Source organism: Holophagaceae bacterium (assembly GCA_016720465.1).
Lineage (GTDB): Bacteria > Acidobacteriota > Holophagae > Holophagales > Holophagaceae > JANXPB01.
Map to the genome: position 1 here is coordinate 1,545,972 of JADKKO010000004.1, position 55,816 is coordinate 1,601,787.

53 protein-coding genes and 2 tRNA genes (2 of these 55 only partly in view) are annotated in these 55,816 nt (G+C 63.9%); 31 read left to right on the plus strand and 24 right to left on the minus strand.

All coding sequences use genetic code 11. The annotated features are described in order from the left end of the window. Together IPQ13_14110 and IPQ13_14115 are read left to right on the plus strand one after the other, a co-directional pair. Positions 1-352, plus strand: the 3' portion of a protein-coding gene (locus IPQ13_14110) for an amidophosphoribosyltransferase (GenBank protein ID MBL0212025.1). 1,025 nt of this gene lie to the left of the window's left edge; only the last 352 of its 1,377 coding nucleotides appear in the window; its start codon lies off the left edge, out of view; its stop codon occupies positions 350-352. Next, the gene (locus IPQ13_14115; GenBank protein ID MBL0212026.1) at positions 339-692 is read left to right on the plus strand and encodes a hypothetical protein; all 354 of its coding nucleotides are present in this window, start codon (positions 339-341) and stop codon (positions 690-692) included. The genes IPQ13_14110 and IPQ13_14115 overlap by 14 nt, the downstream gene beginning before the upstream one ends. Positions 693-725: 33 nt before the next feature. Here the strand turns inward: IPQ13_14115 and IPQ13_14120 are convergent, their stop codons facing one another. Further along, positions 726-1,082, minus strand: coding sequence for a hypothetical protein (locus tag IPQ13_14120; protein ID MBL0212027.1), 357 nt, complete (start codon positions 1,080-1,082; stop codon positions 726-728). Positions 1,083-1,138: 56 nt separating this feature from the next. Here IPQ13_14120 and miaA point away from each other — a divergent pair, with 56 nt between their 5' ends. From miaA to IPQ13_14135, 3 genes are all read left to right on the plus strand, one after another. After that, positions 1,139-2,026, plus strand: coding sequence for a tRNA (adenosine(37)-N6)-dimethylallyltransferase MiaA (gene miaA, locus IPQ13_14125; protein ID MBL0212028.1), 888 nt, complete (start codon positions 1,139-1,141; stop codon positions 2,024-2,026). Next, positions 2,023-2,715 carry an enoyl-CoA hydratase/isomerase family protein gene (locus IPQ13_14130; protein ID MBL0212029.1) on the plus strand — a complete coding sequence of 231 codons (693 nt, stop codon included), beginning with the start codon at positions 2,023-2,025 and terminating at the stop codon, positions 2,713-2,715. Before miaA ends, IPQ13_14130 begins: the two co-directional genes overlap by 4 nt. Before the next feature lie 79 nt (positions 2,716-2,794). Then, positions 2,795-3,391, plus strand: a complete 597-nt coding sequence (locus IPQ13_14135) for a hypothetical protein (protein MBL0212030.1) — start codon at positions 2,795-2,797, stop codon at positions 3,389-3,391. Positions 3,392-3,400: 9 nt separating this feature from the next. On the opposite strand, the gene IPQ13_14140 is transcribed toward IPQ13_14135, so the two are convergent. Further along, a complete protein-coding gene (locus IPQ13_14140) occupies positions 3,401-4,126 on the minus strand; it encodes a YIP1 family protein (GenBank protein MBL0212031.1) in 726 nt (241 codons plus the stop codon). 145 nt (positions 4,127-4,271) lie between these two features. On the opposite strand from IPQ13_14140, the gene IPQ13_14145 reads away from it, so the two are divergent. Then, the gene (locus IPQ13_14145) at positions 4,272-6,830 is read left to right on the plus strand and encodes a protein kinase (GenBank protein ID MBL0212032.1); all 2,559 of its coding nucleotides are present in this window, start codon (positions 4,272-4,274) and stop codon (positions 6,828-6,830) included. On the opposite strand, the gene IPQ13_14150 is transcribed toward IPQ13_14145, so the two are convergent. Both IPQ13_14150 and IPQ13_14155 read right to left on the minus strand, forming a co-directional pair. Continuing rightward, positions 6,823-7,602, minus strand: a complete 780-nt coding sequence (locus tag IPQ13_14150) for a 1-acyl-sn-glycerol-3-phosphate acyltransferase (protein MBL0212033.1) — start codon at positions 7,600-7,602, stop codon at positions 6,823-6,825. The genes IPQ13_14145 and IPQ13_14150 overlap by 8 nt on opposite strands. After that, the gene (locus IPQ13_14155) at positions 7,566-7,784 is read right to left on the minus strand and encodes a hypothetical protein (protein MBL0212034.1); all 219 of its coding nucleotides are present in this window, start codon (positions 7,782-7,784) and stop codon (positions 7,566-7,568) included. The genes IPQ13_14150 and IPQ13_14155 overlap by 37 nt, the downstream gene beginning before the upstream one ends. 199 nt (positions 7,785-7,983) lie before the next feature. Here IPQ13_14155 and rpiB point away from each other — a divergent pair, with 199 nt between their 5' ends. The 9 genes from rpiB (at position 7,984) to IPQ13_14200 (ending at position 13,329) form a co-directional block, all read left to right on the plus strand. Continuing rightward, entirely contained in the window at positions 7,984-8,532 is a 549-nt protein-coding gene (gene rpiB, locus IPQ13_14160) for a ribose 5-phosphate isomerase B (GenBank protein ID MBL0212035.1), read from the plus strand. 135 nt (positions 8,533-8,667) lie between these two features. Then, the gene (gene deoC / locus IPQ13_14165; GenBank protein MBL0212036.1) at positions 8,668-9,336 is read left to right on the plus strand and encodes a deoxyribose-phosphate aldolase; all 669 of its coding nucleotides are present in this window, start codon (positions 8,668-8,670) and stop codon (positions 9,334-9,336) included. Between the two features lies 1 nt (position 9,337). Continuing rightward, positions 9,338-9,979 carry a BMC domain-containing protein gene (locus IPQ13_14170; protein ID MBL0212037.1) on the plus strand — a complete coding sequence of 214 codons (642 nt, stop codon included), beginning with the start codon at positions 9,338-9,340 and terminating at the stop codon, positions 9,977-9,979. Between the two features lie 54 nt (positions 9,980-10,033). After that, positions 10,034-10,324 (plus strand): BMC domain-containing protein, encoded by a 291-nt coding sequence (locus IPQ13_14175; protein MBL0212038.1) that lies wholly within the window; start codon positions 10,034-10,036, stop codon positions 10,322-10,324. Positions 10,325-10,342: 18 nt separating this feature from the next. Next, complete coding sequence (locus IPQ13_14180) at positions 10,343-10,633, plus strand: EutN/CcmL family microcompartment protein (GenBank protein MBL0212039.1); 291 nt, start codon at positions 10,343-10,345, stop codon at positions 10,631-10,633. A gap of 26 nt (positions 10,634-10,659) precedes the next feature. Further along, entirely contained in the window at positions 10,660-12,051 is a 1,392-nt protein-coding gene (locus tag IPQ13_14185) for an aldehyde dehydrogenase EutE (GenBank protein ID MBL0212040.1), read from the plus strand. 22 nt (positions 12,052-12,073) lie between these two features. Then, a complete protein-coding gene (locus tag IPQ13_14190) occupies positions 12,074-12,679 on the plus strand; it encodes a BMC domain-containing protein (protein MBL0212041.1) in 606 nt (201 codons plus the stop codon). Further along, positions 12,661-12,921, plus strand: coding sequence for an ethanolamine utilization protein EutN (locus IPQ13_14195; protein ID MBL0212042.1), 261 nt, complete (start codon positions 12,661-12,663; stop codon positions 12,919-12,921). Before IPQ13_14190 ends, IPQ13_14195 begins: the two co-directional genes overlap by 19 nt. 135 nt (positions 12,922-13,056) lie before the next feature. Continuing rightward, the gene (locus IPQ13_14200) at positions 13,057-13,329 is read left to right on the plus strand and encodes a EutN/CcmL family microcompartment protein (protein ID MBL0212043.1); all 273 of its coding nucleotides are present in this window, start codon (positions 13,057-13,059) and stop codon (positions 13,327-13,329) included. Positions 13,330-13,460: 131 nt separating this feature from the next. Here the strand turns inward: IPQ13_14200 and IPQ13_14205 are convergent, their stop codons facing one another. The 3 genes from IPQ13_14205 to ispG all read right to left on the minus strand — a co-directional run bounded on the left by IPQ13_14205 (position 13,461) and on the right by ispG (position 16,612). Further along, positions 13,461-14,645: a hypothetical protein gene (locus tag IPQ13_14205; protein ID MBL0212044.1), complete on the minus strand. Its 1,185-nt coding sequence runs from the start codon at positions 14,643-14,645 to the stop codon at positions 13,461-13,463. Between the two features lie 523 nt (positions 14,646-15,168). Beyond that, a complete protein-coding gene (gene yidD, locus IPQ13_14210) occupies positions 15,169-15,489 on the minus strand; it encodes a membrane protein insertion efficiency factor YidD (GenBank protein MBL0212045.1) in 321 nt (106 codons plus the stop codon). Positions 15,490-15,508: 19 nt separating this feature from the next. Then, positions 15,509-16,612, minus strand: coding sequence for a flavodoxin-dependent (E)-4-hydroxy-3-methylbut-2-enyl-diphosphate synthase (gene ispG / locus IPQ13_14215; protein ID MBL0212046.1), 1,104 nt, complete (start codon positions 16,610-16,612; stop codon positions 15,509-15,511). A 210-nt stretch (positions 16,613-16,822) separates the two neighbouring features. Here ispG and IPQ13_14220 point away from each other — a divergent pair, with 210 nt between their 5' ends. From IPQ13_14220 to IPQ13_14230, 3 genes are all read left to right on the plus strand, one after another. Further along, complete coding sequence (locus IPQ13_14220; protein ID MBL0212047.1) at positions 16,823-17,158, plus strand: STAS domain-containing protein; 336 nt, start codon at positions 16,823-16,825, stop codon at positions 17,156-17,158. A gap of 13 nt (positions 17,159-17,171) precedes the next feature. Then, entirely contained in the window at positions 17,172-20,348 is a 3,177-nt protein-coding gene (locus IPQ13_14225; GenBank protein ID MBL0212048.1) for a BamA/TamA family outer membrane protein, read from the plus strand. Between the two features lie 575 nt (positions 20,349-20,923). After that, positions 20,924-20,998, plus strand: a tRNA-Val gene (locus tag IPQ13_14230). Positions 20,999-21,128: 130 nt separating this feature from the next. Here IPQ13_14230 and glmS read toward each other — a convergent pair. After that, positions 21,129-22,964 (minus strand): glutamine--fructose-6-phosphate transaminase (isomerizing), encoded by a 1,836-nt coding sequence (glmS, locus tag IPQ13_14235; protein ID MBL0212049.1) that lies wholly within the window; start codon positions 22,962-22,964, stop codon positions 21,129-21,131. A 222-nt stretch (positions 22,965-23,186) separates the two neighbouring features. Here glmS and IPQ13_14240 point away from each other — a divergent pair, with 222 nt between their 5' ends. Next, positions 23,187-23,906 (plus strand): hypothetical protein, encoded by a 720-nt coding sequence (locus IPQ13_14240; protein MBL0212050.1) that lies wholly within the window; start codon positions 23,187-23,189, stop codon positions 23,904-23,906. Between the two features lie 9 nt (positions 23,907-23,915). On the opposite strand, the gene IPQ13_14245 is transcribed toward IPQ13_14240, so the two are convergent. The 3 genes from IPQ13_14245 to IPQ13_14255 form a co-directional block, all read right to left on the minus strand. Further along, on the minus strand, positions 23,916-24,344 hold the full coding sequence (locus IPQ13_14245) for a hypothetical protein (GenBank protein MBL0212051.1): 429 nt from the start codon (positions 24,342-24,344) through the stop codon (positions 23,916-23,918). Between the two features lie 46 nt (positions 24,345-24,390). Then, positions 24,391-25,167: a MinD/ParA family protein gene (locus IPQ13_14250; protein MBL0212052.1), complete on the minus strand. Its 777-nt coding sequence runs from the start codon at positions 25,165-25,167 to the stop codon at positions 24,391-24,393. Between the two features lie 294 nt (positions 25,168-25,461). Further along, positions 25,462-25,842, minus strand: a complete 381-nt coding sequence (locus tag IPQ13_14255; protein ID MBL0212053.1) for a YraN family protein — start codon at positions 25,840-25,842, stop codon at positions 25,462-25,464. Positions 25,843-26,092: 250 nt separating this feature from the next. Here IPQ13_14255 and IPQ13_14260 point away from each other — a divergent pair, with 250 nt between their 5' ends. Genes IPQ13_14260 through IPQ13_14275 form a run of 4 tightly spaced genes read left to right on the plus strand, consistent with a single transcriptional unit; the run spans position 26,093 to position 30,353 of the window. Further along, the gene (locus IPQ13_14260) at positions 26,093-27,337 is read left to right on the plus strand and encodes a pyridoxal phosphate-dependent aminotransferase family protein (GenBank protein MBL0212054.1); all 1,245 of its coding nucleotides are present in this window, start codon (positions 26,093-26,095) and stop codon (positions 27,335-27,337) included. Between the two features lie 6 nt (positions 27,338-27,343). After that, on the plus strand, positions 27,344-28,474 hold the full coding sequence (locus tag IPQ13_14265; GenBank protein MBL0212055.1) for a GNAT family N-acetyltransferase: 1,131 nt from the start codon (positions 27,344-27,346) through the stop codon (positions 28,472-28,474). A gap of 3 nt (positions 28,475-28,477) precedes the next feature. Next, complete coding sequence (locus tag IPQ13_14270) at positions 28,478-29,455, plus strand: NAD-dependent epimerase/dehydratase family protein (GenBank protein MBL0212056.1); 978 nt, start codon at positions 28,478-28,480, stop codon at positions 29,453-29,455. A 1-nt stretch (position 29,456) separates the two neighbouring features. Next, positions 29,457-30,353, plus strand: coding sequence for a phosphatase PAP2 family protein (locus IPQ13_14275; protein MBL0212057.1), 897 nt, complete (start codon positions 29,457-29,459; stop codon positions 30,351-30,353). Here the strand turns inward: IPQ13_14275 and IPQ13_14280 are convergent. Next, positions 30,328-30,897, minus strand: coding sequence for a hypothetical protein (locus tag IPQ13_14280; GenBank protein ID MBL0212058.1), 570 nt, complete (start codon positions 30,895-30,897; stop codon positions 30,328-30,330). The two genes, IPQ13_14275 and IPQ13_14280, sit on opposite strands and share 26 nt — an antisense overlap. A gap of 104 nt (positions 30,898-31,001) precedes the next feature. Here IPQ13_14280 and IPQ13_14285 point away from each other — a divergent pair, with 104 nt between their 5' ends. Then, the gene (locus IPQ13_14285) at positions 31,002-33,260 is read left to right on the plus strand and encodes a hypothetical protein (GenBank protein ID MBL0212059.1); all 2,259 of its coding nucleotides are present in this window, start codon (positions 31,002-31,004) and stop codon (positions 33,258-33,260) included. Between the two features lie 572 nt (positions 33,261-33,832). On the opposite strand, the gene IPQ13_14290 is transcribed toward IPQ13_14285, so the two are convergent. The 5 genes from IPQ13_14290 to bioB form a co-directional block, all read right to left on the minus strand. Continuing rightward, positions 33,833-34,480, minus strand: coding sequence for a 3'-5' exonuclease (locus IPQ13_14290; GenBank protein ID MBL0212060.1), 648 nt, complete (start codon positions 34,478-34,480; stop codon positions 33,833-33,835). 8 nt (positions 34,481-34,488) lie between these two features. Next, the gene (locus IPQ13_14295; protein ID MBL0212061.1) at positions 34,489-34,908 is read right to left on the minus strand and encodes a hypothetical protein; all 420 of its coding nucleotides are present in this window, start codon (positions 34,906-34,908) and stop codon (positions 34,489-34,491) included. A 130-nt stretch (positions 34,909-35,038) separates the two neighbouring features. Then, positions 35,039-36,079 (minus strand): class I tRNA ligase family protein, encoded by a 1,041-nt coding sequence (locus IPQ13_14300; protein ID MBL0212062.1) that lies wholly within the window; start codon positions 36,077-36,079, stop codon positions 35,039-35,041. A 28-nt stretch (positions 36,080-36,107) separates the two neighbouring features. After that, positions 36,108-37,655, minus strand: coding sequence for a valine--tRNA ligase (locus IPQ13_14305; GenBank protein MBL0212063.1), 1,548 nt, complete (start codon positions 37,653-37,655; stop codon positions 36,108-36,110). A gap of 128 nt (positions 37,656-37,783) precedes the next feature. Then, on the minus strand, positions 37,784-38,725 hold the full coding sequence (gene bioB, locus IPQ13_14310) for a biotin synthase BioB (protein ID MBL0212064.1): 942 nt from the start codon (positions 38,723-38,725) through the stop codon (positions 37,784-37,786). 161 nt (positions 38,726-38,886) lie between these two features. Here bioB and IPQ13_14315 point away from each other — a divergent pair, with 161 nt between their 5' ends. Next, positions 38,887-41,007, plus strand: a complete 2,121-nt coding sequence (locus tag IPQ13_14315; protein ID MBL0212065.1) for a dehydrogenase E1 component subunit alpha/beta — start codon at positions 38,887-38,889, stop codon at positions 41,005-41,007. A 65-nt stretch (positions 41,008-41,072) separates the two neighbouring features. On the opposite strand, the gene IPQ13_14320 is transcribed toward IPQ13_14315, so the two are convergent. Beyond that, on the minus strand, positions 41,073-42,206 hold the full coding sequence (locus IPQ13_14320) for a hybrid sensor histidine kinase/response regulator (GenBank protein ID MBL0212066.1): 1,134 nt from the start codon (positions 42,204-42,206) through the stop codon (positions 41,073-41,075). After that, on the minus strand, positions 42,200-44,299 hold the full coding sequence (locus IPQ13_14325) for a response regulator (protein ID MBL0212067.1): 2,100 nt from the start codon (positions 44,297-44,299) through the stop codon (positions 42,200-42,202). Before IPQ13_14325 ends, IPQ13_14320 begins: the two co-directional genes overlap by 7 nt. Before the next feature lie 210 nt (positions 44,300-44,509). Between IPQ13_14325 and IPQ13_14330 the strand changes: the two genes are divergently transcribed. After that, positions 44,510-45,418: a hypothetical protein gene (locus IPQ13_14330; GenBank protein MBL0212068.1), complete on the plus strand. Its 909-nt coding sequence runs from the start codon at positions 44,510-44,512 to the stop codon at positions 45,416-45,418. Positions 45,419-45,736: 318 nt separating this feature from the next. Beyond that, on the plus strand, positions 45,737-47,008 hold the full coding sequence (locus tag IPQ13_14335) for a hypothetical protein (protein MBL0212069.1): 1,272 nt from the start codon (positions 45,737-45,739) through the stop codon (positions 47,006-47,008). Positions 47,009-47,075: 67 nt separating this feature from the next. On the opposite strand, the gene IPQ13_14340 is transcribed toward IPQ13_14335, so the two are convergent. Next, the gene (locus tag IPQ13_14340) at positions 47,076-47,870 is read right to left on the minus strand and encodes an acyltransferase (GenBank protein ID MBL0212070.1); all 795 of its coding nucleotides are present in this window, start codon (positions 47,868-47,870) and stop codon (positions 47,076-47,078) included. A gap of 163 nt (positions 47,871-48,033) precedes the next feature. On the opposite strand from IPQ13_14340, the gene IPQ13_14345 reads away from it, so the two are divergent. Beyond that, positions 48,034-48,981, plus strand: coding sequence for a GDP-L-fucose synthase (locus tag IPQ13_14345; protein MBL0212071.1), 948 nt, complete (start codon positions 48,034-48,036; stop codon positions 48,979-48,981). Here IPQ13_14345 and gmd read toward each other — a convergent pair whose 3' ends face one another. Both gmd and IPQ13_14355 read right to left on the minus strand, forming a co-directional pair. Beyond that, positions 48,982-50,022, minus strand: coding sequence for a GDP-mannose 4,6-dehydratase (gene gmd / locus IPQ13_14350; GenBank protein MBL0212072.1), 1,041 nt, complete (start codon positions 50,020-50,022; stop codon positions 48,982-48,984). A gap of 14 nt (positions 50,023-50,036) precedes the next feature. After that, positions 50,037-50,282, minus strand: coding sequence for a hypothetical protein (locus IPQ13_14355; protein ID MBL0212073.1), 246 nt, complete (start codon positions 50,280-50,282; stop codon positions 50,037-50,039). Here IPQ13_14355 and IPQ13_14360 point away from each other — a divergent pair. Then, positions 50,256-50,331 (plus strand) — tRNA-Arg (locus IPQ13_14360). The two genes, IPQ13_14355 and IPQ13_14360, sit on opposite strands and share 27 nt — an antisense overlap. 308 nt (positions 50,332-50,639) lie before the next feature. Then, the gene (locus tag IPQ13_14365; protein ID MBL0212074.1) at positions 50,640-52,013 is read left to right on the plus strand and encodes an OmpA family protein; all 1,374 of its coding nucleotides are present in this window, start codon (positions 50,640-50,642) and stop codon (positions 52,011-52,013) included. Between the two features lie 85 nt (positions 52,014-52,098). Here the strand turns inward: IPQ13_14365 and IPQ13_14370 are convergent, their stop codons facing one another. Beyond that, positions 52,099-53,694: an ATP-binding cassette domain-containing protein gene (locus IPQ13_14370; protein MBL0212075.1), complete on the minus strand. Its 1,596-nt coding sequence runs from the start codon at positions 53,692-53,694 to the stop codon at positions 52,099-52,101. 172 nt (positions 53,695-53,866) lie between these two features. Between IPQ13_14370 and IPQ13_14375 the strand changes: the two genes are divergently transcribed. After that, positions 53,867-55,624 (plus strand): serine/threonine protein kinase, encoded by a 1,758-nt coding sequence (locus IPQ13_14375; protein MBL0212076.1) that lies wholly within the window; start codon positions 53,867-53,869, stop codon positions 55,622-55,624. A 44-nt stretch (positions 55,625-55,668) separates the two neighbouring features. Here the strand turns inward: IPQ13_14375 and IPQ13_14380 are convergent, their stop codons facing one another. Next, a protein-coding gene (locus tag IPQ13_14380; GenBank protein MBL0212077.1) for a GTP-binding protein crosses the window boundary here: on the minus strand, positions 55,669-55,816 show its end. It continues 854 nt past the right edge of the window; only the last 148 of its 1,002 coding nucleotides appear in the window; its start codon lies beyond the right edge, outside the window; it ends in the stop codon at positions 55,669-55,671.

Below are 55,816 nucleotides of genomic sequence, written 5' to 3' on the forward strand. Positions count from 1 at the left end.
CGGCAAGCGGGTGGTGCTGGTGGACGATTCCATCGTGCGCGGCACCACCTCGAAGAAAATCGTGGAATTGGTGCGGGCCGCCGGCGCCAAGGAAGTCCACTTGCGCATCTCCAGCCCGCCCACGACGCATTCGTGCTTCTACGGCATTGATACGCCCAGCCGCGAACAGCTCATCGCCTTCAACCGCGACAACGAAGCCATCCGCGCCTTCGTGGACGCGGACACGCTGGGCTACCTCACACTGGAGGATTTGCAGGCCTCGGTGCGGGACCCCGATGGCGGCAAAGGCTTCTGCTACGCCTGCTTCACCGGCGAGTACGCGGTGGTGCCGGAGTCCAATGGCGCCTGCTGACCTGTCCGCCCGAGGCGCCGCGGGACCGCTGCAGGCACGTTTCGAGGACGGCCTGCGGTTTCTCGCCGCCGCCCTGGCCCTGCAGAGCGACCACCGCAACGGCGCAGCCACGCTGAGTGCCGCCTGCGATTCGATCAAATGCTTCCTGCCCATATTCCAGGCGGCCGCTGAACGCCGCCTGGAAGACCGCAACGGAGAGGTGGCGCGGCTCAAGAGCCAATGCGAGGCTCTGCTGGATTTGGACCAGGATCCTGAAAGGCTGCTGAGCAGCGCGATCGAGGCCGCGCGGTTGAGCCGGGACCAGGCAGCCGCGCTGATCCCGAAACTGGGAAGGCCCTAGCCAGGCGCCTGGGCGGGAGGATCGCCCCTCAACTCACTTCCATCTCAGGCCGCCCAGCGGGTACATCCTCGGCCCGGCGCCCTCGGCGTAGCGCAGGGGCACGCCGGCTCCGGGCGATGGCGAAGGAGCGCCGCTCTCCAAATGGCTCCGCAAATCCGCCAGCAGCGTCGCGCGGAATTCCAGGAAGCGGATCTCCCTCTCCGTGTACAGAGGCAGGTAGTCGCTCTCGACGATGACGGTGGCCTCAGGCACGAGGCCCCGAAGGGATTGCAGGGGAAAAATCCCGAGGCCGAAATGGTCCGCCAGACTCCAAGGAGGCGGATGGAAGCCACCCGCCTGGGCGGAGGCCAAGGAGGGCAGGAGCGCGAGGATCAGGTATCGGAATTTCATCGGGGACTTTTAATGGATGGGCGAATCAGCCCGGAGGTTCCGGCTACCTTGGAACGATGAAGATCGCGATCCTGGGACCCACGGCCTCTGGCAAATCCGGCCTTGCGGCGGCGGTGGCCCGGCGCATCGGCGGGACCGTGGTCAATGGGGACCCGTTCCAGGCGATCGAAGGGCTGGCCATTGGAACCGGCCAGCCTTCCAAGGCCGAACAAGGGAGCGTTCCCCATGTGGGCTACGGCCTGCTGCCGCTTTCCACGCGGCCCAATCCAGCGATGTTCGGGGAGCGCGTGCGGGCCTGGCTGGCGCCGCTTGAAACCCCGGTGCTGGTGACCGGGTCAGGGCTCTACCTGCGGGGAATCTGGAATCAGCTTTCGGACCTTCCCGAAGTGCCAGAGGCCACCGTGGCCAAAGTGCGCCGCTGGTCCACGGTGCTCGGCGTGCCGCGCCTCCATCGCTTGCTCGTGGGGCTGGATCCCAAGCGGGCGGCGGATCTCCACCCCAATGACCGGGCCCGCGTGACCCGGGCGCTGGCCCTTCACCTGGCCACAGGACGCAAGGCTTCAGGCCTGCTCAAGGGGGAGCGATCCGAGGTTCCCGCAGGCTGGCGGGTGTTGGTGGTGCTATCCACGCGCGAAAAGCAGCGCCTGCGGGTGGAGCTGCGGGTGGCGCAACAGATGAAAGATGGATGGCCGGAGGAAGTGGCCCGTCTGCTGGCGGCGGGCCACCGCGCCGACCTGGAGGCCCTGAGACCCTTGGGCTACCTGAATCTGGCCGGGATGGTGGAGGGCGGCCTGCCTTTGGTGATGGATGGGATCGTCCAGGAGACCCAGGCCTTCGCCAAGCGCCAGGCCACCTGGTTCCGCAACCAGTTGCCGGGAACGCCTCATTGGAATCCCGATTCCGAGTCATTGGATGCGGCCTTTGAAAAGCTGGGGCTTTCATGAAACCCGAGCGCGTCTTCCATGGCTCCACATCCCTCGATCTGCGGCGCGGAGGGGAGTGGGCCTGGATCGGGCTCGCATCAGAGGATTCGCTGAATCGCCTGCGGATGGATCTGCTCGAAGCCCTGGATCTCCTTTTCGTCCATTTGAGATGGTCGGGTGTGCGGAGGATCTGCTTGAGCGACGCTGGGTGGATGAATGGCATCGGAGCGAATTTCTGCGCGGGGGCCGACCTCCACGAGGTTGCCATGCTCCACGGGGCCACGGTTGATGCGTTCGCGAGGCGCGGCCAGCGGGTGATGGAACACCTGGCTTGGCCAGGTTGGCATAGCCTCACCCTCATCAGCGGCGCGGCCATGGGCGGCGGATGCGATCTCGCCCTGTCGGGCCAGGAGCGCTGGGGGGTGGATGTTGGCGGCGGCGAGGCTTCCGCATTCGGAAGGCGGGCCTTTCAACTCGCGCATCCAGCGGCGATGCATGGCATCCTCACGGGTTTTGGCGGCACCGTGAGATTGGTGGAAGTCCTGGGAGAGGCCGGCGCGGATCGTCTTTTCCAGGGCATGGAGCGCTGGGATGCGGCCCAGGCGATGGAGGCCGGGGCGATCCAGCGGAGGCTCCGGCCGGAAGATGCCCGTGGCGCGGTGGAGCGCCACCTGCGGGTCGGCCTCGCTGCCCATCCGCACGGGCGCTGACGATTCCACGAGGAGTCCCGAGGTTGCGCGGGCGGTCTGATGGTGGTCGTATGGGACCTGTAGATCTTTGGGAGCCGCCATGTGGAAAGTTTTGTCCTTCCTCTTGATCGGTGCCGCCAGCGTCCAGCCCGCCCTGAGCCAGGAGCCTCCCACCGCCCACCGCTTCGGTTTGAATTTCCAGTTGATGCTCCCCGTGGACACCGCCGGGCAGCTCTACAAGACCGGCTACAACATCGGCATCCCCTTCTACTTCCGCCAGGGCGAGGAGGTCGAGGGCCGCCTGCGGGTGGAGATCGGCCATTTCGAGGGCAAGTCCAGGAAGATGGTCTCCGGCACCGAAGAAATCAGCGCCGACACGCGCTATGTCGGCTATGACTGGCTCGTGCGGCTGGGCCCGTCGAGGGACCCCGGCGTGGACTTCCTCATCGGAATCGGCGGCGCCCACTGGTACCAGACCCGCGCGTACTCGCCGGCCGCGGGTTCTGACATCTATGTCGTCGACGAGGACTACGGGGACAAGATCGCCTTCGTCCTCTCCCTCGGATTCATCTTCCACATCACCCGCCACGTGGGGATCGAGGCCAAGCAGATGCTCACCTCGCTGCCGAACTCGCACCGCGATTTCCATGATGCGGACTTGAGCCACACCTCCCTCGGGGTGGCTTTCCGGTTCTGAGGAGGCGCCTCACCTGCCGAAGGCGCTGGCGAGCCCTGCGGCGCTGAACACGATGGCTATGTATCCGCAGCAGCAGAGGAAGGGCGGGAGCAGGGCCGCCAGGATCCCGCGCCACATGTCCGTGCGGTGGATGCGCGAGAGTCCGATGCCCAGCATGACCATTCCACCCAGGAATACCGCGTAATTGAGCAGCGGGATCAGGGAGCCGAGGGTCATGAAGGCCAGGGTGTATCCCGTGGCGCGGATGCTCTGCCCGAGGCCCACGTGCTCCTTGGTTCCACCGAATATCCACAGCAGCATGTGCGTGAGGGAACCGTAGACCCAGAGGCTGATGAATTGCATCACTGGAATCATCACGGCATAGATTCCGCCCACCACCGGCAGGATCCAGGTCTCTGACCGGTCCTTGGAGCTCATCTGGCCGAAGAGGCCTGAGAAAATCGCCAGGCCGAAGATGCTGATGACCGCGATGACGAGCAGGACCAGCGGCGCGCACATGAGCAGCATGAAGCGCAAGGGGGGCAAGGTTCCGCTGGTCACGGGAATCCGGTCGTAGAATCCGTAGGGGTTGGTGAAGAGCAGTTGGAACATGGCGCCCACCCGCCGCCAGAAGCCCGGAATCGCCTCCAGGTCCTCGAACGGGATGGGCCTCGAAGCATCCGGGGAAATGGGCTCGGGCGTCCCGGATAGGTCCGATTGGGGCGGCTCGTAGGGGTTGCGGGAGGGCAGGTCCACCGTTGCTCCGTGAAAACGCAGAGTCTAGCACCCCGGGTCCGCCCGGCATGCGGGGCGGAAAGGCAGCGATCGAGTCGGTCCTGCTGCTCCTGTTGTCCGACTATTTTGCCGTAGCGGCTTATACTCAAGCTTTCCGGATTCCTGTTTGAACACTGACCTGCACACCTTTGGTTCCTACCGCCTGATCCAGCAGTTGGGAGAAGGCGCCATGGGGACCGTGTGGCGGGCCATGGACCTGCGCCTGGAGCGCGAGGTGGCTCTGAAGATCCTCCGCAATGCGGACGAAGTGAGGCATCGCGCGCTGTTGCACGAAGCCAAGATGGCTTGCCAGCTCAACCATCCGAACATCGCCCACATCTACGAAGCGGGTGAAGTGGACGGTACTCCCTTCATCGCCATGGAGTTGGTCGTCGGTTCCACCCTGGGCCATTTCGCGGGAAAACCGGCGGAAGGATCCTGGCTGAGGAGCATCGCGGCGCAGGCGGCCTCCGCCCTCCACTATGCCCACCAGAAGGGCCTCGTCCACCGCGACATCAAGCCCGACAACCTGGTTCTCAACAACGAAGGCGTCCTGAAGATCCTGGATTTCGGCATCGCGCAGCACCAGTCTTCGACCCCGCTGAACGGGCCCACCGGCCATCACGCCACGCTCGTGGAGCGCACGGCGCCTGGCTACAGCCAAGGCACACCCGCCTACATGAGTCCCGAACAGGCCAATGGCTGGGCCGTGGAACCCTCCAGCGACCAGTTCTCGCTGGGCGTGGTGCTCCATGAATTGGCCACGGGCGCGCATCCCTTCATGCGGGCGACCTTGGTGGAAACGCTGTTCGCGGTGGTGAAGGAACAACTCCCGCCGTTGCGCGCTTCCAGGCCGGACCTGCCGGCGAATCTGGGGCTGGTGATCGACCGGATGCTGGAAAAGGTTCCAGAAGAGCGGTTCCCCTCGCTTCAAGCGGCGGTGGAAGCCTTGCAGGAGGGCCGGGCCACGCAGATGACGCCTTTCCTCCACGGATCGCCGACGGAGAAGGTCCGGACCGGGGAAGTGCGGGAATCCGATCAGACAGGGCGCCGGTGGCTGATGGCGTCGGCGGTGGTCCCGTTGCTGGTCGCTGGCGGGGCCTACGCATGGTGGCGCGGCCGGACGCCTGAAACTGGCCTCGGGATGGCCCGGCTGGCCTCGACCAAGGATTTCGCGAAGGGCCGCCGCATGGTGGCGATCCTGCCGGTGGAAATGCTCACGGGCGATGAATCCCAGGCCTGGCTCAGCAGCAGCTTCGCCGATGCCATGGCCTCGGGCCTGGTGGCGCGGGAGGATATCCTGGTTGTGGACCGCCTGCGGGTCACCGAAGCCATGAACCAGCTCGGCGAGGTGCCCGGAAAACCGCTCCGCTCCTTCGGGCAGCTCGCCAAGGCCCTGAACGCGGAATGGGTGGTGCAGGGGACCTACCAGATGGTGGAAGGCCGCGTCCGCATGGGCATCCGCATCCTCGACAGCGCCACCGGCACGGTGCTGAAGCAGTTTTCCGTGGAGCGGTCCGAGGCCCGCCTGCTGGAGATCGAGGATGAGCTGCAACGCCGCCTGCCCAAGGAGATGGGCCTCAGCAACGATGATGGCGGCATCCGGTACCGGGCCAAGAATCCCCGCACGAGGGAGCTCTTCATCAAGGGCAATGCGCTTTTCACCCAAGGGGGAATGGACTCCCTGATGCTGGCCAAATCCATGCTGCAGGAAGCGCTGGACCTGGAGCCGGACTACGCGCCCGCCCATGCCGCCATGGCCTGGACCCTTTCTGAATTGGGCAGCACGAAATCCTTGAGCCAAGGCAAATTCGACGAGGGCCAGGACATTTTCAGCGCGGCGAAAGCCCATGCGGAAAAGGCCATCCAATTGGATCCCCACAACGAGATGGCCTTTCGCGCGCTCTCCGCCATCAGATTGCGCCGAGGGGATGTGGAGGGTGCCAGCAAGGCCGCCCTCGAGGCCATCCGGTTGGATCCAGGCGACACGCGGGCCTACCATGTCCTGGCGGACACTTTCGCGGGGTTGGATGGCGAGGAGAACCACCTCGTCGCCCGCCGGTATTTTGAAAAAGCGCTTGCCCTGGATCCGGATAACCCGCAGGCCCATTACCGGTATGCGGTCCTCCTGCAGAACGACGGGGACTTGGAGAATGCGCTCCGCCATGCGGACCGCTCCATCGTGCTGAACCCTTCCAAGGAATTCGCCTACGTCACAGCCGCGGATTCCCTGCTGTGGATGGGCCGGAACGGCGAAGCGGAGGCGCGCATCGCCAGGGGCCTGAAGGAGGCTCCGGGTTCGCTGGTGCTGAAGAGCCTGGATGCCTATTGCGCCTACGAGCGGGGCGACGCGGCGACCGTGGCACGGGATGCGGCGGAGCTGGTTTCCGCCTGGCCCGCCGACCATTCCAACCAGGTATTGCTGCAGGGCCTCGTGAAGGCGGTCGCCAAGGACGCGCACGGAACCCATGCGGTCTACGCGGCCTTCTTCCGCCGATGCCAGGCCGTGGACTGGACCACCCGCCGCCACAACGAGAAGCGGGTGGCATCGGTGAATCTCTATTTCATGGCCCGGACCCTGGCGAAGCTCGGGCTGAAGTCCGAAGCGAAACCGCTGGTGGACCTCGCCGACCAGCTCCACACGGGCAAGCGCAAGGTGGCCAAGAGGGACCCGGCGTTCAGATGATTTTTCTGGCGTCCGCGATCAGGGCCTCGATCCGGGTCCTTACTTCCTGCATGAGATCTTCCCGATTGGTGTAGGAAACCGTGTCCACGGGTTCCCCGAAGCTCACCACGTAGCGGCCGGGGCGGACGAAGATGGTGCCCCGGGGCAGGGTCTGGAAGCCGCCCACAGTGGCCAGGGGCACGATGGGAACGCCCGCGTCCATGGCCAGTTGGAATCCCCCCTTCTTGAAGGGCAGTAGCTCGCCCGTCCGGGTGCGGGTGCCCTCGACGAATATCACCACATTTCGGCCCCGGCGGATCTTGCCGGCCGCTTCCTGGATGCTCTGGATGGCCCGCTCCCGTTTCCCGCGGTCGATCCAGATGACCCCCGCGCACATGGCCGCCCAGCCCACGAAGGGAATGAGCTTCACTTCCTTCTTGGCGATATAGACAGCGGGCACCGGGATGGCATGGATCAGCAGCGGCGGATCCATCTGGCTTTCATGGTTGCTCATGAAAATCACAGGCTGGCGCATCGTGCGGATGTTTTCGGGAAGGGCCTCCCAGCCTCTGCGTTCCAGCGAGATGCCCGCAACCCGGAACATCTGCCTGGCCCACAGCGGTCCGACCGTGAAAAAGGCTTTGCGCGGCCCGAGGAACGGCGTGGCCAGCAGAATGCCGAACACGGTCAGGGGCACCGTGAGCAGGGTCCACAAAAAAGTGAAACAGCCCCAGATGAAGGTCTGCCGCCAGTTCCTCACAGAGTGTCTTGGATGGACCAGCGGTCGGTGCATCCTTCACTTTCCACCACGCGATCGCTATGCCTGAGCCTCAGCTCATGCTGGACATCCTGCATGGTCGTGAATAGCGCAGTGGAAATGCCCAGCCGGCGCAGGTCTTGCTCCGTGAACCAGGTCACGCGGCCAGCGGCCTTGCGCGCTTCATGGTCCACCAGGATTTTTTCTGTCGCGCTCAAAGGAATCCTCCGCTCCCCATTATGCTCGGTGAATCCGATAGGTCGCATCGAACCCAGGGTCGATGACCGGGCCCGGTGCCCTCCATGTTGTGGTCCTCGAATGGACATGGTAGATTTTTTTTCAGGATAGGTAATTTTTTCATCAATTTGGACCTCCTGAGGAACCAGGCGATCCAAGAGGTCAAGGCCGAGAGCGAAAATGGCCGGTGTTTCTAGTTCTGACATCCCAGGAGGGATTCCCGTGGATCCCGAGAAGGTCGAAAAGCTGGTCCAAGAGGTCGTCCGGGAAGTGCTGTCCCGGCGGGGTGATGGCCGGCGCATCGCCCTCGGTTCCGACCATGGAGGCTTCGAGCTGAAACAACGGCTGCGGTCCTTGCTGGAAGGGAAGGGCTATGCCGTCCTGGATGTGGGCTGCCACAGCAAGGAAGCCTGCGACTATCCGGATTTCGCGAAAGCCGTGGCACAGGCTGTCCTGAAAGGCGCCTGCGCCCAGGGGATCATGATCGACGGCGCCGGCATCGGGTCCTCGATGGCATGCAACCGTTTCCCCGGCATCCGCGCGGCCCTGTGCTACGACATGAAGACGATCCTGAATTCCCGCGCGCACAACAACGCCAATGTCCTCACCCTGGGCTCGACGGCAAATCCGCCCGACGCAGTGGATGCGATGGTCCTGGCCTGGCTGGCCACGCCGTTTGAGGGCGGGCGGCACCAGAAACGCGTGGACAAGATCGAACGGGACGTCTGATATCGTGGGATTGACACCCCTGGTGGAGTTGGGATGGACGAAAAAAAGCTAGTGGATCTGATCACCCAGGAAGTGCTGAAAGCCCTCGGAGACAAGGGCAAGACGCAATCCCCCGCCGGACCTGCCTCGGGCGGGATCGACTCGGACCTGGCGGCCATGATCGACCACACCCTGCTCAAGCCGGAGGCCACCGCCGACGAGGTGGAACGGCTCTGCAAGGAGGCGCGGCAGTATGGGTTCTACTCCGTCTGCATCAACACCTCGTGGGTGTCCCGCTGCCGGGACCTGCTGCGCGGTTCCCGGGTCAAGGTGTGCTGTGTCGTGGGCTTCCCCCTGGGCGCCATCGACTACCGCACCAAGGCCTATGAAACCCGGGAGGCCATCGCGAACGGCGCGGACGAGATCGACATGGTCATCAACATCGGGGCCCTCAAGTCCGGCGACTTAGCGTTGGTGGAAAAGGACATCCGGGCCGTGGTCCAGGCCGCGCGCAACAAGGTCACCAAAGTGATTCTTGAGACGGGCCTCCTCACGGACGAGGAGAAGGTGACCGCCTGCCAGATCTGCAAGAAGGCCGGCGCGACCTTCGTGAAGACCTCCACCGGCTTCGCCAAAGGCAGCGCTGCGACCGAGGCCGACATCCTGCTCATGCGCAAGACCGTGGGACCCCGCATGGGTGTGAAGGCGTCGGGCGGCGTGCGCAGCATCGCGGATGCCAAAAAGATGATCGCGGCCGGAGCCACCCGCATTGGGACCAGTTCAGGCATTGCCATCGTCACCGGTGGCGAAGGAAAGGGGTACTGACATGAGCGACGGCGCGCTGACCCTCAGGGCCTACGTCTTCATCGACTCCCTCCAGCCGCAGCTCGCGGCCTTCGTGGGCCTCGGCGCCCGTGGTTTCCCGCCGCTGAAGGAGCAGGCTTCCGTTTACATCGAGGTCGCGCCGGGCATCGCCATCAACAAGATGACGGATGTGGCCCTGAAGGCCGCCAAGGTGCAGCCCGCGGCCCAGGTGGTGGAACGGACCTTCGGCATGCTGGAAGTCCACGCCTTCGACAAGGGTGAGGTCCGAACCGCCGGCGAGGCGGCCATCGGAAACTTCGGGCTCACGGAAAAGGACCGGCTGACGCCCTACGTGGCCACCTGCGAAGTCATCCGCTCCGTGGAACCCATGCACGCCCAGATCATCAACCGCAACCGCTATGGCCACATGATCCTGCCCGGCCAGTCGCTGTTCCTTTTTGAATGCGATCCCGCCGCCTACGCCGTGCTCGCCGCCAACGAAGCGGAGAAGGCCGCCGACGTCTTCCTCATCGACCTCAAGCCCTATGGCGCGGTCGGCCGCCTGATGATGGCCGGCTCCGAGTCCGAGATCGACAGCGCCATGCAGGCCGCCATCGAAGCCATCAATTCCATCCACGGCCGTCCATACCGCACCAAAGCCTGATATTTAAACGCAACTTTCGTGGCATCCCGCCACCCACCATCCAGGGAGAAACCAATGAGTGAAGCGCTCGGCATGATCGAAACCAAGGGATTCGTGGCGATGACCGAAGCCTGCGACGCCATGTTGAAGGCGGCCCGCGTCCAGCTGGTCGGCTACGAGAAGATCGGCGGCGGCTACGTCACCGCCATCATCCGTGGCGATGTGGCCGCCGTGAAGGCCGCGGTGGAAGCCGGTTCCCTGGCCGCCCAGAAGGTCGGCGAAATCGTCTCCGTGCACGTCATTCCGCGTCCCCACGAGAACGTGGACTCGGTCCTTCCCCTGGGCCGCCCGGGCGCGACCGCCTAACTTCCCCGGAGTCGAGCCATGTTGATCGCCAAGGTGGTGGGCGATGTCGTCGCGAGCCAGAAGGTGAGCGGCATCGTCGGCCACAAGCTGCTGCTGGTCCAGCCCGTGGATATGAAGGGCGCGGCCAAGGGCAACCCGCTCGTGGCCTCGGACAGCGTGGGCGCCGGTCCTTCGGAATGGGTGATCGTCTGCCAGGGCAGTTCTGCCCGGATGACGCCCGTGAGCGAAGGCCGTCCCGTTGATGCCGTGGTCATCGGCATTGTGGATGCCATCCAGTTCGAAGGCGCAGAGGTCTACAAGAAATCCTGAACACGCAAGTGTGGCGAGGCTCAGTTATGGAAATCGATCGAGCCCTGGTCTCGAGAATCGCCGAACGCGTCCTCCGCGAGCTGGAGGGCGCCGAAGCGGTCGCGCCGGGCATCCAGATGGGCTGCTTCCCCGATGTCAGCTCGGCCATCCAAGCCGCGGAGAAAGCTTTCCAAGCCTACCGGTCCATCGGACTCGAACGCCGGATGGAGATCATCCAGCGCCTGCGGGAAGGCCTCCGCCTCCGCGTGCAGGAACTGGCCACCCTGGCGGTCCAGGAGACCGGAATGGGCCGCGTGGAGGACAAGGTCAAGAAAAACCTGCTGGTGATCAACAAGACGCCGGGCCCCGAAGTCCTCCGGGCCGAAGCCGTCTCAGGCCAGCACGGGCTCACCCTCGAGGAACTGGCGCCCTGGGGCGTCATCGGCGCCATCACGCCCTCCACCAATCCCTCCGAATCCGTCATCAACAACGGGATCGGCATGATCTCCGGCGGCAATGCGGTGGTCTTCAACGCCCACCCGTCCGCCAAGCGGACCACCGCCTTCACCATCGACCTCCTGAACCGCCTGCTGGTGGCTGAAGGGGCGCCGGCCAACCTGCTGACTTGCGTGACGGAACCCACCATCGAATCCGCCAACGAACTGATGCGCGCGCCAGGCATCCGGCTGGTGGTGGTGACCGGTGGCCCGGCGGTGGTGAAGGCCGCCTTCGCCTCGGGCAAAAAGGTGATCGCGGCAGGGCCTGGCAATCCGCCGGTGGTGGTGGACGAGACCGCGGACCTCGAGCAGGCCGGGCGCGGCATCGTCGCGGGCGCCTCCTTCGACAACAACGTCGTCTGCACCTGCGAAAAGGAAGTGATCGCAGTGGACTCCATCGCCGACCGGCTGAAGGCCGCGATGGTGGCCGCGGGAGCCTACGAACTCCGCGGTTCAGAAATCGCAACGGTGGCGAAACTGGTGGTGGACGGCTGGCACCCCAACAAGGATTTCGTCGGGAAGGACGCGAGCGTCATCCTCCGCGCGGCGGGGATCTCCTTCACCGGCGACCCGCGCCTGATCTTCGCCGACGTGCCCTTCGACCACTCCTTCGTCCAGGCCGAACTGCTGATGCCTCTGATCGGGTTCACCCGCGCCAAGGATGTCCACGAAGCCATCGAGATGGCGCTGAAGGCCGAGCATGGCTTCCGGCACACCGCGAGCATGTACTCCAAGAACATCGACCATCTCGATGAGATGGCCCGCGCCGTGAACTGCTCGATCTTCATCAAGAACGGGCCGAACTTCAACGGCCTCGGCTTCGAAGGGCCCGGATCCACGTCCTTCACCATCGCCTCGCCAACGGGCGAAGGGATGACCAACGCCATCCATTTCACCCGGCGCCGGCGTTGCGTCCTCAAGGACCATTTCCGAATCGTTTGACATTCCGCGACTGGATTCTTCCATGGCCAAACCGAAACCGAACCCGGTCCCGACCCTCGGCATCATCGAGCTGTCGAGCATCGCCAAAGGACTGATGGTCTGCGACCTGATGTTGAAGAAGGCGGAAGTGCGCCTGCTCCGGGCGGGTCCCGTGGGCAGCGGCAAGTTCATGATCCATGTCACCGGCGACGAGGCGGATCTCCTGGAGGCGGTGGAGGAGGGACGGGACAAGGCGGAACCCTATCTCGTGCACTGGACCTTCATCCCGAACCTCCACGCCCAGGTACTGGCGGCCCTTCAGGGCCAGCGGAGCAGCAAGGTGCCCACGGACGCGCTTGGCATCATTGAGGCCCAGGCCCTCGCCGCCCTGGTCCAGGCCGCGGACCGGGCGGTCAAGACCACCTCCGTGCGGCTCCTGGAACTCACCTTCGACCTGGACATGGGCGGAAAGGGCTACTTCACCCTCACCGGGGACCTGGCGGAGGTGGAAGCCGCCCTCGCCAGCGCGGAGGCCCTGCTCCGGAAAGAGGGCGCCTTCATCCAAAGCGAGATCCTGGCCCGGCCCCATGAGCGGATCCAGACCCTCGCGCACGAAGGATTGGAGAGCCTATGCTTCTCGCGCGAGTGAAGGGCATGGTGGTGGCCACCCAGAAACTCGAGTCCTTGAACGGCCTCAATCTCCGGGTGATCCAGCCCGTGGACGGCTCCGACCGAGTGCTGGGAGATCCATTGGCTGCTGTGGACCTGGTGGCTTCCCGCGATGGCGACCTGGTGATGTACATCGACGCCCGGGAAGCCCCCAAGGCCCTCCCTAATGCCTACGGACCCATCGACGCCTGCATCGTGGGGCTCGTGGATTCGGCCAGCTAAGCCCAATTTTTAGAAAGGTTTGAAACCGCGAAAAAACGCTAAAGGACGCGAAAAATAGGTTTTTTATTTCGCGTCCTTTCGCGCCTTTCGCGGTTAACTGAGCGTTATTTCTAAGCCGTTTATGGGAGAGGCGCCATGTTCATAGCAGAAGTGCTCGCCCCGGTGGTCGCCACGGAAAAACATGCTTTTTTCGCGGGACGCAAGCTACTGCTGGTGCGCGAAATCCTGGAGGATGGCCGGCCCGGCGACCGCACCATGGTGGCCTTGGATGGCGTCCAGGCGGGCCCCGGCGACCGGGTGCTCGTAGCGCGGAACGGCGGCGCGGTGGACGACGTGATCGGCCAAAAGGACTGTCCCGCCAACGTCATCATCATCGCCCACGTGGATGCCGTCCAACGCTGCGGGTGAAGCCTCCTTCAACATAATGTCCATGCCTGTTTGAGTACCCGGTTCCATCGGCAGCTCATGCACCGAAAAAAAACCGCCCGCAGGGTTCTGCGGGCGATTGCGGTGCGCGGGCGCGGATCAGGCGCCGCGAATCAGAAAATCGGGATCCAGAGCACGGCGTGGCGCTCGCCGTTTGCGGTGCTCATGACGCCGGCGATGTTGCCCTGCGCATCGACGGAGAAGGCCTGGGAGCCCACGAATCCGGTGGGCAGGAAGGCATTGAGGTCGATGGAATTCAGTGAAGCGTCCCAGACGATGGCGTGGTTATAGGCAGGTGTGCCGACGGCCGTCTGGTCCCCCGCGTAGCCCACGATGGTCTGGCCGTTCACGGCCGTGGCGTAGCTGTGGGAGAAGGAGTTCGTGGGGTTGTTGATGGGATAGGGATGGATGGTCGTCGCGCTTTCGACGGTGCCGGTCCACATGGTGGCGTAGTTGAACCGGGCGTCATGGTTGCCCTTGGCGGCCTCGGACCGGACGCGCACGTCATAGCCGGCCCAGCCCACCTGTCGGACTCCGTCGGTGGCGTTGGCCTGTGAAGCCGCGGCATTCTTGGGATGGATGACCAGCAGGGACCTGTCGCTGCCCGTCCAGAGGGCGGCGTTGAAGGTGCCTCTGATCACGTAGCCCACCTGCTGGCCGCCGCCGACTCCCAGAGCCTGGGCGCCGTTGCCACCGTCGCCCAGATCAACAGCCGCTCCGGTGATGGCGTCCCATACGATGGCGTGGGGGGGGCCGAAGGTGGTGCCGTCCTTGATGAAGGGATTGGCCGAGCCGACGATCTGGAAGCCGTCGGTCTTGAGAGCCTGGGAGGCGTAGGCGGCAAAGGGGAGGCCCAAGACGGCAGCGCTCGCGGCGGAATCATGCCAGGCCATGGCGGCGGCGCGGTTGCCCGTCGCCTTGCCCGTTCCCCAGCCCACCTGCAGGCCGCCGGCCAGGCCGTTGATGACCGACCGGCCGAAGAGGCCGGCAGCGGGATCATCCAGCAGCAGGTCAGGGTGGAGATCTACGAGGCCGCCCGGAGCCCACATGGCCGCGTGGCCCGTGTAGGCGCCGGGCGTGGTGGAAACCAGCCCGGCGGCGGACCCGCCGCTGGCGGCGTTGGCTACGCCATACCCGGATGGGGTGAGGTCGACGACCCTATAGCCGCTCTGCGCGGTCGCCGGGAGGGCAGCCAGCAGGGCCAAGCCGAGGCCCGTGAGGATGGACCCGGTCCTGGTGGCGAACCGCTTTGAACGGGTGGATGGAAGCGATTTCAGGTTCTTCGTGGTTGGGTGCATGGAATTGACTCCTTGAAGAGGTGGATTGATGAGCTGGATCCGGACGAATCGCGAAATCAAGCGCACTAGGAGGTGTCGTTCATCATTTCCTCTGCTGGAATTGGCCGCCTTACGGGTTGATGGATCGGGAACCGCTGCAATGGAGGGCAGGACCGCCCGGCCCTCCATGTCGAATCAATAAAAAAAGGGTGGGAAGGGCTGTGGAAAGTGGGATCTCGTTCGGGACATGGGATTCCTGGAAGGATCAAGGGCGGATGGGTCCGGTGTGGTAAGACACTGGGAATGAAATGAATGTTTAAACACACAATGCGTTGTACACACAGACCCCGTCGAGATCCGGTGAAAAAATATCGACCCATCCGGTCTACCCATCCGGATGGGTTGACGGCTCCCCGCACGGTTGAGCAGGCGTTACCGGTGCAGCCGAAGGCATCCGGACACCGATGCACGGGCATCGCTGGAGCCGATGAATGCCCGGGGCTTCACGCCTCGCGGAAAGACCGGTCTGGGATCTTCGGTTTCGTCAATGCCCCTGCGTGCCCGCCGCGTGGACCTCTTCGTCCCCCGGCACGGGATCGTACCCGCCCTTGGTGAGCGGCGAGCAGCGAAGCAGGCGCCAGGTGGTGAGGATGCCGCCGCGCAAGGTCCCGTAGCGGCGGACGCAGCCCAGGCCGTAGTGGCTGCAGGTGGGCGTGAACAGGCATTGAGTCGGCACATGGGCGCTGAGCGTGATCTGGTAGGCCCGGATCAGGCCCCGGCAGACCCAGGCGCTGGGCTGGAATCGCACCGGCAGCAGCGCCTCAAGGCAGAGAAAAAAGAACAGTGTGAGGAAGGGATGGTTCATCGCCCAGGAAGTCATCCCCTTAGATTCCGGCAAGTTCTTTCTCCGCCTTGAATTTTTTCGCCTCTTCCAGGAAGGCGGGAACGAGATCTTCCTCCTTCACTTTCCGGATCAGCTCGCCGCGGCGATAGATGAGGCCTTCCCCCGCGCCGCCCGCCACGCCCAGATCCGCATCGCGCGCTTCGCCGGGACCGTTCACCACGCAGCCCATGACCGCGTAGGTGATGCCCTCGTGGTTGATGGCTTTCAAGCCAGCTTCGATCTCGTTGGCCACGCGGTTGAGGTCGATCTGCACACGGCCGCAGGAGGGGCAGCTCACCATGCGGATGCCGCCTTCGCGGAGGCTGAGGGCGCGGAGCATTTCGTGGCCGACCCGGCACTCCTCTTCGCCGTCCCCGGTGAGAGAAACCCGGACTGTGTCGCCGATGCCCTCCGCCAGCAGGATCCCCATGCCGATGCTGGAGCGGATGGTGCCTCCAAAAGGTGTGCCCGCTTCGGTGATGCCCAGGTGGAAGGGATAGTCGACCTGCTTGGCCAGCAATCGGTAGGCCTGGACGGTGCGAACCACATCGCTGGCCTTCAAGCTGATCTTGGTGTTGTGGAAGCCTTCTTTTTCGAGCATCTCCAAGTGCCGCAGGGCCGACTCCACCATGGCTTCGGGGGTGGCGGTGCCGAACTTCTCGAGCAGGTCTTTTTCAAGCGAACCGCCATTCACGCCGATGCGGATCGAGATGCCCTTTTCACCCGCCTTGTCCACCACGGCGCGCACGCGATCCTGGCCGCCGATGTTGCCGGGGTTGATGCGCAGGCAGGCGGCGCCGCCATCCGCGGCCACCAGGGCCAGGCGGTAGTCGAAATGGATGTCGGCGATGATGGGGATGGGCGACCGGGCCACGATCTCGTGGAAGACCTCCCCGGCCTTTTTCGTGGGCACGCTCACGCGGACGATCTCGCAACCGGCGCCGGCGTAGCTGTAGATCTGGCCGACGGTGGCTTCCACATCCCGGCTGTCGGTCTTGGTCATGCTCTGGACCGGTATGGGGGCGTCGCCTCCCACCGGCACTTTGCCCACCATGATCTGGCGGGTCTTCCGGCGGGGGCTCAAGGGCGAAAGCAGATCGGACATCCAGGACCTCGTCCCAGCTCGGGCTGGGTATCAACCACTTTAACGGCTACCTCTCCGAATTCATCGGCGGGATTGCGGAATTGCCGCCAAGGGGATTCGCGCAGGTGATATGGTGCACATCTCCCCGGATGAATTCAGCGGCGCTTTCAACCGTCGAATCTCTTGCTACACTGGCCCCACCTTCTTCAACCCACCCAGGAGGAACACCTCATGAAGATGACGACCCGCCAACATAACGACGTGACGATCCTCTATCCCGAGGGGAAGATCACCCTCGGCGACGGGGACCAGGAGTTGGGCGAGGCCGTCCGCACCTCGCTGGAGCAGGGCGCCCGCAAAGTTCTCATCAATTTTTCGAAAGTGAGCTATCTGGATTCCTCCGGCGTCGGTGAGCTGGTGGGCTGCTACACCTCCGTGAAGGGCAAGGGCGGCGAGCTGCGCATCTGCGGCATGAACTCGCGCATTTTCAGCCTGATCACCATGACCAGCCTGCACTCGGTGTTCGAAGTGAAGGACACCGAAGAAGAATCCCTCAGCGGCTTCTGAGGCCGCTGACAGAATGCTCGCCGCTCGCGCATCGGCGCTGATCGCGAGTGCCGCCGCCGTTGGCGTGTGCGGCGCCGCGGCCCAGGTCGCCGTTCCGCCGGAGCGGGAGCCCGTCTTCCAGGGCTTCGTTTGGGAGGGCGGAACCGCGGACGACCGCAGCTTCGCGGAAATGGCTTCGGGACTGGTGAAAGGAGCGCTCCGCAAGGAACTCCAATTCGACCGGGCCCTTGAAGCGATCCGCGCCACGGACCGCTTCAAGTCGGTGGAGGGGAGCCTCGGCGCCGATGGCACCGCCCGCATCAGGCTGCAACCTTGGGCTCCCCTGCAATCCTGGAACTGGCAGGGTGACGCCCTGCCGAAAAAAACCAAATCCCTGCTGCTTCCCGATCTGAAAAAAGGCATGCGCCTGGGCGACCTCAGGTTGGAGGAATGGCGCCGCCTATCGGAATCACGGCTGCGGGACGAAGGCTATCCCCAGGCCAGGCTGGCGGCCGGGCGCGACGCATCCGGCGAGCGGCTCGTCCTGAAACTGGAACTGGGCCCCCCGAGTCTCGTGAAAAGCGTCTCCGTGGATGGGGACCTGGGCCCCTACCGTCTGGAAACCCTGCTCGACGTGGCCAGAATCCAGGTGGGACGCACGCTTTGGACCCAGGATCTGCGGCGTCAGGCCGCCCGGCGGATCCGCCGCCGGTTCGTCAAGGACAAGCGGCTTGAGGGCCAGGCCGGACTGTCCTTTTCAAGCGATGGCGCCCTCGCCCTCTCGGTGGCTCCGGGACCGGTGGTGCGCCTTTCGAGCGAAGGCAAATGGCTGAGCCAGAGAACCCTGAGGGAGCTGCTTCCCCTGGCCCGGACGGACCGCTATGGACCGGAGCTTCTGGACGAAGGGGACCGGCGCCTCATCCGCCATTTCCGCGACAAGGGATTTCTGGACGTGCAATGCACCCATGTGCGTGAAGTGGTGTCCGGCACCGCCGCCCAGCCCCAGGAAGTCCGGATCGCCTACCGCATCCAGACCTCCGACCGCCGTTACATCCAAAGCATCCTGTTCGAGGGAAACCAGGAACTGAATGACAAGGATCTGCGCCGGGTCGCCAAGCTGCCCATGGGCCTGCTGTATTTCAATGCCCCCAGGGCCACCCCCGATCTGCTCAGCGAAATAGAAACACGCATCACCAACCGGTATCTCCTGTTGGGCTACTCGGATGTCAAACTCCGGCGGCGCATGGAGATCCGGAACGGTGAACAGATCCTCATCCTCACGATCCGTGAAGGCCCCAGGCGCACCGTCAGGTCCATCATCCTCGAACTGCCCGAGGGGCCGTCTTGGGACCCCTGGACGTTTGGCGAAACCATGTTGCGCGCGGTCGCGGACAAACCCGCCTTGCTGTCTCCGGCCTTTTCGCAGCGGCGCAGGTACCGCTCGGACCGGCGGGAGCTGGGCGGCCTCGTCGCGATCCTGGAAATCCTGCCCAGCGAGCTGGGCAAACCCAGGAAAGCCGTGCGGCTCCTCACGGAACGGCCGGTGCCCTACGTCCGTGCGGACCTGGGCGCGGTCCTGGGGGAACTCAACCAAAGCGTGGCGGCCCTCGGGTCTCCTAAACCCATCGTGCGGTTCCATTCCGATGAGGATGATGCGGGCGCGACCATCCATATCGAAATTCCAGCCCAGACGTTGACCTTCGTGGCCCGGCGGGTGGTCCAAGGCAGCCTGGAAACCAGTTCCAAGGCCATTGCGCGGGAAACCCAGGATCTGGAACCGGGTGATCCATTGAATCTCGAAAGGGTGGGCCGGGCTCAGGCGAACCTTGGCAATTTGGGAGCCTTCAAACGGGTGGATGTGGTGAGCATGAAGGAGGCCGCCGAAGCTTCCGCCGCCGCGGCTCCGGAAACCCCTTGGGGGGAAAGCGACCTGGTGCTGCGCCTGGAAGAGCGGTCCCACTGGGTTTTCAGCGAATCCTTCGGCTACGACAAAAGCACCGGCTACAACTTCGGGTACGGCGTGCAGCGCCTCAATTTCCAGGGCATGGGGCGCACGCTGGACTTCGGCCTGAGGGCGGGCGACGGCACCATCAACAATGCCGCCCTGCGGCGCCTGTTCCCCACGGGGGATTTTTCACGCTCGGTGGACAGCTATACCCTCGGCTACACGGATCCCTGGTTCCTGCCGGGGATCCTCGCAGGCATCCTTCCGGAACGGGTCCAGTACCGCGCCGAGGCCTCCTACATCCAGGAACAGCAGACCGCCTACCTGATCCGCCGCCGCCGCGTGCTCAATGGCCTGGAATGGCGCCCGGACGCCACCCATGTGCTGCGCGCCGGCCACCGCTTCGAGCGCTCGGACGTGCGCCTGGTGGACCTGGTCGACCTGAACACGCCCCAATATCAATTGTTCAAACCCATCCTGGAAGATCCCCAACTGCTGAACAAGGCCACCCGGAGCCCCTCGAGTTCCACCATCTCCGCGCCTTATTTCCAGTGGATCCACGACACCCGCGACAGCCCCTACGACCCCACCGCCGGGGCGATCACCTCGCTGCGCCTCGATCTGGCCAACCAGTTGTTCGGCACCAGCCGCAATTCCAGTTTCGTGAAATTGGATGCCCGGCAACAGTGGACCTGGCCCGTGGGCTATCGGGCCAGCGCAGGCGTTGTGAGTCTTGGACTGCGCATCGGCGCCGCCCGGCCCACCGCGAGCACCAGCCAGGAACTGCCCCTGGCGGAACGGTTCTTCGCGGGCGGTCCTGGCACGTTCCGGGGGGCGGAGCCGGACCGCCTGGGACCCACGGGAGGCATCCCCTACCTGCGGCAGACCTCCGATGGGAAATATGCGCCCCAGTTGACTTCAGACGGGAAATCCATCCTCTACCAGCTCATCCCGATCGGCGGGCAGGGACTGGCCCTGGTGAACCTCGAATATCGCTTCCCCGTCATCGGCAACACGATCTGGGGCGAGGTCTTCATGGATGCCGGCCAGGTGTACCAGAGCCTGCGCCATGATCCTGATTCCCTGAACCCATCCTTCCCCCCGTTGCGGGTGGCCTTCGGCCTGGGCCTCATCATCAAACTTGGACTTCCCATCAAGATCGAATATGGCTCCGACGTAAACCGGATCCTAGGCCGTCCGCGCAGCCAGTTGGATAAGGAAAGCCAGCTTCACAGCCTCCTGATTTCAGCGGGGTACCAGTTTTAGGCGCCGTTACACCTTGGCCAGCGCTTTTCTGGCCAAGGCGTTACGGCGCCCGGGCGGGGCCGGCGGGGGGGGGGGGGGGGGGGGGGGCGGAGGAAAGTCGAAGGTTTACGGCGCCTCCAGCTATCGCGCGCAGTGCGTGCCCCTGCTCGCTACGCTTGCAGAGCCGGAGCCTCTATGTCGGCCGCAGGCCGACGCGGTGGGTGGTGGACCGAGGAAAGTCGAAGGTTTACGGCGCCTCCGGCTATCGCGCGCAGTGCCCGTTCCCACTTGCCATGTTCTTGTACGCGGAGCCTCCCTGCTCGCTACGCTTGCAGAGCCGGAGCCTCTATGTCGGCCGCAGGCCGACGCGGTGGATGGTGGACCGAGGAAAGTCGAAGGGTTACGGCGCCTCCAGCTATCGCGCGCAGTGCGCGCTCCCACTCGCCATGCTCTTGGACGCTGAGCCTCCCTGCTCATTACGCTTGCAGAGCCGGAGCCTCTATGTCGGCCGCAGGCCGAGGCGGTGGGCTGTTACGGATGTCGCAGGACGCCTTCTGGACATCCACGCGAGTCTCGCTACACTTGAAGCTCCGCATTGGCGCGTAGCTCAGCGGTAGAGCACTACCTTGACACGGTAGGGGTCGGCGGTTCGAGACCGCCCGCGCCAACCAAATGGCCGCCCACAAGGCGGCCTTTTTGTTGCGGGCGCTCCCGAACCGCCTCGGCGGTTACTCGGTCGGTGTGGGGCCCCGCTGCGCGCGCAGTGCGCGCTTCGCGACCCACATCCTCACTCACCGCCATTCACTCCACGGTCACGCTCTTGGCGAGGTTGCGGGGCTGGTCCACATCGCAGCCGCGCAGCACGGCGATGTGGTAGGCGAGCAGTTGAAGCGGAACGACATAGAGGATCGGAGCGAGCCAGGGGCGCACGTCGGGGAGATGGATCACGTCCTCGGCGATGTGGTCCAGGCCTGTGTCGCCATCGGTGGCGAGGGCGAGGATGCGGCCGTCCCGGGCGGCGGCTTCCTGCAAGTTGGAGAGCGTCTTCTCGCGGTGGGCGTCCCTGGGCATGAGCGCCACGATGGGCAGGTGGCTATCGATCAGGGCGATGGGACCGTGCTTCATTTCGCCGGCCGGGTAGCCTTCCGCGTGGATGTAGGAAATCTCCTTGAGCTTCAGCGCGCCTTCCAGGGCGATGGGGTAGAGCGGCCCCCGGGCCAGATATAGGAAGTCCTTGGCCTCGCGCCAGTCCTGGGCCCACTTCGCGATCTGCGGCTCCAGGCTGTTGATGCGCTCCAGCAAGGCGGGCAATTCCCTGAGGCCCTGGATCAGTTCGGAACGCAGGCCGGGATCAAGCGTGCCCTTCGCTTCGCCGATGCGCATCGCCAGGAGCAGGAGCACGCTCAATTGGGTCGTGAAGGCCTTGGTGGAGGCCACGCCGATCTCCGGGCCCGCGTGGGTCAGCAGGATCGCTTCGGCCTGGCGCACGGCGGTGGAGCCCTGCGCGTTGCAGATGGCCAGGGTCCGCGCCCCGCGGGAGGCGGCCTCCTTCAGCGCCGCCAAGGTATCCGCGGTCTCGCCGCTTTGGGTGATGCCGATGGCCAGCGTATTGGGCGGCACGATGGGATCGCGGTAGCGGTATTCCGAAGCGTAGTCGATGTCCACGCCGATACGCGCCAGTTGCTCCAGATAGAATTTGCCCACGAGCCCTGCGTGCCAGCTGGTGCCGCAGGCCACGATGGAGATCCGGTCGAAGCCCCGGAGCTGCTCGGTGGTGAAGGGCAGGTCCAGTTGGATGGGTTCGGAGTCCTCGATGGGCAGGCGGTTCAGCAGCGTGTTCGAGAGGGCCTGGGGCTGCTCGAAGATCTCCTTCTGCATGAAGTGCTTGAAGCCGCCCTTCTCGGCCGCCACCGGATCGAAGGGGACCGAGTGCACGGCGCGCGGAACCTCGCTTCCATCCAGGCGGAAGATCCGGGCGCCGGAGCGCGTGATCTCCGCCAGATCGCCATCTTCGAGGTAGATGACCTGCCTCGTGTGGCGCAGCAGGGGCACCACATCCGAAGCCAGGAACGTCTCGCCTTCGCCCAGCCCGATGACCAAGGGCGGGCCGCTGCGGGCCACCAGGATCCGCCCGGGATCATCCGCGTGGAGGCAGGCCAGGGCGTAGATGCCGCGCATCTTCCCGACCGCGGCGCGGAAGGCGCCTGCGAATCCCAGGCCGCCCCTCATCAGGCAGGACACCATCATCGGAAAACATTCCGTATCGGTTTCGGTGATGAAGGAAAAGCCCGCGGTTTTCAACTCCGCCCGCAGTTCCAGGAAATTCTCGAAGATGCCGTTGTGCACCGCCACCACCTTGCCGTCATTGCTGCAATGGGGGTGGGCGTTCTCCTCGGTGGGCCGGCCATGGGTGGCCCACCGGGTGTGGCCGATGCCCAGGGGCGCCGCGTCCTTGAGGTCGATCTTGGCCTGGAGGTTGATGAGCTTGCCGCTGGCCCGCGTGATGCGGAAGGTCCCGTCGCCCGGGACCAGCGCCACGCCGGCGCTGTCATAGCCGCGGTATTCCAACGCGCGCAGTCCGTCCACCAGGATGGCCGCCGCGCCCTGCTGGCCGATGTATCCCACGATGCCGCACATGCCGCCTCCGATCCTTGGACTACCGAAAGCTAACGCATCGGAGCGGCGCCTCCAAGGTGGTGAAATCGCATCAGGGTGTGTCTTTCCGCTGGACCACACCTGTGGCGGGCTGCCCAGGCCGCGCCGTGGATGCCCGTTTCCCCGCTTCCGGATTGGGGATAGGCGCCTGGGTAGGAATGCGGAAGAATACGGGGCGGTGATCACCTCCATGGGAGTCCGGCCATGTACGAACTGGAACCTCGCAAATCCGCTTCGCCCTGGAAATGGGTCCTGCTGGGCTGCGGCCTGGCTCTCGTTCTGGGCATCGGCATCGTCGCGGCCCTGGGGTACGGCACCTACCGCTGGGGCAAATCCGTGGAAGCCAGCATGAAGGATCCGGCCACCCGCGAAGCGGAGGTCCGCCGGGTACTGGGCTGCGCTGAACTCCCCAAGGGCTACTATGCGGTGGCGGCCATCTCCATCCCCTTCATCATGGACATGGCGGTGCTGTCCGACCAGCCGCCGAAACCCGGCGGCCACCCGGGCACCATGGGCGAGCGCGGGCTGATCTTCATGCGGATCCTCACCCTGGGCAAGCAGAAGCAGGACGTGGAGGACTACTTCGAAGGCCGCAGCCAGGACGCCGAGCCCCTGCGCCGGAGCGGCATCCACATCGACTCCTCGGAAGTGCTCAAGCGCGGGGTGCTGGAAGCCAAGGGCGCCAACCCGCGGCTGCGCTTCCTGGTGCAGCGGGGCAGCCTGAGCCAAAGCGGCAGGCGCTCCCAGGGCCTCATCACGATTGTCCTGCCCGCCTGCCCATCCAAGGACAAGCAGACCATGGTCATCTGGGCCGGGCCCGATCCCAGCTCCGGGGGGGCCTTGGATCCGGCCCAACTATCCGGCACCGTGGCCGACGAAGGCGCCATCGCCGAGATGATGGGCCTGTTCAAGCTCTGTGAATAGTGATGAGGATCAAGGTTCCCGGATCGCAGCCCGAAGGGCCGCCTCGATCTTGCGGGAGCTGCGCAGGGCAATCTCCTCCCTGAGCCTGCCCTGCCGATCGATCACGTAGGTTCTGGGAAGCTGGATGAATCCGCCCAGCGGTTCGGAAAAGGAACTCAACCGGGCGGGAAGGCTCCACCGCAGCGCCAGATCCGGATGGTCCTTCATGAAGGCGAGGACATCCCGCGACCCTCCGGCATCCAAGGCCACTGCCAGAACGGTGAAGGTGGAATCCTCCCTGCGTTGAAGTCTGGCTAATTCCTCCAGCGTGCCCATGCGATATCCGCGCTGGGTGTTCCAGGCGTGGAGCAGCACGATCTTCCCCTTCGATTTAAACACCCCCACGAGGCGCGCGGTGCCGGCGAGACTGGGCCTGGGAGCGGTGTTTCGGTTCCTCAAGGGCGGCTTCTGGCCGTTGGGATTCCGGTAGCCGCCCACCCCCGGCTCATACCCCCACCCGCTCCGCCAGGCTCTCCGCCATGTGGCGGAGCGCGGTGCCGGCGGGGCTGCTGGGATAGAGGTCCACGACGCTGCGCTGCTCGCGGACGGCCTGGAGCAGGTGGCGGTCCGAGGGAACGAGGCCCAGGATTTCCAGGTCCTTCCCGAGGAAATGCTGCGCGGCGGCCCGGAGCTGGTCCGCGGCCTCGGTGGCCTCCTCCAGGCTCTGGGCGTTGTTGATCACCATGTGGACGGCCTTGCCGGGTTCGCGGAGGTGGAGCACCTTCAGCATCGCGTAGGCATCGAGCAGGCTGGTGGGTTCCGGCGTGGAGACGATGACGACTTCCTGGGCCGCGGCCAGCATCTTCAGCACGGCATCATGGATGCCCGCGGCGGTGTCGATGAACAGCCAGTCGGCATCCTCGCAAACCCGTTGCAGGCTTTGCGTGAGCCTCAGCTCCGAGGCCGGGTCCAGGTGGGACAGCTCGTGGATGCCGCTGCTGGTGGGGATGACGCGGATGCTTTCGCCACCGGCCACCGGTGAATCCAGCATCACCTCTTCCATCATTTTTTCGCCCTTCAGCACATGCTCCAGGGTGTGTTTGGGCGTGAGCCCCAACAGCACATCCAGGTTGGCCAGTCCGAAATTGGCATCCAGCACGACGACTTTTTGGCCGGCCTTCGCGAAGGCCGTCGCCAGGCCTGCCACGACATTGGTCTTGCCCACGCCGCCCTTGCCGCTGGTCACCGCGACCACCCGGGCGCGAAATGGAGAAAACGTCACGGTCATATCAAGGCCGGCAGCCAAGCGCGCCCGGAGCCGCCGCCCAGCTACCCCGTGCGGGATCCATCGTCAGGTTCGGAAAGGCCAAGGTCGGCATGTTGACACCAAGCCCGTGGTAGGGCGAGGAGGATGCCAAATGGGTGATGGGTTGTGGGCGGTGGGTCGGGGTCGGAAAAGCGAGGCCCAATCACCACGTCGAAGGTCGAGAGTCGGGGGTCGAGAGTCGAGAGTCGAGAGTCGAGAGTCGAGGGTCGAGAGTCAACCGTGGAATAATGGCCACGCTCGGCTCACCGCTTACCGCCTCCCGAGTGCTTCCCACCGCTCGGGCGGGTGGAAACGGCAGCGCCATCCGGCCCAACTGACCCGTTGGAAGGAAATGGCTCCGGGCCAGGGCACCCGGTCGAGGAAGCGGCTCAGCGCCATTTGCAGGCGCAGGCGCTGTTCATGGGTCAAGGCCATGTCACCACCCACCCAGGCGCCGGGTTTCCGGGCTTTCACCTCCAGCAGCCGGAGCTCATCCCCCCGGCCCACGAGCAGATCCAGTTCGAAACGCCCGGATTTCAGCTCCCAGGCCACCAGATCCCATCCGCGCAGCCAGAGCAGCCAGAGCGTCAGCCGCTCGCAACGGCGCCCCCAAGTGCGGGCGGTCCTGCCTTTTTCGGTCACTGAACCCATGGCTCGCCTTGAAGGATGTGGGGATTGGATGAGCCAACCATAGCGCACTTCAGGGCCGGTTTTTTGGTGCCGTTCGCCTGGATCCACAAGGAAATCGCGGGCTGTGATGCATGGCACAAGAATCCGCCGATTCGACGCGGACCGCCCATTCCAACTATCCTTCGAAGAGCGGTTATAGCCATTTTGAAGTCCGTTCACTACCCTGGATGGAAAATCGACGACAACAATCCAGAAACTTCTAGGTGAAAAGATGGACCCACTGCCCTTGGTCGCCTGCGATATTCCGGTTCCCGCCAAGAGCGGGCGGCAGGCGAACCTGTTCGACAAGTGCCTGCAATTCACCCGCGCCGACGAATTGAAGGCCCTGGGCAGCTATCCCTACCACCGGGTCATCGAGAACGGGCAGAACACCGAAGTCCAGGTCAACGGCCGGAAAATGTTGATGCTCGGCTCCAATTCCTACCTGGAGCTGACCACCCACCCGCGGATCAAGGCCAGATCGATGGAGGCCATCCAGCAGTACGGCAGCGGCTGCGCGGGGTCGCGCTTCCTGAACGGCACCCTGCCCATCCACCTGGAACTGGAACGGCGGCTCGCGGATCTCGTGGGCAAGGAAGCCGCATTGGTCTACCCGACGGGCTTCCAGACCAACACGGGGGTCATCTCCACCCTGGTCCAGAGCGGCGAATACATCATCTCCGACAAGCTCAACCATGCCTGCATCGTGGATGGCTGCGTGCTTTCCCCCGGAAAGATGGTCAGGTACAGCCACAACGATATGGTGGACTTGGAAGACAAGCTCTCCAAGCTTCCGAGGGATGCCGGAAAGCTCATCGTCACGGACGGCGTCTTCTCTATGGAGGGGGACATCTGCAACCTGCCGGAAATCGTGCGGTTGGCGAAGAAATACGGGGCCCAGGTGATGGTGGATGACGCCCATGGCCTGGGCGTCCTGGGACCGGGCGGGGCAGGCACGGCGGCCCATTTCGAGCTCACGGACGGAGTGGACCTGATCATGGGGACCTTTTCCAAGTCCCTCGCGGCCATCGGAGGCTTCATCGCCAGCAGCGAGCGGGTCATCAACTACCTGATGCACACCTCCCGCCCCTTCATTTTTTCGGCTTCGGCGGCTCCCGCCAGCGTCGCGGCGGTGCTCGCGGCCCTGGATGTCATGCAGGAAGAACCCGACCGGTTGGAACGGCTGTGGCGGAACACGGCCTTCATGAAACAGGGACTGGACGACCTCGGTTTCGACACCGGCGATTCCGCAACGCCGATCATTCCCGTTCTCATGGGCGACTTCGACCGCTGCTTCCAGGTCTGGCAGTTCATGCAGGCAGAGGGAATCTTCGTCAACCCCATCGTCCCTCCCGGGGTTCCGCCCAACCGCTGCATGATCCGGGTCTCGGTCACGGCCGGCCACTCCCTGGAACAATTGACCTGGGCGCTGGAGAAGTTCTCGGAAGCGGGCCGCCGCTTTGGCCTGACCCAGTAGCCGGGCATGGAAAATAGTCTGAGCATCCATCCGGTCACCGGGGCTTCGGATGTGGAAGCATTTATCCGTTTTCCCTTCGGTCTATACCGAGACTACCCGCACTGGGTTCCGCCACTGCTCCTGGAGCGGCGCGAATTCCTGGACCCGGCCAAGAATCCGGTGTTCGAGTATGCCAAGATCCAGCTTTTCATGGCTTTCCGTGGATCCGAGGTGGCGGGGACCATCGCCGCGATCTGCAACAACCGCTACGGCGAATTCCATCCAGAGGACCGGAATGTCGGATTTTTCGGTCTTTTTGAATCCATCCAGGACCAGGAAGTCGCCCAGGCGCTGCTCCAGGCCGCGGCGGATTGGCTCCGGAAGGAAGGGAAGACGGTCCTGAGGGGGCCCGTGAATTTCACGACCAATGACATCGTGGGCCTCCTGGTGGATGGCTTCGAGGACGACCCGGCGATCCTCATGCCTTACAACCCTGCCTATTACGGCAGCCTCATGGAAGGCGCGGGATTAACCAAGGTCAAAGACCTGTTTGCCTTCACCCTGGCGGAGCGGGACTACAAAGGCCAGCTGGACGGAGTGGCCGCCAGGCTGGAGAAACGCGGGCATGTGAAGATCCGCCCCGTGGAGCTGGGGCGCTGGACCGAGGAACTGGAATTCGTCCGCAGCTGCTACAACGTGGCCTGGGCGAAGAACTGGGGTTTCGTTCCGTGGACCGACCGGGAATTGGCTTTCATCGCCAAGGAATTGAAACCCCTCATCGATCCGCGCCTCGCCTTCGTCGCCGAGGTGGATGGAAAGTCCGCCGGATTCTGCATTTCCGTCCCGGACGCCAACCAGGCCATCAAACTGGCTCGGGGCCGCCTGCTGCCCTTCGGGCTCCTCAAGCTCCTCTGGAAGCTGAAAGTGAGCAAATGCACTCGGCTGCGCACCATCGCCATGGGCGTGCTGCCGGAGCATCGGAGGCGGGGCATCGATGCGATCCTGGTGCACCACCTCGTCCGCCAATCCGTGGCCTACGGCTGCCCCGTGTCGGAGATGGGCTGGATCCTGGAGGACAATGAGCCGATGCTCAGCGCCCTGCGCCAGATCGGCGCGCAGAAAACGAAGACCTACCGCGTCTACGATCGCGCACTATAACCCATGCTCGCGCTCGTCACCGGAGGCCAGGGATTCATCGGATCGCACCTCTGCGAGAGGCTGGTCCAGGCAGGCCACCGGGTCCGCGTGCTCGCCCGCCCATCCAGCGATCTCACCCACCTGCAAGGGCTTCCGGTGGAGGTGGTCCGTGGCGATCTGGCCGGTGAAGAGCCCCTCGCCCCGGCCGTCGAGGGCGTGGACTGGGTCTTCCATCTCGCCGGCGCGCTCAAGGGATTCCGCCAGGAGGATCTGCTCCGAGTGAACCGGGGCGGGACGGAGCGTCTACTCGATGCCTGCCAGCTCCATGCGCCCGGCCTCTCCCGCTTTGTCCTGGTGTCCAGCCTGGCGGCCGCAGGGCCTAGCCCGGGAGGATTGGCCGCTGCGGCCGAGGAGGCCAGTCCCCGGCCTTTGACCTGGTACGGCCAAAGCAAGCTGGAGGCGGAAACGGTGGTCCAAACTTCCGGCCTTCCCTTCACCATCCTCCGGCCCCCGATCGTCTTCGGGCCCCGGGACCGGGATGTCCTCAGCTATTTCCAGATCGCCCAGAGGGGTCTGCTCCCGGTGCCGGGCCGCCGGGACCGGTACTATTCCCTGGTGTTCGCGCCGGACCTGGCTGGAGGGATTCTGCGCGCTGCCGAATCACCAGCGGCCGCCTCGGAGATCTTCAACCTCACGGGCGCCGAAGTGGTGGCCTGGTCGGAGCTTGGCCATAGGATTTCCACCGCGCTCGGTGTCCGGGGCCGGGTCCTCCGCCTTCCGGAATTCGCCATCCAAGCTTCCGGGAGGATGGCGGATCTCGCGGCGCGCCTGCGGGGGGCTCCCCAGATCTTCAGCTCCCAGAAGGTGATCGAGATGCTCGCCCCGGCCTGGGTCGCGGATCCCGGGAAGGCGCAGCGGATGCTCGGATGGAGCGCGCCGACCCCGCTCGACGAAGGCCTGGCCCTGACCGTGCGTTGGTACCGCTCCCATGGCTGGCTCTGACATGCGGCCACGGCCATTTGGGCTGTCCGGTCCGCTGGGCTCCTGGCGTCCCCTCGACCTGGCGCTGGCCGCCTACCTGGTTCCCGCATCCCTGGTCCTGCTCGCGGGACTTGCCCGGGGAGTTCCTGGCTGTGGGAAACAACTCATCGCCAATGCCGCGGTGGCGCTGGTTGCATGGGTGGCCGTTCGCTGGAGCCGGGACACCAGGGCCGTGCTCCCGACCCTGCTCCGTTTCTGCTACGTGCCGCTCCTGTACCTGGTCTTCTACCGGCAGATCGAAATCATCTGGCCGGTGCTCCGGGCGGCCCCGATGGACGCTGGACTGGCGCGCCTGGAAGGGGCGCTGTTCAACGCCCAGCCTTCGCTCGCCTTCCGGGCCGCCCTCCCTTCCAGGTGGCTTTCGGAGCTCTTCTGCTTCGCCTACTTCGCCTACTACTTTTTCACGCCGGTGGTATTCCTCTCCGTCTTGTTCCGGCGGGGCTACCTTGCGGCTGAACGCATCGCGCTGGCTGCTTCCGCATGCTTCTTCACCTGCTATGCGATCTTCTGGCTCTTTCCGACCGTCGGGCCCCATTTCTGGTTTCCGCCTCACCAGGGGCCGCAGCTCTACGATGGCTACGTCTTCAACCATCTGTTGTTCTATCTGACCTCCAACGGTGAAATCCGGGCCGGCGCCTTTCCTTCTTCGCACATCGCCGTGGCCCTGCTCCTGACCCTATCCGTCCGGCGGGAGCTGCCGGGGCTCTTCGTGCCTCTCGCCGCCGTTACCGCGCTGATGCTTCCGGCCGTAGTCTACCTGCGGGCCCACTACCTGGTGGACGTCCCCGCGGGCATCCTGATGGGACTCCTCGCCTTCGCTATTTCCAACCGGTTTATTCGTCCTGCCGCGGCGCAATGAGGCTTCGCTGCACGCGCTCAAGATTGCCCTGCAACTGCACGAGATTCCAGGCGATCCACATGGCGTAGCCGAGCCATACCCACAGCAGGCGTGGATCGCAGGGCGTGCGCTTGAGCACTTCCGTGCCGATGTCGAGCCTCAACCCTTGAAGGAACCAGACCACGCCGCCGAACACGATAAGCAGGTGGCCCCAGCGGACCCAATAGGGGCGCAGGCCTTCCTTGGCCTTCCAGCGCAGCAGCAGCCAGCGCAGGAAGAGTTCCGATTTGGCCTCGGCGAAATGGAGGGCGATGAGCTGGTCCACCAGGGGCGCGTAGCGATGGACCTTCAGTTCGGCGATCTCGTCCTCGCCGTTCAATTTACGGAGAAAGGCCGAGCGGATCTTGCCCACGCATTCCTCCCATGGGGCCTCTTCGCGGCGCACCGCCAAGTGCAGCCGCACCAGCCCGACCCACAGCAGGGCCTGGGCCAGCAGCACCCCCCAAAGCGCCATGCCCTGCCAGCCGCTGTTCCGCACCACATCCAAGAAACGCGAGAGATCCATGGGAAGAGTCTGACCGGAATCAACGCTAAATACTGCCCGCGAATGGGTCATTTTGAAGGTTCGAGGCGGTGCTGTTCCTCTCCTTCCGGCATCATGGAATCACCATGGCCTACCGTCGCGCTTCGATCCTGGTTCTCGTTTCTTCGGGCTTGCTGTCCCAGGCTCCGGATGCCTGGGAAGCGCTGCTTTCGCGCCAGCGGGTCCGGCCGGACCGCCAGGGGGCCTACCAGTTCATTTCCCGCGGCCAGGAATTTGAAGGGCCCTGGGCCAATGAACTGCCAGTGGCCAGGCTGAGGGCTTCGGGCGAGCTCAGTTTCCTCCAATTGGACGAAGGCCAATCCAAGGGGCTGTGGTTGCGGCAGCGCTGGCCGGCTGGGGAAAGCCACTGGGCGGTCCTGGGTCCCGCCTTTGAGATCGTGGCCTCGGGGACCTCGCAGCCCACGGCCGAATCCCTGCTCCAGGTCCTGCGGGACTCAGGCTGGAAACCCCAGTCGGAGCGGCGGGAGGCTTTCCTTCGGGAACATCCCGACAACGGGGACGCGTGGCAGGATCTGTTCACGGAAGCCCTGCACGTGGCCGCGGGTCCCGGGGATCAGGAACCCGAGCCTGCCGATAAGGAAGCGGAGCCCAAGGCTCCGGATGCCGACCAGGACCAGGCCCGGTTTGGCGAGGTGGACCGGGCCCTCCGGGGCCTGCTGGAAGTCGATGGCTGGGAGGAGAATTTCGAGTTCCGGGTGGGTCTGGATGAAGAAGCCAAGGGCTTTCCCCAGTCCTCCCTGCTGCAGCCGATCCTCACCCGGCTGCGCCGCGGAGTGGAAGATGCCCTGAAAGCCCGGCCCGGCGATGGGCGGCTCTGGAGCGCCTGGGCCGAGTTGGCGGGCTCCGGCGATTCACCGGAAGCCCTGTTGGCCTCGCTGGAACCCGCCCCCCGCCAGCCCTGGCCCCCGCTTGTGGCCGCGGAACCGTTGGCGCTGGCCCACCGGCGCAGCAAGGATTGGGTGGGGCTGGCCCGCCTGGCGGAAGCCGCCATGGCCCAGGCGCTGCAGCCTTCCGTGGTCCAGGCCAGCGGTGGCGGTTCCGGCGCATCCCACAGCGTGCACCGGGCCGCGGCGGCCGGAGCCTGGGGCCCGCATCGCATAGAAGCGCTGCTCCACCTTGGCCGCCGTCAGGATGCCCTGGCCGTGCTGGAGGAAAGCCGCGCCCTGAGCGGCCGGATGTGGCGCTGGGCGCAACTGCCTTTCAGCAAGATCAACCTGCTTGGGGGCGACCTGGCGAAGCTTTACCAGGAAAGCGATCAGCGGGCCTTCATGGATGTGATCAAGCAACCGCCTCTGAAGGAGCTGCCGATCCCCGCGGCGCCGCCGCCCTTGCGATTGGCCACCCAAGGCAAACCGGAATGGAAAGAGGAGTTCAAAGCCCTCCAGGGGAATCCCGCCTTCGATGCCTGGAAACCCGGCCGCGATCTCGTGTGGGATCAGTTGAATGAAACCGAAGCCAGGCTGTTCAACGACCGGGGGGAAGGGGGCGCGGCCAGGTGGGTGCTGCTGCGGGGCCAGGAGCTGCTCTCCAGCGGCGGTGGACTGCCCACGCCTGAAGCCCTGTCCGACTTGTTGCGCGCCCAGGGCGGATTGCCTTATCTGGCGGAACTGGATGCCTTCATCAAGGCGCATCCCTACCACGCGGAGGCCCGAGAGCTGCGCATTGCCGAGGTGACCGCCCGGCCCCAGACCCCGGGCCTGGAGAAGCGGTTGTTGGCGGACCTCGCCCGGACCAAGGGACCCGCGCTCCTTCCCAAGGATTGGAAGCTTGACGCGGAACGCTGGGCCGAAGCCGCGGGGAAATTGCTCCCGCAGCTTGAAGCCGATACCCGGCGATGGCCCGCCACGAGAGGCCCGCTCCATGCCTGGGTCACGTGGGCCGCCCTATCGCCCTCCCGTCCGAAACCGGGTTCGTTTTTGCGGACCCTGTCCATCTGGAAAAACAACGTGGAGGAACGGGATCCGTTCCGCACGGGGCCGGTGGATGTGGACACGACCAGCCTGGTTTCTGAATTCCTGTCCTCGCGCAAGGACTGGGAGGGCCTTGCGGATTGGTGCCAGGCTTTGTGGGACCTGGGGTGGCGCGAGGCGCTTCCGCGCCATTTGAAACCTCCGCCAGGCATGAAGGAAACCTCGCAGCGGATGATGCGCTGGTTCATGGACGCGCCGTTCCGCCGCATTCTCCAGCCCTGGGCCGCCGCTCTGCGCAACCTGGGCCGCACAGAAGAATTGCGGCAGCTCGGGCTGGAACTTGATCTGCTTCAGCCGGGCCTGGCCAAGCGGTTGGAGCAGCCGGCCCAGGAGGCGCGGCCAGGCCGGCGCTAGGTCTGGCCTGCGGCCGACATAGGCTCCGGCTCTGCAAGCGTAGCGAGCAGGGAGGCTCCGCGTCCAAGAGCACAGCGAGTGGGAGCACGCACTGCGTGCGATACGGGGAGCGGGCACTGCGCGCGATAGCCGGAGGCGCCGTAACGCACCTTCGATTTAGTGTGGAGCATCATCCATCGCGTCGGCCTGCGGCCGACATAAGGCTCCGGCTCTGCAAGCGTAGCGAGCAGGGAGGCCCGCGCCACGATAGCGAGTGGGAGCACCATGCGCCACGGGGAGCGGGCACTGCGCGCGATAGCCGGAGGCGCCGTAACGCACCTTCGATTTAATGTGGAGCATCATCCATCGCGTCGGCCTGGGGCCGACATAAGGCGCCGGCTCTGCAAGCGTAACGGCAGGAGCCTTCCAAGAGCACAGCTAGTGGAGCACGCATGGTCCATCGCGTCGGCCTGCCGGAGGCCGTAACGCACCTTCGATTTAGTGTGGAGCATCATCCACCGCGTCGGCCTGCGGCCGACATAAGGCGCCGTAACGCACTGGCCAGAAAAGCGCTGGCCAGTGTGTAACGGCGCCTAAACCTTCCCCCAGGGCACTTCGGCTAGGGCGAGGAAGGCGTTGGCGTCGAGGTCGCGATCCTCGGCCCTGGCGAGCAGGTGCTGCATCAATTCTGCGGTGGCCTCGGCGTCGGGCAGGGCGCGGTGGGCGCGGCGGTTGTGGATGTTCAACAGGAGGCAGAGCTGGTGCAGCGCCCGGCTTTTGGCCTCTGGAACGAGCGCCTTGGCCAGCATCCGGGTGCAGACGAGCCGGTGGCGATGCCAAAGCCCCTGAGGCAGCCAGGCTTTCAGGAAGGAACCATCGAAAGGAGCGTGGTGGGCCACCCAGACACGGCCTTCCAGTTCACTGGCAAGGCGAAGCGCCACCTGTTCCCAAGGCTTGGCTTCGGCGAGCATCGCCGGCGTGATGCCCGTGAGCCGCTGGATGAGCGGAGGGTAGTCGCCTTCGATGGCCGAAAGCATTTCGAAACCGCCTTCGATGACGGGCCCGCACATTTTCACGACACCCACATCCGTGATTTCCGAGGCCGGATGGAATCGTTCCTTCTTGTCCCAGAAAGCCTTGGGGCTGCCGCCGGTGGTTTCCAGATCGATGATGGCGAAGCGCAGCGTCCTCAGGGGCTGGGCCTCTTCGGCGAGCAGCGGAATTCCTTCGGATGCGGACATAGACGGAGTCAGGCGCTGATGAGCGTCTTCAATCCATCCCGGAAGAGCACATCCACTTTCTTGGCCAGGCGCTTCTGGACCTTCCCCAGCCCGAAACTCGGATGGTCCATCCAGTCGCCCTCATCCCAGCGGGACTGGATGCTGTAGGGCTTCGCGATGCTGCCCGCCTGTTCCTGGGTCATGAGCTCCTGGAAACGGGAAGGCGAGGCGGAAGGCCTGGGCTTCAGGCTGGTGCCGCCTCGCGCAATTCGGGGGGCCGCCTCGGCTTTGGTCCGGTCCGGCCTGAATTTATGCACCGATTTGCAATTGGCGCAGATGAGGTTGTCGGGCACACCATTGGTGAGCGTCAGCACCCGGTGCCGCGTCTCGCCCTTGCAGCGTCCGCAAGGGGCGTCGATGTCCATGCCTGCATAGTAGGTTTTCGTCATGGCTCAAGGGTAACGTGGGCGGGCGTCATCCGGGGCCGGAGAGAAAACACGCGCGGAGGGGCGGAGATTCTCAGGGGAAGTCCCCTGCGGACCTTCGATTTTTCAACGCTCCCTTCGAGCGTATTTCTTCCTACCCTAGCAACGAGACGACCTGCTTCAGCCGGGCTTCTTTTTCTTCGGCCTGGCCGCGCAACTTGGCTACGGCCGCCTCGGGAGCCTTGGTGACGAAGCTTTCATCGGCCAGGCGGGACCGCAGGGGCTCCAGTTCTTTCAAGAGCTTGGCGCGCTCGGTTTCAAGCTTCGTCTTTTCCGCCACGGGATCCTTGAGGCCTGCGAGTTCAAGGGCGATGGTGCCTCCGCTCACCACGCCGACGGCGCGGGTCGTGGAGGCCAGATCGCCGCTCATAAATTCGATGCTTTCCAATCTGGCGATGGTTTTGAGCGCCTCGCTGAAGGGCCGCAATTCCATGATCGTGCAGGCCGCCGCCACGCGCTTGGCCGGATCCACGCCGTTCTCCGCCTTCAGGCGCAGGAACGCGCTCAGGATGTCCTGGAAACGCGGTATCAAGGCTGCGTTTCCACCTTGCCTGGAAAGCAGGGGATGATCCTTGGGCCACGACCGCTCTGCCAGCAGTCTGGATTCGCCGGGAAGCAAGCGATCCGCCAGGACGGCCTCATGGATTTCCTCCGTGACGAAGGGCACCATGGGGTGCAGCGCCCGGAGCAGGATGTCGAGGAAGTGCAGGATGGCGGCCTTCTGGCCGGCCGTGCCGTTCATCAGATTGACCTTGGCCAGCTCGATGTAGGTGGCGCAGAAATCATCCCAGACCAGGTGGTAGAGAAGGTCCGCGGCTTCGTGGAAACGGAATTCCTCCAGGGCCGCCGTGACTTTGTGCAGATCCTCGCGCAGGCGTCCGATCATCCAATATTCTGCCTCGCCCAGCTCCGGTTCCACTTCAAGCGTCACATCATCCGTCAGGTTGATCTGCACGAAGCGGGCGGCGTTCCAGAGCTTGTTGCAGAAATTGCGGCTCGACTCCAGGCGGTTGCGGGATAGGGCGATGTCCGTGCCCGGCGCCGACATCGAGATGAGCGTGAACCGCAGCGCGTCTGTGCCGAACTCGTCCATGACCTCGAGCGGATCGATCACATTGCCCTTGGACTTCGACATCTTCGCGCCGGACGCATCGCGAACCAGGCTATTGAAGTAGACCTTTCTTGAAAGGGACTTGGTCAGTCCAAGTGAGGCCGCTCATCACCATGCGCGCCACCCAGAAGAAGATGATGTCGTAGCTGGTGCACATTAGGTCGTTGGGATAGTAACGCTTGAGATCTTCGGTCTCGTCGGGCCAGCCCAGGATGCTGAAGGGCCAGAGCGCCGAGGAAAACCAGGTGTCCAGCGTGTCGGGATCCTGCTCCAGGTTCGTGGAACCGCAGTTGGAGCATGAAGCGGGCGCTTCCAGTTCCACGTGCAGATGGCCGCAGGCCGCGCAGGTCCACGCGGGAATTCGATGCCCCCACACGAGCTGGCGCGAAATGCACCAGTCCGTGATATTGCTGAGCCAGTGTTCCCAGACCGCCACGTGATGTTCGGGCGTGAAGGTGATCTTGCCCTCGCGGACCACCTGCAGCGCCTGCTGCGCGGCCTCCTTCACGTCCATGAACCACTGTTCGGATACGAGGGGCTCGAGCACGGCGCCGGTGCGGTCGGACACCGCCACTTGCGAAATGTGGGTCTGGATTTTGGCCAGGAGGCCCTGGGCCTCCAGTTCCGCCACCACTTTCTTGCGGCACTCAAAACGGTCCAGGCCCGCGTAGGCGGCGCCTGCGGCCGGGGTCATCTTGGCGTCGAAGCCGATGACTGCGATGGAAGGCAGTTGCAGCCGTAGTCCCGCTGCATGGTCGTTGGGGTCGTGGGCCGGTGTCAGTTTCACGCACCCGGTGCCGAAATCACGTTCCACGAAGGCGTCGGCGACCACCGGAATCTCTCGGGTAGTGAGGGGCAGTCGCACCATCTTTCCGACGATGTGCGTGTACCGCTCGTCATCGGGATGCACCGCCACGGCGGTGTCGCCGAGCATGGTTTCGGGCCGGGTCGTGGCGACGGTCAGGTGGCCGCTGCCGTCGGCGAAAGGGTAGTTGATGTGCCAGAGATGTCCGTTGCGTTCGACATGCTTCACTTCGAGATCGCTGAGGGCCGTCTGCGAAACCGGATCCCACTGGATCATGCGCGGGCCGCGGTAGATGCGGCCCTGGCGGAAGGCTTCCACGAACACCTTGCGCACGGCGCGGTTCAGGTCCGGGTCCATGGTGAAGCGCTTGCGGGTCCAGTCCAGACTGGCGCCAAGGCGCCGCAGCTGGTTCTCGATATCGGCCTGGTTCTGTTCCTTCCAGGACCAGATGCGCTCCAGGAACTTTTCGCGGCCCAGGGCGTGGCGGTCGGTGCCCTCGGCCTTCAATTGGCGTTCCACGATGATCTGCGTGGCGATGCCCGCGTGGTCCACGCCGGGAATCCAGGCCACATCGAAGCCTTGGGCCCGCTTGAGGCGCGCCATGACGTCCGGCAGCGAGTAGGCCAGCGCGTGGCCCATGTGCAGGTTGCCGGTGATGTTGGGCGGCGGCAGGGACATGGAGAAGGGCGTCCTGCCGCTGGCGGGCTTGGCCTCGAAGGTCCTCGCGGCCTCCCAGGTCGCGTACCAGCGCTCCTGCGCTGTCTTGAAATCGAAGGCCTTGTCCATTTCACGCATCGAGTGTTCCTAACAATAAAAAAATGCGACTACGCGGAGGGAAGCGGAGGAGGGGAGGGCAGCGGAGGAACAAAAGTGTTTTTCTCAGCTTCCCTCCGCTGCTCAGCTACCCTCCGTGTGGTGTTTTTTCAAACCGCCGCGCCTTCGATCCGCATACCAAGAGCTTCCAGCAGACGGTGGTCGTGGGATTCGCCGGGATTGGGCGTGGTGAGCAGCTTGTCGCCGGTGAAAAGGCTGTTGGCGCCCGCGAAAAACGCCAGGGCCTGCATCTCGTCGCTCATGGCCGTGCGCCCGGCGCTGAGGCGGATGCGGCTCTTGGGAAACAGGATCCGCGCTGTGGCGATCATGCGGATGAATTCCAGGGGCGGCACCGGCGGGAGATCCGCCAGGGGCGTGCCTGCCACGGGCACGAGATGGTTGATGGGGATGCTCTCTGGGACGGGATCCATCTCGGTGAGCTCGTGCAGGAAATGAATGCGATGGTCCACGGTCTCGCCCATGCCGACAATGCCACCGCAGCAGACTTCAAGTCCGGCTTCGCGCACAGCGGCGATGGTCGCCAGCCGCTCATCGAACTTCCGAGTCGAGATGATGGTTTCGTAGAAATCCTTGGAACTGTCGATGTTGTGGTTGTAGACCTTGCAGCCGGCCTCTTTGAGCCGCTTGGCCTGGGGCGCGTTGAGCATGCCGAGGGTCACGCAGACTTCCATGCCCATGCCGGATACCCCGCGGACCATCTCCAGCACAGCGTCGAAATTGCGGTCGTCCTTCACTTCGCGCCAGGCCGCGCCCATGCAGTAGCGGGTGGAGCCATTGGCCTTGGCCAACGCAGCTCCATCCAAAACTGACTTCACATCCTTCAGGGGTTCGACCTTCAGGCCTGTGTTGTACCGGGCGCTCTGGGGGCAGTAGGCGCAATCTTCAGGACATGCCCCGGTCTTGATGGAGTCCAAGGTGCAGAACTGGATGTCATTGGGATCCCAATTCTGGCGGTGCGCCGTCGCTGCCCGGTACAGGAGCTCGGGGAAGGGCAGATCGTGGATGGCTCGGATCTCTTGGATGGTTTTCATCGGGCACCAGGCGAATCCATAAACTTACCATGTCAGGCGGGGTTTTCTGCCTCGGAAAACCGCGCCATACATGATAGTTTGGGGATTCTCCATATCCTGCTGACGCCCCAATCGGAGGTCCCTTGACCCGACCTGCCAGCCCCATCAGCACCCAGCCGGCCATGGCTGGCAAACCTGTCGGCCAGCCTTCGGACGCCCTCACCCGGGAGCAGCGCATCGCGCTCTTCCGCACGATCTACGCAGCCCGCCGCATCGACGACAAGGAGATCATCGGCAAGCGGCAGAACAAGGTCTTCTTCCAGATCAACGGCGTGGGCCACGAGGCGGTCCAGGCCGCGGCGGCCATGCTGATGAGGCCTGGCTACGACTGGTTCTTCTTCTACTATCGGGACCGCGCGCTGAGCTATGGCCTGGGCTACACGGCAGAACAGATGTTCCTGGGCAGCGTGGGCAGCGCCGATGATCCCTCCAGCGGCGGCAGGCAGATGCCCAGCCATTGGGGCGAGAAAAACCTCAACATCTTCACCACATCGAGCCCCACTGGATCCCAGTTCCTGCAGGCCGTGGGCGCCGCCGAGGCCATCATCCGGGCCGAGGCCTGCAACCTGCTGCAGGAAATGGGCATCCACTCGGATGAAGTGGTGCTCACCACCACCGGGGATGGAACTTGTTCCCAGGGTGAATTCTGGGAAGCCATCAGCAATGCAGTGAACCTGAAATTGCCGGTGGTTTTCCTGGTGGAAGACAACGGCTACGCCATTTCGGTTCCCAGCGAAGTCCAGTATCCCGGCGGCAATGTCGCGGCCCTGCTCAAGGGCTATGAGCCGCACGGCCTGCTCATCGTGGATGATGTGGATGGCTGCGATCCGCTGGCAAGCTACGATGCGATGAAGCGGGCCATCGACCATGCCCGGGCGCGCAAAGGCCCGGCGCTGGTGCGCGCCCAGGTGATCCGCCCCTACAGCCACTCGCTGTCCGATGACGAAGGTCTCTACAAGTCCTCCAGCCAGCGCCACGAGGAAGCCCTGCGCGACCCTGTGCTCACCTATGCGAACAAGCTCGTGGAATCAGGCGATGTCAGCGAAGCGGATCTGGAGCAGATCAAGGCCGAAATCCAGATGGAAGTCGACCTTGCCTGGGAGGCCGCCGAGAAGGCTCCAGTGCCTGCCAGCGGAAGCTATCTCCAGCACCTTTACAGCGAGGATGTGGACCCGTGTTCAGCGGCTTTCGATACCGAAGCCAGCATCGAGGAGAAGAGCGGACCCAAGACGCTCATTGATTCCGTGAACCATGTGATGAAGCAGGAGATGGCCCGGAACGGGCGCATCCTGGTGTTCGGCGAGGACGTGGCCGATGCCACCCGCGCTGAGGTTCTCGAAGAAGTGAAAGGGAAGGGCGGCGTGTTCAAGGCCACCCACGGATTGCAGAAGGCCTTCGGCGCCAATCGTGTCTACAACTCGCCCCTGGCCGAAGCCACCATCGTGGGCCGCGCCATCGGATTGGCGGCGCGAGGTTTCAAACCCGTGGTGGAGATCCAGTTCTTCGACTACATCTGGCCCGCCATGCAGCAGCTCCGCGATGAGCTGCCCAACATCCGCTGGCGGAGCAACGGCGCCTTCAAATGCCCCATGGTCATCCGTGTCCCCATCGCGGGCTACCTGATGGGTGGCGCCACCTACCATTCCCAGTGCGGCGAAAGCACCTTCACCCACATCCCGGGCCTGCGCGTCATCTACCCCAGCACGGCGCTGGACGCCGCGGGCCTGCTGCGCACCGCCATCCGCTGCGATGATCCCGTGCTCTTCCTGGAACCCAAACACCTCTACCGCCAGACCCACAACAAGGGGCCCGAGGCCCACGGGGACTTCATGATCCCTTTCGGCAAAGCCCGCACCGTGCGCGAGGGAAAAGATCTATCCGTGATCACCTATGGCTGCACCGTGTACCGCGCTGTCCAGGCCGCCCGCGAAGCCGAGAAAGAAGGCCTCCACGTCGAGATCATCGACCTGCGGTCACTGAATCCCTACGACTGGAATGCCATCGTGGAGACCGTGAAGAAAACCCACCGCGTCATCGTCGCCCACGAAGATACGCTCTCTTGGGGCTACGGCGCCGAGATCGCCGCGCGCATCGCTGACGAACTGTTCTTCGATCTCGATGCGCCTGTGCGCAGATTGGGCGCGAAGGATACCTGGGTCCCGTACAATCCACACCTCGAAGATGAAGTGCTGCCCCAGGCCAGCGATTTCCTGGAGGCATTCCAGGCCTTGGCAAGGGTTTAGGCCGGGCGTGGCTTCATAGCTGCAAAAGGACGGTATCGAGGTTGGACAGGCACCGCTGTTCGTTCTCAGCAGGGCAGCATGATCGTGAACGAGCTCCCCAGGTTGAGCTGGCTCTGGGCGAGTACGCGGCCTTTGTGGGTGGCCACGATGTTCTGCACGATGGCCAGGCCGAGGCCGACGCCCTCTCCGGCGCTCCGCCGCCGGGCATGGCGGTAGGCATCGAAGATGTAGGGCAGTTCCTCGGGCGGGATGCCAGGACCCGAATCCACCACTTTGAATGTGGTCCATTGCAGGCCGGCGTCCACGCCGGCGCCGGTCTCGGTCGCGGCTTCCACCGTGACGCGGCCCCCCTTGGGCGTGAACTTGATGGCGTTGCCGAGCAGGTTGGCGAGAGCCCTTTCAAGTTTGACCGGGTCGCCCTGGATGGGCCGGGGCTCGCCGTGGGCGGTCCATTCCACCCGCACGCCTTTTTGCGCCGCCAGGTAGGTGTGTGCTTCGACAACCCGCCGCACCAGGTCCGCGGGAACGATGGGAACCGATTCAAAGAGCACATCCCCGCTCTCGAAGTGGAAGACTTCGAGCATCTCCGAAAGCAGGGTGTTCACCTTCTCGATGGATTGGATGGAGGCTTTCACGATTTCGCCGGGCACGGGCTGCGCTTCGCTCAGGCAATCCAGCAGGGTCTGCCAGAATTTCAACGGGGACTTGAGGTCGTGCACCAGCATGGCGTTCATGTCGGCCTTGATGTCGTTGATCTCCTTGAGCTTCAGATTCGCATCCAGGAGCTTCGCATTCTGGGCTTCGATCTCCCGTTGGAGCCGGCTGAAGCGGATGTGGTGCTCCACCCGCGCGACGACTTCTTCGATCTGGAATGGCTTCGGGATGTAGTCGCTCCCTCCCGCCTGGAAGGCCCGCACCTTGTCCAGGGGTTCGTCGAGGGCACTCAAGAAGATCACGGGGATCTTCGACAGGGCTGGGTGGGCCTTCAGGGCTGCGCAGGCTTCGTAGCCATCCATTTCCGGCATGGAGATGTCCATGAGCACCAGTTCCGGGGGAGACGTTTCCGCGGCTTTGATGGCCATCCTTCCCGAGGGCGCCGCGCGGACCCGGCAGCCTTGCTCTTTCAGCAGTCCGGCCAGGAGATCCAGATTATTGGGATTGTCATCCACGATCAGGATGTCGGGGGTTGGGGTCAGCATGGGCGCTCCTGGGACAGCAGATCCTTCAAGGATTCGAACCGGTACTTTTTCGCCAGATCCCGGAGCGGCCTGGCGGCGTCCTGGTCCTCGACCGCATCCAGGATCCTCAAGGCCTCATCCAAATCTCCGATCTCGATGGCGGCCAGCAGGTCTTTCCGGGTGGACTCTGACAGGGACCGCGCAGGAAGGGCGGACTCGATGGAGGGCTGCTCCGCCGCGCGAGGGATGAAGCGGAGGCCCAGGAATTGGCTGATGCAGTCCGTGATTTCCCACACCTGGAATGGTTTCCGGATGTATTCATCGAAGCCCCTGGCCATGACCGCATCCCGTTCGTGGTCGAGGACGCTGGCCGTCAGAGCCACCACGGGAAGCCGCTGCGGCGGCTCTCCGGAGGGTCCGGATTCCTGCTTCCGGATCCGCTGGAGGACCTCGAAACCATCCATCCCCGGCATCCGGATATCGAGGAAGACCAGGTCCGGGCGGAATTCCTGGATGGCGTCGAGGGCCGAAGATCCGTCCGCCGCGAGGATCGGAACCGCCCCGGCTTCTTCAAGGATCCGCCTCAGCAAGTCACGGTTCTCTTCTCGGTCATCCACCACCAGAATGCGCGGAGGTTCCTGCCCGGGCGCAAGGACGCCCGCCACCTTGGCGGTCGATGGTTTAGGATCGGTTGCGGGAAGGCTTTCTGGAGGCAGGGGAATCTCGAATCCGAAGCGCGTGCCTTGGCCCACTTCGCTTTCAACCTGGATCTCCCCGCCCAGCGCCCGGGCGATGGCCTGGCTGATATTCAGGCCCAATCCTGTGCCTTCGCTGGCCTTCCGTCCGGCATCGGTCTGGGAGAAACGATGGAAGAGCATGGCTTCGATTTCCTCGCTGGATAGGCCAGGGCCCGTGTCCTCCACCAGGAAATGCGCCCGGCCGTCCGCGTAGGTGGCCGCCAGGCGCACATGGCCCTGCTTCGTGAATTTGACCGCATTGCCGAGCAGGTTGATCAGCACCTGGCGGAGCTTGTTCTCGTCGCCGAGCACCCATTCCGGGAATGCCGTCCGCAGCTCCATCAAGAAGGCGATCCCCTTGTCCTGGGCCCGGATGCGGATCATGTCCTCCAGGCTGCGGAACAGGTCCGCCGGGCTGAAGGGCGCGGGCGTGGCCGTGATCCCGACGGCCTCGATCTTGGAGATGGTCAGCACGTCGTTGATGAGGCCGAGGAGGTGCTCTCCGGAACGCTGGATCCGGCCGAGCTGTTCCTCCATGTCCGGTTCCAGGTTGCGCCGCCTCAAAAGCTGGGAGTAGCCGAGGATCGCGTTCAGCGGAGTCCGCAGTTCATGGCTCATGTTGGAGAGGAATACGCTTTTCGACAGGGAGGCCTGTTCGGCCTTGACCTTGGACTCGGCCAACTCGGCGCCCCGGTCCTCGAGCTGCTGGATGAGGTCCCTGGAGATGTCGAGGGCTTCGTTGAGCCTGGCCCGCCAGCTGTGGACCACCAGCGACGTGAGGGTGAGGAAGATATCGGAAAACAGCAGGATGAAAGCCTTCGTGATCTCGGCCCCCCAGGTGTAGGAGTGGCCGAAAAGCCCCATGTAGGCCAAGTACAGGATGGGAAGGACCACCGAGGCGATGAGGGCGATCCGGAAGGAGGTCAGGGCGAGGAAGGAGATGGGGATCAGCATCACCGGCAGCAGCAGGCTCTTGCCGCTGCCGGTCACATGGATGGCGAGCAGCACCGCCAGGACATCCAGGCCGGCCACGACCCTTCCCAGATCCAGGAAGCCGACCCTCCGGTAGAACTTGCGGACCAGGGCGAAACTGAGGGCCCAGTAGGTGAAGGCTGGAAGAAAAAAACGGAGCCCCCGATGCAGACCCGATCCTCCGCCTGTGTCGGTATGCAGGATCACCATCAGCGTCAGGAACACGAGGGCCAGGGCCCGGAGGATCGGCACCTGGAACCCGTGGTACTGGAATCGCCGCTCCACGGCCTGGGCATTCCGTTCTTCCTCGGTCCGGGCCAGGGTGAGGCCTTGGGGCGTCAACCAGCTCGGCCAGAAATTCATCAGGCGCAGGATGGCTCGGTCAGAGTGCGGTTTGGAACCCATTGGAGGCCTTCGGGTGGGGAATGATCCACATCATAGGCTCAAGGGCCTTCGAACTCCCATGTCCGCTGGCGACGGGGATGCCGGTCAATCCAGCAGGCGGTTCGATCCAGAAAAAAGAGAGCGGGGAAGCATCGTTTCTTCGGCGGGGGCCGGCGCGAGGTCCAGACTTGTTGACTCTAATCCGTTGTTCGCACGCCCCGTAGGCCATCCATGCGCCTGGCCCTCCGGTTTTTTCTATCGCTCCTTCTACTCTGGGCGGGGCTCACGGTGGGCGCGGGATTCGCGCTGCCGGACCACCTGCTCAAGGGTCCCATGCCGCAACGCGCCGATGCCGAGCGGGAGCGCATCCGCGGAACGATCGCCGAGGACGGGAGCCGCTGGTCGAGGCATGAAATCCCTGGTGGCGAAGCGGCGCCATTGGAAGTCTGGTGGCTGCACCGCCTCCACTCCAAGGGCGTCGCCATCATCCTGCACGGCTTCGGGGATGACGCCTGGGGAAGCGCTTCGCGGGCGAGGGATCTGCCGGACTGGGATGCGGTGGTGTTCACCTTCCGCGGCCGGGACCGGCATCCCGAAATCCCTTCAACCCTCGGCGCCTGGGAACGGCAGGACGTGGTTCGCGTCGAGGGATTCCTGGAAAGCCAGGGCATCCCCCGCCGCCGGATCCTGATCGTGGGAACCAGCATGGGCGCAGGGGTCGGCCTGCTTGCCTTGGCGGACCTCGAAAAGTCAGGCGGACCGCTTGCCGGGGCCTTGCTGGAGTCTCCCTACAAGGATCTGAGGGATTCCGCGAGCAATCACCTGAAAGGCACACTTGGTTGGATTGAATCGTTGGCGAAGCCGGCGGAAGCAATTGCGATATTCCGCGCAGCCCGCACCGCGCGATTCGACCCTGATCGCGTGTCCCCCCTGATTGCCAGCGCCGGTCTGCGCACGCCCATCGCGCTGCTCGCGGGGGACACCGACCACATCACGCCGCTCGATGGCGTGCAAATGATCGCGCGCCATCATCCGGATCTAACGGTGGTGCGCGGTGCCGGGCATTGCGAAGCCGGGGGGCGGGTCCAGGGCGGCTGGAAAGCCTGGGCGGATGCGCGGTTATCGAGGTGGGGGCTTTAAATCGGTCCCAAGTCCCGAAGAAGCTCGCGCCATCCGATCGGCGATGAACCAGGACAAGGAAAATCAATAGGGATGCAGGCGATAAGAACCAAGCCCCTGCCTGCTTTCATCCCCTTCATCGCTGTTGACTCATTTTTATTTCCGATCCGACTGATCTTTGGCGATTGCATTCATGTCGAGTCCCGTGCTTCAGGAAGGCCCGCCTTTTCCTTGACGGGAGCAGATAGAGGGCGTATCAGGAACCAAGAATCCACCCATGCGAACCATCCGGAAGCCCAAGAATCAATTCCACACGGATGTTGAGAAAAGGAGAACCGCATGAATTTCTGGAAATTGGCGATATTTTCGGCCCTGGTTTCCACCTGCGGCCTTTTTTCCCATGCATCCGAATCCATCGTCGGCACGTGGACCTACCGCCAGGGGTCCTTCACCGACGTCCACGTCTACCATGCGAATGGCACAGTCACGGCGCCGAGTTCCGCTGCGGCACATGCCAAGTGGTGGATCGAAGGCGATGAGATCGTCTCCTTCTGGCACAACAAGTGGTACAACAGGCTCAAGCTCCCCATCGCCAACTCCGCCATCTCCGGCGTGAGCATTAGCCCGACCGGCGTGCGTGCGGCCGTCACGCTGACGCGCATCGGCAGCGAACCGAAGACGGCGCCACCGGCCGCCGAATCCATCGTCGGCACGTGGACCTACCGCCAGGGGTCCTTCACCGACGTCCACGTCTACCATGCGGATGGCACGGTCACGGCGCCGAGTTCCGCTGCGGCACATGCCAAGTGGTGGATCGAAGGCAATGAGATCGTCTCCTTCTGGCACAACAAGTGGTACAACCGGCTCAAACTCCCGATCGTCAACTCCGCCATCTCTGGAGTGAGCATCAGCCCCACCGGTGCGCGCGCCGCCGTCACGCTGACACGCGTGGGCGGCGTGCCGACGAAGGGACCGACGGATGCCTCGCCGACTGCCGGATCCATAGTCGGCACCTGGACCTATCACCACACGTCGGGGATGTTCACGGACATCCATGTGTACCACGGGGATGGCACGGTCACTGCGCCGAATAACGCTGAGGCCCATGCCACGTGGCGGGTCGAAGGCAATGAGATCGTCTCCTTCTGGCACAACAAGTGGTACAACCGGCTCAAACTCCCGATCACCGGCTCCACCATCTACGGCGTGAGCATCAGTCCGAACGGAGGGAGCGCGGAAATCACGCTGACGCGCGTGGGCACAGATGGGGGAAAGGATGTCCAGAATCCAGATGGGCCTTTCTCGAATCCGATCAACATCTCCGGGAAATGGAACGCGTCCTTCATCAACAGGCGCCTGAACTTCCGCCAGAGCGGCAGCCACGTGACAGCGGAATACGGCATCCAGGGCGATTTCACGGCCCCCAACGTGCTCACCGGAACCTGGCGGGATGCCGCTTCCGGCATCGTCAACAAGTTCCAGTTCGTTTTTTCGAAGGATGCGAACTACATCACTGGCGGATTCTGGGACCGCAACACCGGCAACTTCGCCTATTCGCGCAGCAACATCATCAATGGAGCGCATCGAGACGGAGTGACCCCGCCCCGCTGACCGAAGCACTCGGGGCGCAATGCGAACAAAATGCCGCAGGGTTCAAGACACGCAACCCCAAACCTGCCTACCGTTCCAGCTTGGGATGCCGAGCGGCCACGTCGTCCGGCGCATTGGGCTTGAGGCGCCGGGGATGGGCGGGCAGGCCGATGGCCACGTTGTAGTCGGGGACATCCTTGGTGGCGAGGCCGAAAGCGCCCACCATGGCCCAATCGCCGACCTGCGTTCCGCTCAGCACCGTGGCGTGGTAGGCCACCCGCGCGCCCACGCCGATCACCGTGTCGCCCAGGTTCACGATCTTCGGTTCCACCAGGTCATGCCAGTGGCTGTAGATGTTGGCATAGTCGCTGATGCTGGCCCCATCCTTGATCGTGATGGTGCCGCGGTCATCCAGGAGCACGAAACGGTGGATGAACACCCCGTCGCCGATGCTGATGTTGTATCCGAAACTCCACTCGACGCCTGTGAAGAACTTCACGCCTTGGCCACAGCTCTTGAAGATGTGCTGCGCGAGCATGGACCGGAATTTCAGGCCGAGCCAGACGTTCGCGTTGAGGGGCGAATTGTCGAACATCTGCCAAAGCCAGATCAGCGGCTTGATCGGATCCCATTTCGCCAGCACCAGCTCGCTGTAGTACTCCGCTTCCAAGGTGGCGTTCCGCGGATCGAAATTGAGCAGCATGATTTCTTCGGTGATGTTGCGCGGCGCGCCGGGCATGCCGTAGAACCCCCTGCATAGCTCGATGCAAAGCTCGTTGCGGTCGGTCCTGGGATCGCGGATGCGGGCGTCGATGTCCGCCACCCAGGTGTCGAACCGGGCCGAGGCGGCATCGTTGGGTAGTACGACGAGGCGATTGACCAAGGGGGTCTCCAAATCTGACTTAAACAGTCAACATTACCGTAAAAAGATAAGAATTGCAGTCCAGCATTTGTTGGATTTCCTTGGAAATTTGGATGCAGCTCCAGGCCCGGCCCGGGCTTGGCTGGAATCAGATAGCATCGCTTATCGGAGCGAGGGGAATTGCATGGATGCTCAATCTCGGATCTTCATCGCCGGAGCCGGCGGTCTGGTCGGTTCAGCGGTGGTCAACCGGCTGCGGACGGATGGATTCGCGAACCTGCTGACGCCCGGGCGGGCCGAGCTCGATCTGACCGACCAGGCGGCACTCAATGCTTTTTTCGAGCGGGAGCGGCCGGAATACGTGTTCCTGGTGGCGGGCAAGGTCGGCGGGATCCACGCCAATGGCACCTATCCTGCGGACTTCATACGCGACAACATCCTGATCCAGGCGCTGGTGATCGACGCGGCCCACCGGTTCGGCGCGCGCAAACTCCTCGATCTCGGCTCATCCTGCATCTACCCGAAACTCGCGCCGCAGCCCATGACCGAGGACTGCCTGCTGACCAGCGCGCTGGAACCCACGAACGAATGGTACGCGGTGGCTAAAATAACCGGCCTGAAGATGTGCCAGGCCTTCCACAGGCAGTACGGATTCAACGCCATCAGCCTGATGCCCACCAATCTCTATGGGCCCGGGGACAACTTCGATCTTGAGAATTCCCATGTGCTGCCGGCCATGCTGCGGAAATTCCACGATGCCAAGGAAACGGGCGCTCCCGAAGTGATGCTTTGGGGCACAGGCTCGCCGAGGCGGGAATTCCTGTTCGTGGATGACCTGGCGGATGCCTGCCTTTTCGTGATGCGCCACTACGACGGCGAACAGTTCCTGAATGTCGGCACGGGCGAGGATCTGAGCATCCGTGAGCTGGCGGAGCTGGTGGCGCAGGTGACGGGCTTCACCGGCCGCATCGCCTGGGATTCGAGCATGCCGGATGGCACGCCCCGGAAACTGCTGGATGTCTCCCGCCTGAACGCCCTCGGGTGGAAAGCCAGGACCACCCTTTCCGATGGAATCCGACTTTCCTACGACTGGTTCCTGAAGAACCGGGCCCTGGTCCGCGGCGGCGCTTGATCAGCGGTAGCCGCCACGGCCGGTTCCGCCATGCCCGGCGTTCTTCAGCAGGAGTTCCTTCTCCGCGATGCGCAGATCGGAATCCACCATCATACCGGCCAGCATCTTGACATCGGTCTTGGGTTCCCAGCCTAGGATCCGCCGGGCTTTCGAGGGGTCGCCCTCGAGATGGTCCACCTCCGCAGGACGGAAATAGCGCGGGTCCACTTCCACGTATTTCTGCCAGTCCAGATCCAGTTTTTCGAAGACGAGGTCCAGGAAGGCCCGGATGGAAATAGATGAGCCCGTGGCCACCGCGTAGTCATCGGCCTGGTCCTGCTGCAGCATGCGCCACATGGCCTCCACGTAGTCCCCGGCGAAGCCCCAGTCGCGCTTCGCGTCGAGGTTTCCGAGGAAGAGTTTTTCCTGCAATCCAAGCTTGATGCGCGTGGCGGCGCGGGTGATTTTTCGGGTGACGAAAGTCTCGCCGCGGCGCGGGCTTTCGTGGTTGAACAAGATGCCGTTGCACGCGAACAGCCCATAGCTCTCGCGGTGGTTGATGACCTGGTAGTGGGCGTAGACCTTGGCGCAGGCGTAGGGGCTGCGCGGTTCGAACCGAGTGCCCTCGTGCTGGCGCGGCTTGGCGGAGCCGAACATCTCGGAGCTGCTGGCCTGGTAGAAGCGGATCTGCTTCTGGTTGTGCTTCTGGTAGTTGCGGATGGATTCCAGCAGCCGGACCACGCCAACGGCCACCACATCGACGGTGTATTCGGGCTGGTCGAAGCTCACACGCACGTGGCTCTGGGCGCCCAGGTTGTAGATCTCGTCCGGCTGGACCTCGTCCAGCACATTGCGCAGCGCCCCGGCGTCCGAAAGGTCCCCGTAGTGGAGATGGAACTGCGACTGCTGGTGGGGATCCACATACAGATGGTCGATGCGGTCGGTGTTGATCGACGAGGCCCGCCGGACGATGCCATGCACCTGGTAGCCCTTTGATAGCAGCAGTTCTGCTAGGTAACTCCCATCTTGACCCGTGATCCCAGTGATGAGGGCGACCGGCATGGACATGCTCCTTTTCAATGAAAATGACTCTTGATGAGAATACGCGGCTCCGAGCCTGGGTGGGGCCTTCTCGATCCGCCGAAGGCCGTTTCAAAATAACCTTTTCCTTCCTGGATGTTCCATAACAGCGACTTTTGTTGATCTGGCGCTGCGGCTGAAAAGTTATTTTGGAACGACCATTCAAGATCCCGCCGGCTTGTGTGTATCATGATTGCAGATGCAGTGGTGAAGCGGGTCCCGTAGCTCAGTGGATAGAGCAATCGCCTCCTAAGCGATAGGTCGTGCGTTCAAGTCGCGCCGGGACCACCATTCATTGCGATCGTATTTTTCAGACCGGATATTTAGATGAAAGAGCCGGGATCGTCCGGCGGATTCCGCGATTTTTTCGTTTTCACCCTTTTTGGACGTCGAGAAATTCCTAGGGGGGCAGGTCGTGCTAAAGCGCAAGGTTTCCCCGGTGTCCATGGCAGCGAGAGGGTTTACAACAGGGCTATCGAGATGAAATGGTTGAACTTCGATCCCATCTTCAGGAATAAAGTTTTTTTCTGAAACTCTTGTTCCTATCCCAGCACGAGGCTATGCTCATGGGCACGAAGTCTAATTTATGGAGGATTGATATGGCATCACTCACGCGTTGGATTCTTCCCCTCGGTGCCTCGGTCGGGCTGTTTGCGGCCGGAGGCGATACCGGCACCCAGACTCCGTCTAAGGGTTGGCCCTGGGAAGTTCAGCTTCAGCTCGATCAAATGAGCTATGGCAGCGCCGATGTGAAAGGCCCCCTTGGCGGCTTCAAGGCCGGCGCTGATCCCAGCACGGGCTTCGGCATCCGCTTCGCGATCGATCCCATCTGCACATCCTGGGGTTCGGTGCTTTTTTCGGCCGGTTATCGCGCTTCTAGCGATGTAACCATCAAATACGGGCAGAAAGCGCCTTTCGACCTCAAGCACCGCTCCCAGGCGGAAATCGGCGTGATGGCCCGCTTCGGCAGCAACGAACCCCGCCGCCGCTGGGAGTGGGGTGTCGGCGTCGATGAGCGCTTCGATTCCATGCGCGCCACCGGCGATTGGGGCACTCCGACCGAAGACAAGGCCTGGCGCCCCTGGGTGCGCGGCATGGTCCGCTACGTCTGGGACGACGGCAAGAAAACCCAGCCCTTCCTGGGCCTGGAAGTCGCCGGCGCCCTGGGCAAGATCGAAGTCAACGACCAGAACTACTACCAGGATCTCGTCGTCCTGACCAACACCTTCCCGGCGGGACACCGCTCCCGCGTGCAGGGCCCCGAAAGCCTGACCCGCGGCCATTTCCCGACCTTCCAGGTGGCCCTGGTCGGCGGCATCCGTTTCGGCCGCGCCAATTGCGCCAAGCCTGCTGCCATGGCTCCGGTCCCGCCCAAGGAAGAAGCCGCCCCGGCTCCGGTGGCCGCGCCCGCGCCGACCCCGGCCGAAGCCGCGCCGGCTCCTGTCACCGAGACCACCCAGGCCAAGCCTGTTGAGCCGCCGCCAGCCCCCAAGGTCGACGTGCAGAGCCTGACAGTGCATTTCGGCACCAACAAGTTCGTGGCGAACAAGGCCGCCGTGGAAGCGGTCAAGGGCTGGGCCGAGAAATACAAGAGCGTCGTCGATCCCAGCGTCACCTCCGTCATCGGACACACCGACAGCCGCGGTTCCCGCAAGTGGAATGAAACGCTTTCCGTGAAGCGCGCCCAGAACGTCGCCCACATGCTCAAAGGAAACGGCCTGAACCTGGATGGCGCGAAGATCGAAGGCCGTGCCTTCGACGAGCCCATCGGCGACAACAACACCAAGGAAGGCCGCGCCTTGAACCGCCGCACCGACGTGACTTTCAAGGACGGTTCGAAGTTCCGCGTCACGGGCAAGACCGAGACCGCGCCTGACTACACCCGCACGGGCGGTCCGCGCCGCAAGAAGGCTGCTGCTGATGCCGCCGCTCCGGCCGCCGCAACCACGGCCGCCCCCAAGGCGAACAAATAATAAAACCATCGCCATCAATGAAAAGGGCCTCTCGCGAGGCCCTTTTCATTGCATTGAATAGTGGAAACCGAGGGAATCCTTGAGCTCATGCCTTCGTCAGGAATTCCTCGTAGGCGCCGTGGAAATCCGTGATCTTGTGTCCATCGAAGTGCCAGATCCGGGTGGCGACCTCGTCGATGAGATCTTCGTCGTGGGTCACCAACAGCAAGGTGCCTTCGTATTTCTGGAGGGCCATGTTGAGGGCCACCACGGCCTCCAGATCCAGGTGGTTGGTGGGCTCGTCCAGCACCAGCACGTTGGGTTTCTGGAGCATGAGCTTGCAGAACATCAACCGGCAGGCTTCGCCGCCTGAAAGCACTTCGGTTTTCTTGGTGCCTTCCTCGCCGCGGAAGAGCATCTGGCCCAGCACGCCGCGGATCTGCTCGATGGTGGCGTCCGGATCGAACTGCCGCAGCCAGTCCACCATGGTCCAGCCGGAGGGAATGCTTTCCCGGAAGTCCTGGGCGAAGTAGCCCACCTGCGCCTCATGCCCCCATCGCACCGTGCCGGCGTCCAGCTTCAGGTTGGGCTCCGTCACGCCCGTGGCCCCAGCCAGCAGGGCATTCAGCAGCGATGACTTGCCCACGCCGTTGCGGCCCATGATGGCGACTTTTTCGCCGCGCATGATGGTGCCTGAGAAGCCCGTGATGACCTCCAGGCCGTCATAGCCCTTCTTCACCTTCTCGAATTCAAGCAGGTGCTTCCCGCTGGGGCGCTTCTGCTCGAATTTGATGAAGGGCCGCTGGATGTTCGAACGCGACAGCTCGCTGGGCGCCAGGCGCTCCACTTCTTTGCGCCGGCTGTTCACCTGGGAGGAGCGCGTTCCGGCGGCGAACCGCGCGATGAATTCGTTCAGCTGCGCGATCTTCTTCTCCCGCTGCTCGTTGTCGGCCTCGATGCGGGAGCGCGTCTGGGTCTTGGCCATCACCATGTCGTCGTAGCCGCCGGTGTACTGGATGATGGTCTGGAAATCGATGTCTGCGATGTGGGTGCAGACCGCGTTCAGGAAATGCCGGTCGTGGGAGATGACGATGACGGTTCCGTCGTAGTGGCAGAGGAATTCCTTGAGCCAGTGGATGGATTCCAGGTCCAGGTGGTTGGTGGGCTCGTCCAGCAGCAGGGCCTGGGGATGGCCGAAGAGCGCCTGGGCCAGCAGCACGCGGACCTTCTGGCCGCCTTGCAGCTCGCTCATCTTGCGTTCGTGCATGGCCTCGGGGATGTCCAGCCCGTCCAGCAGGATCGCCGCGTCGGCTTCGGCGGTGTAGCCGTCCTCATCGCCCACGATGCCCTCCAGCTCGCCGAGGAGCATCCCGTCCTCATCGGTCATCTCTTCCTTGGCATAGATCGCGTCCCGCTCCTCCAGGGCCTTCCAGAGCGCCTTGTTGCCCATGATCACGGTGTCGATGACCCTGAACTGGTCGAAGGCGAACTGGTCCTGGCGGAGAATGCCCAGCTTGCGCGGCCGCTGCACGATGCCCGTCTGCTGCTCCAGTTCCCCGGCGAGGATCTTCATGAAGGTGGACTTGCCCGACCCGTTGGGGCCGGTGAGGCCGTAGCGGTTGCCGGGATTGAAGGTGGTGTTCACATTTTCGAACAGGATCTTCGCGCCATAGCGCATGGTGACATTTTGAACCGCAAGCATGGATACCCCAGAAACCGGCCGGCTATTTCGGCCCCAACCCTCAAGATTAACGTGAGCGGCGGCCTTTCCGGACCCTTTTTATCAGCGGTTCTCCAATGGTCCTGGATTTTTGCAATACTGGTGTACGGTCACCCGAATCCCACCGACGCAGCCCTTGAGGAATTTCCATCCCATGCCCCTGGACCCCGAAAAAATTGGCCGCTACGAGGTCCAATGCGTGTTGGGACGCGGAGCCATGGGCGTCGTGTACCTGGCTTTGGATCCGCTGCTGAAACGGTCCGTGGCGATCAAGACCATGCGGGACAACGGCGAGGATGTCTCGAACACCATGGAGCGGTTCAAGCGGGAAGCGGAGATCAGCGCGAAGCTGAACCATCCGAACATCATCACCGTCTATGACGTGGGCGTGGACAAGGAGATGGGGCCTTTCCTGGCCATGGAATACATCCAGGGCGCGAGCCTGGCCCACCTGATCAAGGAAAACCTGCCCATGGACGTGGGGCTGCGGCTACTGCTGCAGGGCATGGCGGCCCTGCAGGCGGCGGAGCAGGGCGGCATCATCCACAGGGACATCAAGCCCGAGAACATGCTGGTGAGCCTGGAAGGCCGGTTCAAGCTGATGGATTTCGGCATCGCCCGGGGCGACCAGTCGAGGCTGACGGCGGCCGGGATGGTCTTCGGAACACCGTCCTATACAGCTCCAGAACTGCTCGTGGGCGGCGATCCATCCCCTGCCACGGACCGCTACGCTTTCGCGGTGACCGCCTTCGAGGTCTTCACGGGGGCCTTGCCCTACCAGGGCACCAGCGTGGGCACAACGCTCTATCGGATCGTCCACGAAGCCCCGAAAATGCCCGCGACGCTGCATCCGAAACTGCAGGAGGTCTTCCTCCGGGCGCTGGCCAAGGATCCGAACCAGCGCTACCGCGATCTGGCCAGCTTCATGTGGGCCCTGATCAGCGCGGCGCCCATCGCCAGCGACCAGAAAGCAAAACTGCTGGACAACATTGAAAGCAACCGGCCGAACAGCGGCACCTTCGATTTTTCAGTGAACACCCAAGGAGGCCCGCCCTCCTCGCCTGGCCTCAGGGCGGCCCCCCCCTCGAAATCCCAGGAGCTCATTTCCACCAAGCTGACGGAATCCGGCCCGGTTGAATCCTTCAAGTACGAGCCCCTCCCTGAGTCCGGGGTGCAGTCCTCGGGGGACTTCGCCGACCAGGTGGAAGACCAGGAGGGCCCGGAAGACCTTGGGGAGCCGCTGCCGGAACCCGAGATTCCCACCGCGGCGGAAATCCTCGCCCAGATGGGCGGCCCGCCCCCGGCCCCCGGCAGCGAGAGCCCCACGATGCCCGCGGTGGACGCCCTGGCCGCAGGGCCGGTCCAGAAGCCCGCAGCCGCGGCGCCGCGGAAAGGCGGAAAAGGGCTGCTGGTGGCCTTTCTCGCGATCCTGGTGCTGGGTGGAATCGGCGTCGGCGGCTACTTCCTGAAGACTGCCAAGAAGCCGGCCCGGAGGGTGGACATCCTCAGCGAACCGCCGGGCGCCACGGTCTACTCGGAAGGGAAAAGCCTCGGTGAAACGCCCCTCAGCCAAGTGGAGCTGAAGGAAGGCGCTTCAGAATTGAAGCTGGAACTGGCCGGGTTCGAGCCCACAACCTATCGGATCAAAGCAGGCGAGGCTGCGGTAACGATCAAGCTGGAACTGCCGCCCTACACTGTTTCCGTCGTGACGGATCCCGAGGGTGCCGAGGTGTTTCTCAACGGAAAATCCATGGGGAAGACCCCCATCCAGAGTCTCGGCATCCCATCCGAGGGCGCGCGGAAAATCCGCATCACCCACGATGGCTGCGTGCCGTCGGAATTCGAAGTGGATCCAACCTTCCCCTTCCCGGAAACCATCCGGCTCACGCCGCTTCCCAAGAACCGCCGCTGAGCCATCTTCCGGGATTGGCTGCAATGCTTCGGAACCGGCTGGATTCACGTTCCGAGCACGACCTTTTTCCTTGAGCCCAAGGGTGCGCGCTCCATTCCCCGCAAAGCTTTCTGCCAGGCATTCGCATCCAGCCCGATGCCGATGACCACGGCCAGCCTCGCCGCGGGAGCGCCTGTGGATGGCTGGGGCAGC

Coding starts and splice junctions, on each gene's coding strand:
- IPQ13_14115 (MBL0212026.1), top strand. CDS start 339: ATGGCGCCTGCTGACCTGTCCGCCCGAGGCGCCGCGGGACCGCTGCAG.
- IPQ13_14120 (MBL0212027.1), bottom strand. CDS start 1,082: ATGAAATTCCGATACCTGATCCTCGCGCTCCTGCCCTCCTTGGCCTCC.
- miaA (MBL0212028.1), top strand. CDS start 1,139: ATGAAGATCGCGATCCTGGGACCCACGGCCTCTGGCAAATCCGGCCTT.
- IPQ13_14130 (MBL0212029.1), top strand. CDS start 2,023: ATGAAACCCGAGCGCGTCTTCCATGGCTCCACATCCCTCGATCTGCGG.
- IPQ13_14135 (MBL0212030.1), top strand. CDS start 2,795: ATGTGGAAAGTTTTGTCCTTCCTCTTGATCGGTGCCGCCAGCGTCCAG.
- IPQ13_14150 (MBL0212033.1), bottom strand. CDS start 7,602: ATGCACCGACCGCTGGTCCATCCAAGACACTCTGTGAGGAACTGGCGG.
- rpiB (MBL0212035.1), top strand. CDS start 7,984: ATGGCCGGTGTTTCTAGTTCTGACATCCCAGGAGGGATTCCCGTGGAT.
- IPQ13_14170 (MBL0212037.1), top strand. CDS start 9,338: ATGAGCGACGGCGCGCTGACCCTCAGGGCCTACGTCTTCATCGACTCC.
- IPQ13_14175 (MBL0212038.1), top strand. CDS start 10,034: ATGAGTGAAGCGCTCGGCATGATCGAAACCAAGGGATTCGTGGCGATG.
- IPQ13_14180 (MBL0212039.1), top strand. CDS start 10,343: ATGTTGATCGCCAAGGTGGTGGGCGATGTCGTCGCGAGCCAGAAGGTG.
- IPQ13_14185 (MBL0212040.1), top strand. CDS start 10,660: ATGGAAATCGATCGAGCCCTGGTCTCGAGAATCGCCGAACGCGTCCTC.
- IPQ13_14190 (MBL0212041.1), top strand. CDS start 12,074: ATGGCCAAACCGAAACCGAACCCGGTCCCGACCCTCGGCATCATCGAG.
- IPQ13_14195 (MBL0212042.1), top strand. CDS start 12,661: ATGCTTCTCGCGCGAGTGAAGGGCATGGTGGTGGCCACCCAGAAACTC.
- IPQ13_14200 (MBL0212043.1), top strand. CDS start 13,057: ATGTTCATAGCAGAAGTGCTCGCCCCGGTGGTCGCCACGGAAAAACAT.
- IPQ13_14205 (MBL0212044.1), bottom strand. CDS start 14,645: ATGCACCCAACCACGAAGAACCTGAAATCGCTTCCATCCACCCGTTCA.
- yidD (MBL0212045.1), bottom strand. CDS start 15,489: ATGAACCATCCCTTCCTCACACTGTTCTTTTTTCTCTGCCTTGAGGCG.
- ispG (MBL0212046.1), bottom strand. CDS start 16,612: ATGTCCGATCTGCTTTCGCCCTTGAGCCCCCGCCGGAAGACCCGCCAG.
- IPQ13_14220 (MBL0212047.1), top strand. CDS start 16,823: ATGAAGATGACGACCCGCCAACATAACGACGTGACGATCCTCTATCCC.
- IPQ13_14225 (MBL0212048.1), top strand. CDS start 17,172: ATGCTCGCCGCTCGCGCATCGGCGCTGATCGCGAGTGCCGCCGCCGTT.
- glmS (MBL0212049.1), bottom strand. CDS start 22,964: ATGTGCGGCATCGTGGGATACATCGGCCAGCAGGGCGCGGCGGCCATC.
- IPQ13_14240 (MBL0212050.1), top strand. CDS start 23,187: ATGTACGAACTGGAACCTCGCAAATCCGCTTCGCCCTGGAAATGGGTC.
- IPQ13_14255 (MBL0212053.1), bottom strand. CDS start 25,842: ATGGGTTCAGTGACCGAAAAAGGCAGGACCGCCCGCACTTGGGGGCGC.
- IPQ13_14260 (MBL0212054.1), top strand. CDS start 26,093: ATGGACCCACTGCCCTTGGTCGCCTGCGATATTCCGGTTCCCGCCAAG.
- IPQ13_14265 (MBL0212055.1), top strand. CDS start 27,344: ATGGAAAATAGTCTGAGCATCCATCCGGTCACCGGGGCTTCGGATGTG.
- IPQ13_14270 (MBL0212056.1), top strand. CDS start 28,478: ATGCTCGCGCTCGTCACCGGAGGCCAGGGATTCATCGGATCGCACCTC.
- IPQ13_14275 (MBL0212057.1), top strand. CDS start 29,457: ATGCGGCCACGGCCATTTGGGCTGTCCGGTCCGCTGGGCTCCTGGCGT.
- IPQ13_14280 (MBL0212058.1), bottom strand. CDS start 30,897: ATGGATCTCTCGCGTTTCTTGGATGTGGTGCGGAACAGCGGCTGGCAG.
- IPQ13_14285 (MBL0212059.1), top strand. CDS start 31,002: ATGGCCTACCGTCGCGCTTCGATCCTGGTTCTCGTTTCTTCGGGCTTG.
- IPQ13_14290 (MBL0212060.1), bottom strand. CDS start 34,480: ATGTCCGCATCCGAAGGAATTCCGCTGCTCGCCGAAGAGGCCCAGCCC.
- IPQ13_14295 (MBL0212061.1), bottom strand. CDS start 34,908: ATGACGAAAACCTACTATGCAGGCATGGACATCGACGCCCCTTGCGGA.
- IPQ13_14300 (MBL0212062.1), bottom strand. CDS start 36,079: ATGTCGAAGTCCAAGGGCAATGTGATCGATCCGCTCGAGGTCATGGAC.
- IPQ13_14305 (MBL0212063.1), bottom strand. CDS start 37,655: ATGCGTGAAATGGACAAGGCCTTCGATTTCAAGACAGCGCAGGAGCGC.
- bioB (MBL0212064.1), bottom strand. CDS start 38,725: ATGAAAACCATCCAAGAGATCCGAGCCATCCACGATCTGCCCTTCCCC.
- IPQ13_14315 (MBL0212065.1), top strand. CDS start 38,887: ATGGCTGGCAAACCTGTCGGCCAGCCTTCGGACGCCCTCACCCGGGAG.
- IPQ13_14320 (MBL0212066.1), bottom strand. CDS start 42,206: ATGCTGACCCCAACCCCCGACATCCTGATCGTGGATGACAATCCCAAT.
- IPQ13_14325 (MBL0212067.1), bottom strand. CDS start 44,299: ATGGGTTCCAAACCGCACTCTGACCGAGCCATCCTGCGCCTGATGAAT.
- IPQ13_14330 (MBL0212068.1), top strand. CDS start 44,510: ATGCGCCTGGCCCTCCGGTTTTTTCTATCGCTCCTTCTACTCTGGGCG.
- IPQ13_14335 (MBL0212069.1), top strand. CDS start 45,737: ATGAATTTCTGGAAATTGGCGATATTTTCGGCCCTGGTTTCCACCTGC.
- IPQ13_14345 (MBL0212071.1), top strand. CDS start 48,034: ATGGATGCTCAATCTCGGATCTTCATCGCCGGAGCCGGCGGTCTGGTC.
- gmd (MBL0212072.1), bottom strand. CDS start 50,022: ATGCCGGTCGCCCTCATCACTGGGATCACGGGTCAAGATGGGAGTTAC.
- IPQ13_14365 (MBL0212074.1), top strand. CDS start 50,640: ATGGCATCACTCACGCGTTGGATTCTTCCCCTCGGTGCCTCGGTCGGG.
- IPQ13_14370 (MBL0212075.1), bottom strand. CDS start 53,694: ATGCTTGCGGTTCAAAATGTCACCATGCGCTATGGCGCGAAGATCCTG.
- IPQ13_14375 (MBL0212076.1), top strand. CDS start 53,867: ATGCCCCTGGACCCCGAAAAAATTGGCCGCTACGAGGTCCAATGCGTG.